The 57540-nt window shown below is 53.0% G+C and carries 46 protein-coding genes, 2 tRNA genes, 1 pseudogene and 1 other annotated feature; of the genes and pseudogenes, 32 read left to right on the top strand and 17 right to left on the bottom strand.

The window, feature by feature from the left end; translation table 11 throughout:
- Positions 1 to 90: 90 nt before the first annotated feature.
- Positions 91 to 726, bottom strand: coding sequence for a hypothetical protein (locus FGQ86_RS13195; protein ID WP_138304555.1), 636 nt, complete (start codon positions 724 to 726; stop codon positions 91 to 93).
- Between the two features lie 97 nt (positions 727 to 823).
- Positions 824 to 2290 carry a sodium-dependent transporter gene (locus FGQ86_RS13190; RefSeq protein WP_033125738.1) on the bottom strand — a complete coding sequence of 489 codons (1467 nt, stop codon included), beginning with the start codon at positions 2288 to 2290 and terminating at the stop codon, positions 824 to 826.
- 176 nt (positions 2291 to 2466) lie between these two features.
- Between FGQ86_RS13190 and FGQ86_RS13185 the strand changes: the two genes are divergently transcribed.
- The 10 genes and pseudogenes from FGQ86_RS13185 (at position 2467) to FGQ86_RS13140 (ending at position 15353) form a co-directional block, all read left to right on the top strand.
- The gene (locus tag FGQ86_RS13185) at positions 2467 to 3324 is read left to right on the top strand and encodes a MurR/RpiR family transcriptional regulator (RefSeq protein ID WP_138304553.1); all 858 of its coding nucleotides are present in this window, start codon (positions 2467 to 2469) and stop codon (positions 3322 to 3324) included.
- A 246-nt stretch (positions 3325 to 3570) separates the two neighbouring features.
- Positions 3571 to 4611: a zinc-dependent dehydrogenase gene (locus FGQ86_RS13180; RefSeq protein WP_033125740.1), complete on the top strand. Its 1041-nt coding sequence runs from the start codon at positions 3571 to 3573 to the stop codon at positions 4609 to 4611.
- A gap of 93 nt (positions 4612 to 4704) precedes the next feature.
- Positions 4705 to 5550, top strand: coding sequence for a fructose-bisphosphate aldolase (locus tag FGQ86_RS13175; protein WP_033125741.1), 846 nt, complete (start codon positions 4705 to 4707; stop codon positions 5548 to 5550).
- A 54-nt stretch (positions 5551 to 5604) separates the two neighbouring features.
- Positions 5605 to 7155 (top strand): FGGY family carbohydrate kinase, encoded by a 1551-nt coding sequence (locus tag FGQ86_RS13170; RefSeq protein WP_138304552.1) that lies wholly within the window; start codon positions 5605 to 5607, stop codon positions 7153 to 7155.
- Positions 7152 to 8117, top strand: a complete 966-nt coding sequence (locus tag FGQ86_RS13165; protein WP_033125743.1) for a D-2-hydroxyacid dehydrogenase — start codon at positions 7152 to 7154, stop codon at positions 8115 to 8117. Before FGQ86_RS13170 ends, FGQ86_RS13165 begins: the two co-directional genes overlap by 4 nt.
- A 14-nt stretch (positions 8118 to 8131) precedes the next feature.
- Positions 8132 to 9448 (top strand): glucose-6-phosphate isomerase, encoded by a 1317-nt coding sequence (locus tag FGQ86_RS13160; protein WP_138304549.1) that lies wholly within the window; start codon positions 8132 to 8134, stop codon positions 9446 to 9448.
- Positions 9449 to 9481: 33 nt separating this feature from the next.
- Complete coding sequence (locus FGQ86_RS13155) at positions 9482 to 10540, top strand: 2-keto-3-deoxygluconate permease (RefSeq protein ID WP_138304547.1); 1059 nt, start codon at positions 9482 to 9484, stop codon at positions 10538 to 10540.
- A 403-nt stretch (positions 10541 to 10943) separates the two neighbouring features.
- A pseudogene (locus FGQ86_RS13150) lies at positions 10944 to 13475 on the top strand (cation-translocating P-type ATPase); the annotation flags it as partial.
- A 1-nt stretch (position 13476) separates the two neighbouring features.
- Entirely contained in the window at positions 13477 to 14655 is a 1179-nt protein-coding gene (locus FGQ86_RS13145; protein WP_033125747.1) for an AI-2E family transporter, read from the top strand.
- Positions 14656 to 14735: 80 nt separating this feature from the next.
- A complete protein-coding gene (locus FGQ86_RS13140) occupies positions 14736 to 15353 on the top strand; it encodes a nucleoside recognition protein (RefSeq protein ID WP_138304541.1) in 618 nt (205 codons plus the stop codon).
- 14 nt (positions 15354 to 15367) lie between these two features.
- On the opposite strand, the gene FGQ86_RS13135 is transcribed toward FGQ86_RS13140, so the two are convergent.
- Entirely contained in the window at positions 15368 to 16756 is a 1389-nt protein-coding gene (locus FGQ86_RS13135; RefSeq protein WP_138304538.1) for an MATE family efflux transporter, read from the bottom strand.
- A gap of 126 nt (positions 16757 to 16882) precedes the next feature.
- Between FGQ86_RS13135 and FGQ86_RS13130 the strand changes: the two genes are divergently transcribed.
- Entirely contained in the window at positions 16883 to 17413 is a 531-nt protein-coding gene (locus tag FGQ86_RS13130; RefSeq protein WP_138304535.1) for a nucleoside recognition domain-containing protein, read from the top strand.
- A gap of 1 nt (position 17414) precedes the next feature.
- On the opposite strand, the gene FGQ86_RS13125 is transcribed toward FGQ86_RS13130, so the two are convergent.
- The gene (locus tag FGQ86_RS13125) at positions 17415 to 17882 is read right to left on the bottom strand and encodes an HAD family hydrolase (protein WP_033125750.1); all 468 of its coding nucleotides are present in this window, start codon (positions 17880 to 17882) and stop codon (positions 17415 to 17417) included.
- Positions 17883 to 18099: 217 nt separating this feature from the next.
- On the opposite strand from FGQ86_RS13125, the gene FGQ86_RS13120 reads away from it, so the two are divergent.
- Both FGQ86_RS13120 and FGQ86_RS13115 read left to right on the top strand, forming a co-directional pair.
- Positions 18100 to 18738: a helix-turn-helix domain-containing protein gene (locus FGQ86_RS13120; RefSeq protein ID WP_052084016.1), complete on the top strand. Its 639-nt coding sequence runs from the start codon at positions 18100 to 18102 to the stop codon at positions 18736 to 18738.
- A complete protein-coding gene (locus tag FGQ86_RS13115) occupies positions 18723 to 19541 on the top strand; it encodes a hypothetical protein (protein ID WP_033125751.1) in 819 nt (272 codons plus the stop codon). The genes FGQ86_RS13120 and FGQ86_RS13115 overlap by 16 nt, the downstream gene beginning before the upstream one ends.
- A 29-nt stretch (positions 19542 to 19570) precedes the next feature.
- Here FGQ86_RS13115 and FGQ86_RS13110 read toward each other — a convergent pair whose 3' ends face one another.
- On the bottom strand, positions 19571 to 21316 hold the full coding sequence (locus FGQ86_RS13110; RefSeq protein ID WP_138304532.1) for a DUF885 domain-containing protein: 1746 nt from the start codon (positions 21314 to 21316) through the stop codon (positions 19571 to 19573).
- A 149-nt stretch (positions 21317 to 21465) separates the two neighbouring features.
- Between FGQ86_RS13110 and FGQ86_RS13105 the strand changes: the two genes are divergently transcribed.
- From FGQ86_RS13105 to FGQ86_RS13090, 4 genes are all read left to right on the top strand, one after another.
- Entirely contained in the window at positions 21466 to 22794 is a 1329-nt protein-coding gene (locus FGQ86_RS13105; RefSeq protein WP_138304529.1) for a Wadjet anti-phage system protein JetA family protein, read from the top strand.
- 7 nt (positions 22795 to 22801) lie between these two features.
- Positions 22802 to 23446, top strand: a complete 645-nt coding sequence (locus tag FGQ86_RS13100; protein WP_033125753.1) for a DUF4194 domain-containing protein — start codon at positions 22802 to 22804, stop codon at positions 23444 to 23446.
- Positions 23397 to 26753, top strand: a complete 3357-nt coding sequence (locus FGQ86_RS13095; protein WP_033125754.1) for an SbcC/MukB-like Walker B domain-containing protein — start codon at positions 23397 to 23399, stop codon at positions 26751 to 26753. The genes FGQ86_RS13100 and FGQ86_RS13095 overlap by 50 nt, the downstream gene beginning before the upstream one ends.
- Before the next feature lie 69 nt (positions 26754 to 26822).
- Positions 26823 to 28076 carry a Wadjet anti-phage system protein JetD domain-containing protein gene (locus FGQ86_RS13090; protein WP_138304527.1) on the top strand — a complete coding sequence of 418 codons (1254 nt, stop codon included), beginning with the start codon at positions 26823 to 26825 and terminating at the stop codon, positions 28074 to 28076.
- 2 nt (positions 28077 to 28078) lie between these two features.
- Here FGQ86_RS13090 and FGQ86_RS13085 read toward each other — a convergent pair whose 3' ends face one another.
- Positions 28079 to 28699, bottom strand: coding sequence for a superoxide dismutase (locus tag FGQ86_RS13085; RefSeq protein WP_171031573.1), 621 nt, complete (start codon positions 28697 to 28699; stop codon positions 28079 to 28081).
- Positions 28700 to 28801: 102 nt separating this feature from the next.
- Positions 28802 to 29063: a binding site (T-box leader), on the top strand.
- On the opposite strand from FGQ86_RS13085, the gene metG reads away from it, so the two are divergent.
- The 8 genes from metG (at position 29029) to FGQ86_RS13045 (ending at position 37222) form a co-directional block, all read left to right on the top strand.
- The gene (metG, locus tag FGQ86_RS13080; protein ID WP_205147771.1) at positions 29029 to 31017 is read left to right on the top strand and encodes a methionine--tRNA ligase; all 1989 of its coding nucleotides are present in this window, start codon (positions 29029 to 29031) and stop codon (positions 31015 to 31017) included. Its footprint overlaps the feature before it by 35 nt.
- 400 nt (positions 31018 to 31417) lie before the next feature.
- Positions 31418 to 31627, top strand: a complete 210-nt coding sequence (locus tag FGQ86_RS13075; RefSeq protein WP_138304520.1) for a hypothetical protein — start codon at positions 31418 to 31420, stop codon at positions 31625 to 31627.
- A complete protein-coding gene (locus FGQ86_RS13070; protein ID WP_243127273.1) occupies positions 31627 to 32328 on the top strand; it encodes an Rpn family recombination-promoting nuclease/putative transposase in 702 nt (233 codons plus the stop codon). The genes FGQ86_RS13075 and FGQ86_RS13070 overlap by 1 nt, the downstream gene beginning before the upstream one ends.
- Positions 32329 to 32437: 109 nt before the next feature.
- The gene (locus FGQ86_RS13065; protein WP_033125758.1) at positions 32438 to 33205 is read left to right on the top strand and encodes a TatD family hydrolase; all 768 of its coding nucleotides are present in this window, start codon (positions 32438 to 32440) and stop codon (positions 33203 to 33205) included.
- A gap of 83 nt (positions 33206 to 33288) precedes the next feature.
- Complete coding sequence (gene rsmA, locus FGQ86_RS13060) at positions 33289 to 34206, top strand: 16S rRNA (adenine(1518)-N(6)/adenine(1519)-N(6))-dimethyltransferase RsmA (RefSeq protein ID WP_138304515.1); 918 nt, start codon at positions 33289 to 33291, stop codon at positions 34204 to 34206.
- 1 nt (position 34207) lies between these two features.
- Complete coding sequence (locus tag FGQ86_RS13055) at positions 34208 to 35584, top strand: citrate/2-methylcitrate synthase (RefSeq protein WP_033125759.1); 1377 nt, start codon at positions 34208 to 34210, stop codon at positions 35582 to 35584.
- 10 nt (positions 35585 to 35594) lie between these two features.
- Positions 35595 to 36539, top strand: a complete 945-nt coding sequence (locus FGQ86_RS13050; protein ID WP_138304513.1) for an alpha/beta fold hydrolase — start codon at positions 35595 to 35597, stop codon at positions 36537 to 36539.
- Positions 36536 to 37222: a D-lyxose/D-mannose family sugar isomerase gene (locus FGQ86_RS13045; protein ID WP_033125761.1), complete on the top strand. Its 687-nt coding sequence runs from the start codon at positions 36536 to 36538 to the stop codon at positions 37220 to 37222. The genes FGQ86_RS13050 and FGQ86_RS13045 overlap by 4 nt, the downstream gene beginning before the upstream one ends.
- A gap of 117 nt (positions 37223 to 37339) precedes the next feature.
- Here FGQ86_RS13045 and FGQ86_RS13040 read toward each other — a convergent pair whose 3' ends face one another.
- Together FGQ86_RS13040 and FGQ86_RS13035 are read right to left on the bottom strand one after the other, a co-directional pair.
- On the bottom strand, positions 37340 to 38413 hold the full coding sequence (locus FGQ86_RS13040) for a hypothetical protein (protein ID WP_138304511.1): 1074 nt from the start codon (positions 38411 to 38413) through the stop codon (positions 37340 to 37342).
- A gap of 57 nt (positions 38414 to 38470) precedes the next feature.
- The gene (locus FGQ86_RS13035; protein ID WP_138304509.1) at positions 38471 to 39454 is read right to left on the bottom strand and encodes a hypothetical protein; all 984 of its coding nucleotides are present in this window, start codon (positions 39452 to 39454) and stop codon (positions 38471 to 38473) included.
- 192 nt (positions 39455 to 39646) lie between these two features.
- Here FGQ86_RS13035 and FGQ86_RS13030 point away from each other — a divergent pair, with 192 nt between their 5' ends.
- On the top strand, positions 39647 to 40600 hold the full coding sequence (locus FGQ86_RS13030; protein WP_138304507.1) for a hypothetical protein: 954 nt from the start codon (positions 39647 to 39649) through the stop codon (positions 40598 to 40600).
- A 4-nt stretch (positions 40601 to 40604) separates the two neighbouring features.
- Here the strand turns inward: FGQ86_RS13030 and FGQ86_RS13025 are convergent, their stop codons facing one another.
- The 4 genes from FGQ86_RS13025 to FGQ86_RS13010 form a co-directional block, all read right to left on the bottom strand.
- Positions 40605 to 42698, bottom strand: coding sequence for a sigma-70 family RNA polymerase sigma factor (locus tag FGQ86_RS13025; protein ID WP_138304505.1), 2094 nt, complete (start codon positions 42696 to 42698; stop codon positions 40605 to 40607).
- Between the two features lie 241 nt (positions 42699 to 42939).
- Positions 42940 to 43614, bottom strand: a complete 675-nt coding sequence (locus FGQ86_RS13020) for a hypothetical protein (RefSeq protein ID WP_138304503.1) — start codon at positions 43612 to 43614, stop codon at positions 42940 to 42942.
- A gap of 577 nt (positions 43615 to 44191) precedes the next feature.
- Positions 44192 to 44262, bottom strand: a tRNA-Gly gene (locus tag FGQ86_RS13015).
- Between the two features lie 35 nt (positions 44263 to 44297).
- Positions 44298 to 44368, bottom strand: a tRNA-Gly gene (locus tag FGQ86_RS13010).
- A 210-nt stretch (positions 44369 to 44578) separates the two neighbouring features.
- Here FGQ86_RS13010 and FGQ86_RS13005 point away from each other — a divergent pair.
- Entirely contained in the window at positions 44579 to 46282 is a 1704-nt protein-coding gene (locus tag FGQ86_RS13005) for an FAD-dependent oxidoreductase (protein ID WP_138304501.1), read from the top strand.
- Between the two features lie 126 nt (positions 46283 to 46408).
- Here FGQ86_RS13005 and FGQ86_RS13000 read toward each other — a convergent pair whose 3' ends face one another.
- Positions 46409 to 46816, bottom strand: a complete 408-nt coding sequence (locus FGQ86_RS13000; protein WP_242842830.1) for a sporulation initiation factor Spo0A C-terminal domain-containing protein — start codon at positions 46814 to 46816, stop codon at positions 46409 to 46411.
- 95 nt (positions 46817 to 46911) lie between these two features.
- Between FGQ86_RS13000 and FGQ86_RS12995 the strand changes: the two genes are divergently transcribed.
- The 5 genes from FGQ86_RS12995 (at position 46912) to FGQ86_RS12975 (ending at position 54661) form a co-directional block, all read left to right on the top strand.
- Positions 46912 to 47544: a glycoside hydrolase family 25 protein gene (locus FGQ86_RS12995; protein WP_081958024.1), complete on the top strand. Its 633-nt coding sequence runs from the start codon at positions 46912 to 46914 to the stop codon at positions 47542 to 47544.
- Positions 47545 to 47627: 83 nt separating this feature from the next.
- Positions 47628 to 48323 (top strand): response regulator transcription factor, encoded by a 696-nt coding sequence (locus FGQ86_RS12990; RefSeq protein ID WP_033125769.1) that lies wholly within the window; start codon positions 47628 to 47630, stop codon positions 48321 to 48323.
- Positions 48324 to 48335: 12 nt separating this feature from the next.
- Complete coding sequence (locus FGQ86_RS12985) at positions 48336 to 50960, top strand: HAMP domain-containing sensor histidine kinase (protein WP_033125770.1); 2625 nt, start codon at positions 48336 to 48338, stop codon at positions 50958 to 50960.
- A gap of 93 nt (positions 50961 to 51053) precedes the next feature.
- Entirely contained in the window at positions 51054 to 52235 is a 1182-nt protein-coding gene (locus FGQ86_RS12980) for an SAM-dependent methyltransferase (RefSeq protein WP_138304499.1), read from the top strand.
- Entirely contained in the window at positions 52232 to 54661 is a 2430-nt protein-coding gene (locus FGQ86_RS12975; protein ID WP_033125771.1) for a hypothetical protein, read from the top strand. The genes FGQ86_RS12980 and FGQ86_RS12975 overlap by 4 nt, the downstream gene beginning before the upstream one ends.
- A gap of 118 nt (positions 54662 to 54779) precedes the next feature.
- Here the strand turns inward: FGQ86_RS12975 and FGQ86_RS12970 are convergent, their stop codons facing one another.
- From FGQ86_RS12970 to FGQ86_RS12955, 4 genes are all read right to left on the bottom strand, one after another.
- Entirely contained in the window at positions 54780 to 55277 is a 498-nt protein-coding gene (locus tag FGQ86_RS12970; protein ID WP_033125772.1) for a QueT transporter family protein, read from the bottom strand.
- Between the two features lie 253 nt (positions 55278 to 55530).
- The gene (locus FGQ86_RS12965; protein ID WP_138304497.1) at positions 55531 to 56076 is read right to left on the bottom strand and encodes a Uma2 family endonuclease; all 546 of its coding nucleotides are present in this window, start codon (positions 56074 to 56076) and stop codon (positions 55531 to 55533) included.
- Between the two features lie 139 nt (positions 56077 to 56215).
- Complete coding sequence (locus FGQ86_RS12960; protein WP_138304495.1) at positions 56216 to 56401, bottom strand: hypothetical protein; 186 nt, start codon at positions 56399 to 56401, stop codon at positions 56216 to 56218.
- A 172-nt stretch (positions 56402 to 56573) separates the two neighbouring features.
- Complete coding sequence (locus tag FGQ86_RS12955; protein ID WP_138304493.1) at positions 56574 to 57410, bottom strand: acyltransferase domain-containing protein; 837 nt, start codon at positions 57408 to 57410, stop codon at positions 56574 to 56576.
- Between the last annotated feature and the right edge of the window lie 130 nt (positions 57411 to 57540).

Raw genomic sequence — 57540 nt, 5'->3', positions numbered from 1 at the left:
TGAAAGAGCCTTTTGATAAAAGAAAGGGTGCCCCTTTCCTATAAATTTAAAAATTCATAGTTTTGGGACACCCTCTTTTCTGTTCATTCGCTATTCCAATCCAAGCTGTGACTTGCTGGATACGGTGCCGTCCTGGAAGGATACGGAGGCGTTGTCAGAAGCGTTATCTGACGTATTTTCAGTGGTGTCCGAGCGGCTGCCGCTGTCATCAGACGGATCCTTAATTGCCTTTACCACCGCGGCCAGAAAAAGGATTGCAAGGACGATCAGGACAATCCGAAGGCAGCCGCCCTTTTTCTTCTTCTTTTCCGGCTCCTCCATGGTCTCCATAGCCATGGGGGGAGGAGTTTGCTGTCGCGGTGCCTGTTGCCGCGGAGTCTGTTGTCGGGAAGTCCTCGGCTGTGAAGCGCGCTTTTGCGCAGTGGAAGCAGTGGCGCGGGCTTTCTGACCGGTTGTCTGACTGGTTTCCTGATCAGAAGCCTGGCCGTAGTTGTATGGAGACGATGAGTGGATGTCGGAAGGGGAGGGGCGGCGCCTGGCGCTTTGCTTTGCGCCGGCGCGGCTCTCACGGTCCCGGTCCTCAAAATTTCCGAAGCCTTCGTCTGTGTCAGCATTCTTTTCTTCCGGGATGAGCTTGAATTTTTTCCGGCAGTTGTCGCAGAGGCCAAAGCTGGGATCTCTCTGGCTTCTGCGCAGCTCCTGCCCGCATCTTGGACATTTCATCATAATATGTTTTTCCACCTTTCAAAGCGCCGGGAAGTGGCGGTGCATGGATCATCCATTATCCATGGACGATTGATAGCTAATCAATATCGATAAGAAATCAGCGCTGTCCGCGGGATTTCCGGTATACGATCCGGGCCTGCACAAGCAGGTACAGAGGATAGATTAGGCAGAGGGCCGGGAGCAGATAATTTGCCGGGAAGCCCAGCTTCTCAATAAATCCCTGTATCAATATGAAAATAATGATAAGCGGAAGGATATAGGTCAGGTATCCCTTTGTCCATTTTGGCAGCTTCAGCCCCTTTCCGCTGTTTACTTCCTTGTAGTAATTGTCCCATCCCCAGGCGTACCGGCTTGTACAGAACAGAAGGTACAGAAGGGAGCCAAGGGGCAGGAGGGTGTTGGACAGGATAAAGTCCTCCAGATCCTGAACTGTGGAGCCCGCTCCGAAGGGCTGGAAGCCGCTGAGCACATTGAAGCCCAGAGCGCAGGGCAGAGACAGGATCATGATGGCGATAATATTTACGAGAACAGCCTTCTTCCGGGTCCATCCAAAATCCATGGCAAAGGCGATGATATTTTCAAAGACCGCAATGACTGTGGTCAGGGCGGCAAATGCCAGGAACATGAAGAACAGAGCGCCCCACAGGCGTCCTCCGGCCATCTCACTGAAGGTCTGGGGCAGGGTCACGAAGATCAGGCTTGGTCCGCTTCCCGCATCCACGTTGTAGGTAAAGCAGGCCGGGAAGATGACAAGTCCGGACAAAAAGGCTACGGTGGTGTCCAGGATGACTACGTTCAGACTTTCGGAAACGAGAGAGTGCTGTTTATCAATATAGCTTCCGAAGATCGCCAGCGCGCCGATCCCAAGGCTCAGGGTGAAGAAGGACTGCCCCAGGGCAGCGAACAGGATCTCACCGAGAGAATAATTTTCAAGCGCAGTCTTAAAATCCGGTATCAGGTAGAAGGAAAGTCCCTCCTTTGCTCCATCCAGGAAAAAGCTGTGTATCACAAGCACGATCAGGATGATAAACAAAAGTCCCATCATGTACTTGGATATCCTTTCAACGCCGCCCTTGAGTCCACGGGAGCAGATGAGGAATCCGATGACCGTGACAGCCAGCATCCAACCCACCTGCTGGGCGGGATCAGCCAGCAGCTCGCTAAAGGCGTTTCCCACCTGGGCGGTGTCCATGTGGGCCATGGAGCCGGAGGCCATTTTCCAGAAATAGGCCAGCGTCCATCCTCCTACAGTGGTGTAGTACATCATGAGCATGTAGTTGCCGATCAGGGGAATCAGCTTGGTCCAGTGCCATTTTGTTCCGGCAGGCTCCAGAACCTCAAAGGACTTTGCGGCGGACTTCTGGGAGGCCCGTCCCACAGAGAATTCCATTGTCATGATGGGCAGGCCCAGGATGGCAAGGAATATCAGATAGATGATCACAAAGGCAGCTCCCCCGTACTGTCCTGTGATGTAAGGAAAGCGCCATACGTTACCAAGTCCGATGGCGCACCCGGCGCTTATGAGAACAAAGCCAAGCCGGGAGGAAAATTTTTCTCGTTTCATGTAAAAAACCTCAATTTCCACACTCTCATCTACTATATTCTAAGGAAAGAGAGGGGGATTGTCAACCGGGAGGAAATATAGGAATTCGGGGAAATGAAAGGGTTGTAAAAAAATTGCTTTTTTATTAAGATAATAGAAAAGACATCAGAATACAGAGAGAATGAGGTGGGTAAACCATGAACGATAAAAAGGGATGTAAGGAGAGGCTGATCGAAAAGCTGGAGGGGGAGCACACTAAGAAGGCGGAGAGAAAAATCGCCGACTACTTTTTGAAAAATTTCGAAAAGACACTGCACAGCACACTGCTGGAGCTGGCGGAAGAGATAGGCGTCAGCGATGCGTCTATTGTTCGTTTCTGTAAAAGCATCGGCTATGTGGGCTTTCAGGAGTATAAGATCAATGCCGCGCTGGAGAGCGTGCCCGCGCCTAAGCTTTATAATTCCAGTCTGACGGCCCAGGACAGTCCCTCGGAAATATGCAGTAAGATTTTCTCTATAGAAAACTCCGCGCTGCAGCAGACTAGTATGGAGATGAACGTGGAGGTGGTCGAACAGGCTGCGGAAGATATGCTTTCTGCCAGGAAAATCATGATCGTGGGAACCGGGGGAAGCAGTATTGTCGCAAAGGATCTCCAGCACAAGCTCCTGAAGATCGGAGTGTTTTCTCTGGTAAATGAAGATAAGGATCTGCAGCTTATGACGGCTTCGCTTCTTGGAAAGGGGGATGTTCTCCTGGCAATTTCCGCCTCCGGGGGCAACAGGCATACGGCCCGGGTAGTGGAGATTGCCCATGGAAACGGGGCAAGGATCATTACTCTGACAACCAAAGCAAAAAATATTCTGGAGGAGCAGGCGGATCTGAGCCTGTACACGGTGAGTGAGAAGACGATCTTTGAGTCAGAGTCCTTCAGCGTGAGACTGGCGCAGCTAGCTGTGCTCGACTGTCTGGTGGCGATCATGGCTTTCCGCAATTATGACAGGTCGCTGGAGGCGATGAGCGCCACTCGGCTCTCCACTTCTTCCGATAAGGAATAGGATATAAAAAGGAAACGCTACATCATAAAAAATGTAGTGTTTCTTTTTTTATATCTAAAAGAAGTAAAAAAACTAAATTCTAAAACAGGGGAAATCAGCAGCAAAATGTAATAAATAGACAAAAACACGGGAAAAACTGAGATATAAAACTGTGCAGATTAGTAAATTTTGAAAATGATGTTGTAAAATTATTACATTTGTGCTAGTATCAATTACAGAAGAAATACATATGTAGGAGGAAGAAACATGAAAGCAGTAGTTTTAAACGGCCCAAATGACTTTACTGCGGTAGAAGATTATCCGAAGCCGCAGATTGGTCCGAGAGATATGCTGTTGGAGATGAAGAGGACAGCAATCTGTGGCACAGATATAAGAATTCTTGAAGGAAAAAAGACAAAGGATGTGCGCTACGGACACATCATCGGGCATGAGATCAGCGGCGTGATCTGTGAAGTGGGGGCAGAGGTCGAGGGATATTCCGTTGGCGACAGAGTCGCTGTGGAGAATGTAATCCCGGACGGCACATGCGCGATGTGCATCAGCGGCCACGACAATGTATGTCTCCACAGACAGGCCATCGGCTACGAGTTTGACGGAGGATTTGCGGAGTATGTATTTATTCCGGAGGTGGCAATCAGGGGCGGAAATGTAGTAAAACTTACTGATAATATTTCCTATGGAGAAGGAGCCCTGATCGAACCTCTCTCCTGCTGTCTGAGAGGGCAGAGAAACGCAGGGGTGAAATTCAACGATGTAGTTGTGATCGTTGGGGCAGGTCCTATCGGACTGATGCATACCCTGCTGGCAAAGGCAGCAGGCGCCCGGAAGGTCATCGTCAGTGAGCTGAATGAGTTCCGCCGCGGCAAGGCTCTTGAGTGCGGAGCGGATATCGTTGTAGACTCGGCAAATGAAGATTTAAAGGGAATCGTGATGAGTGAGACAAACGGCGTGGGAGCGGACGTTGTCATTGTCGCTATCGGCATCCCGGCTCTGGTCAATCCAAGCATCGAGCTTGTCAGAAAGAATGGAAGCATCTGCCTGTTCGCCGGATTTACAAAAGGTGTGAAAGCAGAAATTGATCCGAACCTGATCCACTACGGTGAGATTAAGATGTGCGGCTCCAGCGCCTACAGGCGCCAGGACTACCAGGAGGCGGCCCAGATGGTCATGAGCGGAGCGGTAGATATGAAGCCGATCATCACAAACGTATTTAAAATAGAAGATTTCCAGAAGGCCTACGAAGCTGTAAAGAGCGGAGCGGACCTGAAGGTGGAGATCGAACCATAAATGAACGGTAGCCAAAAAGCTTGCCAACCCGGAACTATATCCGGAAGCCATAAAATGTAAATAATAGATATAAGAAAAAGGAGTGTATGAACAATGGCAATGATGGGAAAAGAAGTAAGACTTGCGAGACTTGTAAATCCGAAGAGCAATAAAATGATGGCGATCACAGTGGATCACGCAATTTCAAGGGGAATTGCACCGATGACTGGTATTCACGATATCCAGGGAGCTATTGACAAGATTGTTGCCGGAAGACCGGACGCTATGACAATGACAAAGGGAATTCAGGAGAGATGCTGGGGACCTCACGTTGGATCCGGAATTTCCGTACTGCAGAAAATCTCCAACTATTCCCCGACAGCTCCGACAAATGATATCGTTTTCGGATCTGTGGACGCTGCTATCAGAATGGGCGCTGACGCTGTATCTATGGGAGCTATGACACTGGGCGATTTCCAGAACGAGCAGTTCGAGCGTATCGGCGAGGTGTCTGACTATTGCGACAAGATGGGTATGCCTCTGATCGGACATGTTTATCCAAAGGGAGAGAGCGTTCCGGTTGACAAGAGAACCGCATGGGAGAATATCGCTTACTGTGTGAGAAGCGCCTGCGAGCTTGGAATGGATGTTGTGAAGACAACCTATACAGGAGACCCTGACAGCATGGCCAAAGTAATCGCCTGCGTGCCCTCCTCCTTCCGCGTGGTGATCCAGGGCGGCGATGCCTGCAAGACACTGGATGATTACCTTCAGATGACTCGTGACGCCATGGACTGCGGAGTAGGTGGAGTTACAATGGGACGTTTTGTATGGGATTACAAGGATGTAACAGCCCTTGTCATTGCCCTGAGATATATGATCCATGAGGGGTACAGCGTAAAAGAGGCAAAAGAGCTGCTGGCACAGCTTGAGAACGATAAGAACTACGATCAGTTTTAATTAGACACAATCAATTTTAAGTTTTAAAGGAAAATTTTACAGGCGGGATGTTGTATGGAAAAAGAATATTTACTCGGCGTCGATGTGGGAACGACCAGTATCAAAGTGGCGATTATCGACAAAGATGCCAATCTGCTGGGAATCAGCAGCAGTTCTTACCGTCTGATCACGCCAAAACCGGACTATGTGCAGATTGACACGGAGGACATGTGGGAAGCCTATCTGAAGTGTATGAGACTTCTGTTCGAGGGAAAGGGGATCGATCCTGGAAAGATCGCCGGAATAGGAATCTCAAGCCTTTGTCCGGGGCTGGCCGCGTTTGGCGAAGACGGGGAGATCCTTGTAGATCCTATTATTTATTCCGACAGGAGAAGCACAAAGGAGGCTGAGATCATCCTGGATGCAGTGGGGGAAAAGAAGCTGTTTGAGATCACAGCCAACAAGTGTATGTCCGGAGCCCATTCGGGAACCTCCATGCTCTGGATCAAGAGAAATCTGCCGGATATCTACGAGAAGACAAAATACTTTGGCCATGTCAATACGGTCATGGCCCAGAAAATGACAGGAAACTATGCCATTGATTACTCCAACGCCTCCTACACCAATCTGTTTGAGACGGCGAAGGGGCACGATGGCCAGTGGTCGGATTACCTCTGTGAAAGGATAGGAATCCCAAAAGAGAAGCTGCCGCCGCTGATGGACTCCGCGGATGTAGTGGGCGGTCTTATCAACAAGGAGATGATCAGGATGGGGATTCCGGAGGGAACGCCCGTCGTGATCGGCGGAGCCGATACACCCTGCGCCACTCTTGCGGCCGGGGTAAAGGCAAACGGGGATGCCTGCGAGTCTGTGGGGACCACGGATGTCCTGACGATCTGCGTGGATAAGCCGAATTTTGACGAGAGCTTTATCAACCGCTGTCACGTGGTGAGAGGCACCTGGATCTACCAGGGGGCCATGTCCTACACGGGGGCTGCCTACCAGTGGTTCAGGGATAAATTCTGTAGTGATATGAACGAGAGGGCAGCAGGCAGTAATCGGAATGCGTTTATGCTGATGAATGAGGAGGCGGCCCAGTCGGAGCCGGGAGCGGGAGGAGTTGTATTCCTTCCCTACATGCAGGGAGAGAGAAGCCCGGTGTGGGATTCCTACGCAAGAGGCGTGTTTTTCGGCGTGTCCCTGCGAAGCTCCAGAAAGGATTTTAACCGTGCCGTTATGGAAGGCTGCGGTTATGGCCTTCGTCAGCTCTGTGAGATCGCGGAGCGGGTGACCGGCCACAGGATGACAGGATTTTCCTCCATAGGAGGCGGAGCAAAGAGCGAGCTGTGGGCTCATATCAAAGCGGATATCACAGGAAAGGATATTGAAATCCTGGATATGAACGACACGGCGCCGGTGGGAGCAGCTCTGCTGGCCGGAGTGGGAGCCGGAATATACAAGGATGCGGTGGAGGCGTCTGACAAGGTGAAAAAGACCGTTTACAAGGTGATCAAAAGCAGTGACGAGAACAAGGACGCCTATGAAAAGGGATACCAGGTCTACACACATCTGTATCCGAGAATAAAGGATCTTTACAGGATCAATCAAGGGAGTTTTGTTGAATGAAAATAGTAGTATTAGACGGATATACAGAAAATCCCGGCGATCTGAGCTGGGATAAGCTGAAGGAGTTTGGTGACCTGACTGTATATGACAGGACTCCGGTGGACGATGAGGAGGAGATCATCAGAAGGATCGGTGACGCGGAGGTTGTATTTACCAACAAGACGCCTGTCTCCAGGAAGGTCATCGACGCCTGTCCGAACATGCGCATGATCAGTATGCTGGCCACAGGCTACAATGTTGTGGATTATACATACGCAAAGGAAAAGGGCATACCTGTCACAAACGTGCCCACATACGGGACAGCCTCAGTGGGACAGTTCGCCATCGCGCTGCTGCTCGAGATCTGCCACCATATTGGTCATCACGACAGGACCGTGCATGAGGGAAAATGGGAAAACTGCGAAGACTGGTGCTACTGGGACTATCCCCTTATCGAGCTGGATGGCAAGACCATGGGAGTCATTGGATTTGGGCGTATCGGCCAGACTACCGGCAGGCTGGCAAAGGCGCTGGGGATGCGGGTACTCGCCTACGACTCTTACCCGAACGAGGCGGGAAAACAGATCGCGGAGTATGTGGATCTGGACACGCTGCTGGCACAGTCGGATGTGATCGCGCTCCACTGTCCGCTCTTCCCGGATACCGAGGGGATCATCAATAAAGAAAACATTGCCAAAATGAAGGACGGGGTCATCCTGATCAACAATTCCCGGGGCCCGCTGGTCGTAGAGCAGGACCTTGCGGACGCCCTGAATACAGGAAAGGTTGCCGCGGCGGGACTGGACGTTGTCTCCACAGAGCCCATCAGAGGGGACAATCCGCTTTTGAAGGCGAAAAACTGCATCATTACGCCCCACATTTCCTGGGCGCCGAAGGAGAGCAGACAGAGGATCATGGACTGCGCGTATGACAATCTGAAGGCGTATGCGGAGGGAAAACCGGTCAACGTGGTCAACAGTTAGAAGGAGCGAGTGTCATGAAGGAACAAATACAGTTTGTGGATGAGGGAGTCAGGGACTGGATCTCTGACGAAGAATTTAAAAATTTCCAGGCCACTGCGGAGGCGGCGAAAGAGCGCCTCATGAAACGGGAGGGAGCGGGAAACGACTTCCTTGGGTGGATGGATCTTCCGGAACAATATGATAGAGATGAGCTGCGCAGGATCAAAGAGGCGGCCAGGAAAATCCAAAATGATTCTAGGGTGCTTCTGGTCATCGGCATCGGCGGTTCTTATCTGGGAGCCAGGGCAGCCATTGAGTTTTTACACCACAGCTTTTACAACAGCCTCTCCGACGACGAGAGGACGACACCGAAAATCTATTTCTGCGGAAATTCCAATTCCTCCAAATACCTGGCGGATCTGATGGACATTCTTGGCGATCAGGATTTCTCCATCAATGTGATCTCGAAATCAGGGACAACCACAGAGTCCGCGGTAGCCTTCCGCATCTTTAAAAAGAAGCTGGAGGAAAAATACGGGAAGGAGGAGGCGGCCAAAAGGGTCTACGCCACCACCGACAGACAGCGCGGAGCGCTGAAAAAGATGGCTGACAAGGAAGGGTACACCTGTTTTGTCATTCCGGACGACGTGGGAGGCAGATACTCTGTGCTGACCGCAGTGGGGCTTCTTCCCATCGCCGTGTCGGGGGCCGATGTGGATGCGCTTCTTGAGGGGGCGGCAGACATGAGAAGGCAGGTTATGGAAGCTTCCTATGAAGAAAATCCTTCTGTGCGGTATGCGGCCTGCCGCAATATCCTTCTCAGAAAGGGAAAGGCCGTGGAGGTGCTGGCCAACTATGAGACGAGCCTTCACTATGTATCTGAGTGGTGGAAGCAGCTGTACGGGGAAAGCGAAGGAAAGAACCAGAGAGGCCTCTTCCCGGCAGCAGTGGATCTGACCACAGATCTTCACTCCATGGGACAGTACATGCAGGACGGGGCAAGGATCCTGATCGAGACTGTGATGAATGTGGAGGAATCCCCCCGCACGGTGGAGATCCCCGCTGAGGAGGAGGATCTGGACGGACTGAACTATCTGGCCCATAAGACGGTAGATTTTGTCAACAAAGCGGCAATGGAAGGAACCATCGCGGCACATGAGGAGGGCGGTGTCCCCATCATGCGCATAAACCTTCCCAGACAGGACGAATATACACTGGGACAGCTGTTCTACTTTTTCTGGTTTGCCTGCGGAGTGAGCGGCTATATAGGAGCCATCAACCCCTTCGACCAGCCGGGGGTAGAGAGCTATAAGAGAAATATGTTTGCGATACTTGGCAAGCCTCAGAAATAGTCTGGAATTATTTGTTTTAAAGGAGGAGAGAAAATGAAAGAAAATAACAACGCTGTTCAGGAGAACAGGCCAAAGGATCTGGATCTGCTGAACAAGATGAAGAACCTGCCCGGAGGACTGATCATTGTACCTCTGCTGATCGCCGTACTGCTGGCCACGTTCTGCCCCCAGGTATTTGAGATCGGCGGCTATGTGACAGCCCTGTTCTATGAAGGAAATTCCTGTATGATGGGATTTTTCCTGATTGTCTGCGGATCTGCCATCAATGTAAAGCAGGTTGGTATGCCTCTCTACAAGGGCGTGACACTGACAGCCACCAAATTCCTTCTCGGCGTAGTCATCGGTATGCTGGTGAGCGCCATCTGCGGACCGGAAGGATTCCTTGGGATCACTCCCTTTGTGTGGATCGCGACCATCACGAACTCAAACGGATCTCTGTACATCTCCCTGTCCTCTCAGTTCGGTAACGCGACGGACACAGGAGCCATCTCCATCCTGTCCCTGAACGATGGGCCGTTCTTCACCCTGGTAGCCCTGGGCGCGACAGGACTTGCATCCATCCCCTTTAATTCCTTTGTCGCAGTGCTTGTTCCGCTGCTCATCGGTTTCATCTGGGGCAACCTGGACGCAGGCTTCAGAAAGGCCTGTGCGACAGCACAGCCGATCGTCACCTTCTTCATGACGATCCCCATCGGAGCGCAGACAGATATCAATACCATCGTGACCGCCGGAGCGGCCGGTATCATCCTTGGCCTTGTATCCGCGGCAACAGCAGTGATCTTCTTCTTCACAAACAACATTCTTCTTCCGAAGAAGGAGAGAAACGCCATGGGCGCTGCCATCGGTACGACAGCCCTGAACTCTGCCATGACACCTGCGGCAGTAGGCGAGGCGGATCCGTCCATGGCTCAGTACGTGGACATGGCCACAGCACAGTGCGCCACAGCATCTGTTGTCACCCTGTTCCTCTGCCCGTTCATCACAGCGTTCTTTGACAAGCTGATGCAGAAGAAGCAGCTTGGCATCTACTCACCGGAGGGATGGGCGCGCTACAAGGTTGACCCCAGCGTGCCGGCACCCGCTGAGATGTAGACAGAGTACATAATATATAAATATGAAGAAGTAAACAGGCGGACATACCTCCAGGGAGCGATCCCCGGATGTGTGTCCGCCTCTCTTTTCGGGGTGCGTTTTCGTATAGCGGATACATTTTCTGGAAAAAATAATGGTTGACACAAGGGAAAATATCGTTTATATTTGTTTTTGTAAATAAAAGGGAGTAACTGGCATGTAGGCCGGGGGTGGCCGCATGTTTGCGATATCGTCAATACGATGAGCACTCATCCGTATCGTAATGAAACAGTGAGACTTTTATTGCATAACAGATCGTATGCAATAAAAGTCTCTTTTTTATTTCGCTTCCTTTTATATAAATATCATATAAATACCTTTTACTGCAGACAGAAATGCAAATGAAGAGAGGAGAAATGCTATGTTAACAAGCGAACAGGCCAGACAAAACCAGGAAAAATATGGTTTTAACGAACTGGTGGAAGGGAAGAAGAAGAGCACGCTGCAGATCTTTCTGGAGCAGTATAAAGACTTCCTTGTCATTATACTGATCATCGCGGCCATTGTGTCCGGATTTCTGGGAGATTTTGAGAGCGCCATCGTTATCCTTGTCGTTATCACCATGAACGCGATCCTGGGGACAGTGCAGACCTTAAAGGCAGAGCAGTCCCTGGACAGCTTAAAGCAGATGTCAGCGCCGGAGGCAAAGGTTATCCGAGACGGCGTGCTGAAACAGATCCCGTCCCGGGAGGTCACCATCGGTGACCGGGTGATCCTGGAGGCAGGAGACTGTGTGCCGGCGGACGGAAAGCTGGTGGAATGTGCCAGCCTGAAGGTGGACGAGAGCGCGCTGACAGGAGAGAGCTTATCAGTTGAGAAATCCCTGGACGAGGTGCCTGAGGGAGCAGCCCTGGGCGACCAGACAAACCGGGTGTTCTCAGGAAGCTTTGTAACCTACGGGCGGGCGGCCTACGAGGTTACCGGCATCGGTATGGGCACTGAGGTGGGCAAGATTGCCAGCCTTCTGAAAAATACATCTGAGAAGAGAACACCCCTCCAGGTAAACCTGGACGATTTCGGGAAGAAGCTCTCCATACTGATCATCATTTTCTGTGCGATCCTGTTCGGCGTCAGCATCCTCAGAGGAGACCAGCCGGGAGATGCCTTCCTCTTCGCGGTTGCTCTTGCGGTGGCAGCGATCCCGGAGGCTTTGAGCTCTATCGTGACCATTGTGCTTTCCTTCGGTACTCAGAAGATGGCCAAGGAGCACGCCATCATCCGCAAGCTCCAGGCAGTGGAGGGACTGGGAAGCGTGTCCATCGTCTGTTCCGATAAGACAGGTACATTGACACAGAACAAGATGACAGTGGAGGACTACTATGTGGACGGAAAGAGAATTCCGGCGGCTCAGATCGATCTGAATGATCCCAACCAGGAGAGACTGCTGAACTTCAGCATCCTCTGCAATGACTCCACAAACACAGACGGACAGGAGATCGGAGATCCCACAGAGACAGCCCTCATCAACCTGGGAAGCAAGCTGGGAAGAGAGGCCCTGGAGGTCCGGGATCTGTATGAGAGAAAGTCGGAGATCCCATTTGACAGCGACAGGAAACTTATGTCCACAGCGCACATCCTTGACGGAAAGCACACCATGGTGGTCAAGGGAGCCGTGGATGTCCTTCTCACAAGGATGACACATATCCGTCTCGGCGAGACAGTTGAGCCCATGACAGAGGAGAGAAAGGCACAGATCGAGGCGCAGAACATGGAGTTCTCCAGAGATGGTCTCCGGGTGCTCGCATTTGCATATAAAGAGATAGAGGAAGACAGAGATATCGCCCTTGAGGATGAGAACGACCTCACCTTCCTTGGCCTTGTGGCCATGATGGATCCGCCGAGGGAGGAGTCCAAGGCGGCTGTCGAGGAGTGTATCCAGGCCGGCATTAAGCCTATCATGATCACAGGAGACCACAAGGTGACAGCGGCGGCCATCGCAAAGCGCATCGGCATCCTGAAGGATGAGTCTGAGGCCTGCGAGGGCGCGGTGATCGAGGACATGACAGACGAGGAGCTGCAGGAGTTTGTTCCGAAGATTTCTGTGTATGCCCGGGTGTCACCGGAGCACAAGATCCGCATTGTCCGGGCATGGCAGGACAGAGGGAACATCGTTGCCATGACAGGAGACGGAGTCAACGACGCGCCGGCTCTGAAGCAGGCGGATATCGGCGTGGCCATGGGTATCACGGGAACCGAGGTCTCCAAGGATGCGGCGGCCATGGTGCTGACAGACGACAACTTTGCTACTATTGTCAAAGCAGTGGAGAACGGGCGGAACCTGTACAGGAACATCAAGTTTTCCATCCAGTTCCTGCTCTCTGGAAACTTTGGAGCTATCCTTACCGTGCTTTTTGCATCCATCGTGGGGCTCCCGGTTCCATTTGCACCGGTACACCTTCTGTTCATCAACCTTCTGACCGACAGCCTTCCGGCTATTGCCCTGGGACTTGAGCCCCACTCCAAGGATGTCATGTCAGAGAAGCCGAGGCCGATTAATGAGTCTATTCTGACAAAGGACTATCTGCTCCGCATCGGAACGGAGGGACTGTGCATCGGCGCCATGACGACCATCGCGTTTCTGATCGGTCTGAATGAGAGCGGCAGCCTCCTGGCAAGCACGATGGCCTTCGGCACACTTTGTACATCCAGGCTGGTACATGGATTTAACTGTAAATCCAACAAGCCTGTCATATTTACAAACAGATTTTTCAACAATATTTACCTGATCGGCGCATTTGTACTTGGACTTCTCCTGATCACGGGCGTTCTCATGATCCCCGGACTTCACAACCTGTTCAGTGTACAGACGCTGGATGGAGCACATCTCCTGATCGTGTACGGACTTGCGCTTCTCAACCTGCCGATCATCCAGCTCTTAAAGAAATTGAGGAAATAAAATGGATTTAAGCAGGGAAAACATTAAAAAGATAAGAGGACTCATTATTTTCACGGCACTCCTTGTGGTGTGCCTGTGGAAATATGACGTGGTATTTTCAGTGCTGCGCTTTATCTTTGGCGTGACATTTCCGTTTATTCTGGGAGGCGCCTTTGCCTTTGTGCTGAATGTTCCCATGAACTTCTTACAGAGGCATCTGTTTCCGAAAAAGGTCACGGAAAAAAGCAGATTTCTGAAAAAGGCGGCCCGCCCCTTCAGCATGATCGCCGTGATCCTGCTTGTCATTGGCGTGGTAGCCCTTGTCATGCTGGTGCTGATCCCTCAGCTTGGAAGCACGCTGGGAACCCTTGGCAACAGCATTCAGGACTTTATCCCGAGAGTACAGAAGTGGGGGGAGGACATGTTCCGGGACAACGACCAGATCAGCCAGTGGCTGGAAAACCTGGACTTTGACTGGAACCGGATCATGGAAGTGGGGATGTCCTTCTTCCGCAACGGCGCCGGCAGCATGCTGGACTCCACCATCACTGTGGCCCGCAGTATCATCAGCGGACTCACCACATTTTTCATTGCCTTTGTGTTTGCCTGCTATATCCTTCTCCAGAAGGAGAAGCTGAACGTGCAGGTGCGAAAGGTACTCTATGCCTTTATCCCAAGGGGAAGAGCGGAGGCGGCGCTGGAAGTATTTTCGCTGACCTACAGCACATTTTCCAGCTTTCTCACAGGCCAGTGCGTGGAGGCCATCATCCTGGGGACCATGTTTGTCGTCGCCATGACGATCTTCAACATGCCCTACGCTCTGCTGGTGGGTGTGGTCATCGCCTTCACAGCGCTGATCCCCATATTCGGGGCCTTCATCGGATGCGCCATCGGAGCGTTTCTGATCTTCATGGTGGATCCTGTCAGGGCCCTCGGGTTCATCGTCCTCTTTCTGGTGCTGCAGCAGATCGAGGGGAATTTCATATATCCCCACGTGGTGGGCAATTCCGTGGGACTGCCCTCCATCTGGGTGCTGGCAGCAGTCAGCCTGGGCGGCAGTCTGATGGGGGTTGTGGGTATGCTGATCTTCATCCCCATCGTCTCTGTGGTCTACGCCCTCTTCCGAGAGGTGGTGTATCTGAAGCTGAAGAAGCAGCAGATCACGCCGGAGGAGATCGAGGCGGAAGTGAAAAGAGAATAGCATTGCAGGAAAGACGGGCGGTATATCCGCTCGTTTTTTTCATAGGATATAAAAAAGATAAATTTTACAGGGAGACAGACATGCTGAATTATCTCTGGGCGGGAATGATCGTTGTCGGCATCGTGTATGCGGCGTGTACGGGACATATCGTGGAGGTGACCAACGCGGCGCTGGACTCCTCCAAGGAGGCCATCACTCTGTGCATCACCATGGCGGGGGTGATGGCCTTCTGGACAGGGCTCATGGAGATCGCCCAGAGGGGCGGGCTGATCCGGGCGCTGACAGGGCGGATGGCGCCGGTGCTTAGGTTCCTTTTCCCGGGACTGCCGGTGGGGCATCCGGCGAGAGAACACATTGCCACGAATTTCATCGCCAATGTGCTGGGGCTTGGCTGGGCGGCCACGCCGGCAGGGCTTCGGGCCATGGAGGAGTTGGGAAAGCTGGAGGAGGACAGAAGAGCGGGCCGGGCGGCAGGGCCGGCAAGGAAGCGGGGGATCGCCAGCAATGAGATGTGCACCTTCCTTATCATAAATATCTCTTCGCTCCAGCTTATCCCGGTGAATGTGATCGCCTATCGCAGCCAGTACGGGAGCGTGAACCCGGCGGCTATCGTGGGGGCCGGGATCCTGGCCACATCGGTGAGCACAGGGGCGGCGATCCTGTTTTGCAGGGTGATGGAGAGAAAAAGGAGGGCCTGACGCCCTCCAGCTATTTAATCTTGTTTTGCAGTTTCTTTTTCCTTCCTGCTAAGCAGAGGCCACACAGTCAGCAGCATGGTGACGAAGCAGGCCGTGCCGCCCACAAAGTTGGAGATGGGCTCGGCCAGGAACACGCCGTCTGTGCCAAGTCCGCCCACAGCGGGCAGGATCAGGGTCAGCGGGATCACGATGATCACCTTCCGGAACAGGGAGAAGAAGACCGCCTGCTTGGAGCGGCCCAGGGCCACGGCTGTGGACTGGCCGGCAAACTGCAGGGACATCATGAAGATGCCTGCAAAGTAGATGCGCATGGCGGGCACGCCCTTCTCGATCAGCTCCGGATCGCTGTTGAAGAGGTGGATGAAAAAGTGTGGGAAGAAGAACAAAAGGGCCCAGGCGAAGAAGGAAAATACGATACACGCCCAGGAGGTGAATTTGATCGCTGATTTCACCCTTCTGTATTCCCCGGCGCCGTAATTGTAGCTCATGACAGGCTGGGCGCCGTTTGTCAGCCCGTTGGCAGGCATGGTGATGATCTCCCGCACGGAGTTAATGACCGTCATGATGCCCACGTACAGGTCGCCGCCGTAGTGCTGCAGGGTGGCGTTGCACATGATCTGCACAGATCCGTTCGTGACGGACATGATAAAGCCGGACAGTCCCAGTCCGGTGATTTTTTTTATGATTGGAAGCTCCGGTTTCATGTAAGCGCGGGACAGAGTGATGACCGCCTTTTTCCCGGTGAGGAAATGGAAGACCCACACAGCGGACACGAACTGGGAGATGATGGTGGCCAGCGCGGCTCCCTGGACGCCCATGCCGAACACAAAGATAAACAGGGGATCCAGAACCAGGTTCAGCACAGCTCCAATGGATACAGAGAGCATACCTGTGACGCCGAAGCCCTGGGCGTTGATAAAGTTGTTCATGCCAAGGCTCACCATCACAAAGAGCGTGCCGCACAGGTAAATAGTGAGGTAGGCGTCCGCATAGGGATAGGTTACATCGCTGGCGCCGAAAAGATACATCAGCGGGCGGCGGAAAATGTAGCACAGGACGGCAAGGATCGCACCGCTTACAAGGAGCATGGTAAAGGAATTTGCCATGATCTTTTTTGCCTTTTCTGTCTCGCCTCCTCCCCTGGCAATGGAGAAGAGAGGGGCGCCGCCGGTGCCGAACAGGTTGGCAAAGGCAGTGATGATAGTGATGACGGGAAGAGTGAGGCCGATCCCGGTCAGGGCCTGGGTGGAGGTGTGGGGAATGTGACCGATGTAGATCCGGTCCACCACATTATATAAGACGTTGATGAGCTGTGCGCAGGTCATGGGGACAGCGAGCCTCAAAATATTTCCGGCTACGCTTCCCTTGCTGAAATCGCTGGAATTCTGTGCTGTATTCTGCATGAGATCACCTTCTGCTACGTAAAATTTCTGTAAATAGTATAGACGTTTTTGAAATGGTTTTCAAGATTTCTTCATATACATAAGAGAGGTGTATTTCAGATGTGATCAGCGAAAAGAGGGATAGCGATGGAACTGTTTATGATCATCTCGAACATGATCATCCCTGTGGTGATACTGGGGGTCGTCTGCTTTGGGGTGTCCAGAAGGGTGCAGGTGTACGATGCGTTTATCGAGGGGGCAAACAGCGGATTTCATATTGTGGTGAAGATCATGCCAACTATGGTGGCGCTGATGATCGCGGTGGGGATTTTGAGAGCGTCTGGATTTCTGGATATGATGGCCTCCCAGATCGGTCGGCTGACAGACCAGATCGGATTTCCGGGAGAGCTGGTGCCTCTCACTGTTGTGAAAATGTTTTCCTCCTCAGCAGCCACCGGGCTTCTACTGGATATTTTCAAGGAATTTGGTACGGATACATACATAGGCCTTGTAGCCTCTATCAGCATGTCCTGCACGGAGACGATCTTCTATACCATGAGTGTATATTTTATGACGGCAAAGGTGACGAGGACGAGGTTTACCCTGGCCGGGGCCCTCATCGCCACATTTGCCGGGCTGGCCGCCAGCGTGGTGCTGGCCGCGGGGATGGCGGGGTAGATCATCCCCGCAGCGACGCAATAATGCGGTGGGGCTTCAGGAAGAGCTCCATGGCGTCCAGAATGGAGGGGACGCACAGGTCTGTGGCTGTCATGAGCCTTCCGTACATGCCCTCCTGACCCAGCACGGACACAGAGAAGGCGGCCTCCCGGCACATGAGAAGGTCGTTTCGGCCATTGCCGATGGCGGCGCAGTTCTCCTTGCCAAGAGAGTAGAGGATGTTCTGCTTTTCCTGCATGGCGGCATCATTTGGGAAGGTCAGGATGTCCACCGGCAGACCCTCGCACATCTGACGGGCTGTGCCGTTTGTGTCAGCCGTCAGCACATAGATGTGGAACAGGTCAGAGAGCTGGCGGATCTTGTTTGCCACCGCCTCCGAGATGATGCCGTCCAGGGCGATGGTGCCGTTATAGTCCAGAAGAAGATATTTCAGGTCCAGTGAGGGATAGCCGGGAATTTCTATTTTCATGAATCTTTCGTCCTTTCTGTGAAAGCCGGTCAGCCGGCGTTTTTCTGTGTGGATTTCCGGGCTCCGGTGAGGAGCCCTGCTTAGAATAACATAGCATATTTGTGGGGAAATATCTATATACGGAAGGAGAAACCAGGAGAAAATAAAAGTAAAAAAATTAATTTATTTACACTCTTGTAATCTTATGATATTCTGAAGATAGAAGGGAGGGAGCGGTATGGAGAAGGAGCAAAGGCTTCTTTGGCAGTGCCTGGAAATCTTCGGGACGGATGATCCGGAGCAATGGAAGAAAATTATGGAAAAGGCAAAGAAGTACGATGAGCTGATGCGTGGAGCCAGGCCGGTAAATCCCAGGGGAGCCGGGAGAAAAGGGCTGGAAGAGGAGAAGGCCGATGCGATACGCAGAATGTACCGGAAGGGCGTATCTGTCGCGGGAATTGCAAGGGAGATGTCTGTCAGCCGGCCTACGGTCTACCGGTATGTTGGAGAGCTCAGGCGGTGGGAGAGTCATCCCTCTGTTCAGATGCAGCTGGAATATATGTACAAAGACAGAGTGTGTACGGTCATCGATGTGGATTGGAAAAATCAGACAATCTATGTGGAAAACCATACGGACCAGCTTCCTCTGACAGCCTTTGGGGTCAATAAAACGCCTGGCTGGGAGGAATTCAGGGAGTTTCTGGAGGACAGATGTGTTCCCAGGACAAGGTTTCATTTAAAGGAGCTTCTGAGAGATATGGGGGTGGACTTTTACGACCCCATGCTGATCATAGAAGAGACAGAGGGGAGAATGGCTGAAGACGATCAGTGGATCAGAATACATTACCGGGAGGGCGCGCTATGTCAGGAAGGATAAAGCTGGATATTCTGAACCGGGATGATCTGAGGGGGCACTCGTCAAAGGGAAACCAGCTGAAGGCAAGGGGTGGAAGCTACTGGTATAAAGCGGACTGCATGGGATACGAGGGGCTGGCGGAGACAGTTGTATCCTCTCTTCTGTCCCGCTCAGGGATTTTGGAAACGGTTCTCTATGAACCGGTGGAAATGGAATATAGATCACATGTGTATACAGGGTGCAGAAGCAGGAGCTTTTTAATGGAGGGTGAGTCTCTTCTCACAGTGGAAAAGCTGATCCGTCTGTACACAGGGAAAAGCGCGGCAAGGACCATGGCTCACATGGCGGATGTGAAGGATCGCATCTGCTATCTGGTGAATGTGATCACAGAGATTACGGGATTGACAGATTTTGGGAAATATCTTACGGCTATGCTGGAGATAGACGCCTTTTTCCTGAATGAGGACAGGCATACCAATAACATTGGGGTGATCTATCAGCCGGAGACCAGACGGTTTCGGCACTGCCCGTATTTTGATCATGGCCTGGCGCTGCTTGCGGACACAATGACGGTCTTTCCCCTGGGGGAAGCCTTGGAAAAATGTATGGAGAAAATCGAGGCAAAGCCGTTTTCAAGAAGCTTTGATGAACAGATGGATGCTGCGGAAGAAATGTATGGCCAGCAGGTGCATTTCCGGTTTTCTGTAAAAGAGGCAATAGAAGTACTGGAGGAGTGCAGATCCTGCTACTCTGAGGATGTGCTGGAGCGGGTGGAACAGATCCTGCGATGGCAGATGTGGAAATACAGGTATCTGTTCCAGTAAAGCTTCTCCACTGCAAAGACGATCCGTCCCTACCTCGCTTCCCGCACCGCCCTCTCCACGATCTCAAAGGGCGCGGGCCCGGTGTCCAGCACGGCCTTGTGAAACCGTTTCTGGGAGAAGTCCTCTCCCCATTCTCTGACGGCCGTCTTTTTCAGCTCCAGAAATTCCACATACCCGATATAGTATTTCAGATAATTGCCCGGGTCTCCGAGGATAAGGTCGTAGATGTCCCGTATGGTCTCTGTGTCCGTGATGCCGAAGCTGCGGAAGAAGGCCACCGTCTCGGTAAGAGACCAGCCGTCGTAGTGGATGCCCATGTCGGCCAGGGCGTAGAGACCTAAGATGACAGAGGCGTTCCGCTGCTCCAGGAGAGCTCTGTCTTTATCCATGCCGGTGAAGTAGTAGGAGAGCATTTCCACATAGGTGGCCCAGCCTTCTGTGTAGCCCCCGAAGGAGAGGAGACTGCGGACAGGGTCAGGATCCGTGGAGGCGTAGTACACGTTCTGGTAGAGATGCCCCGGATAGCCCTCGTGGGCCAGGGTGGTGAAGAGTGTCAGGTCGTCGGGGAGGTGTCCCTGGTTGATGTAGATCACATTTTCCTCTGCGTTGTCCACCGCGGGCACCATGTAGAAGGCGGGGCTTACGTACTCCGCCATCTCCTCCTGCACGAATTTGATCTCTGCAGTGACCTCCGGCAGGGAGGGGAAGGAGGAGGCAGTCTTCTCCCTCAGATCTGCCAGGATGGCTTCCGGGTTAGAGTCATCCAGGGTGAAAATGGAGGCGGCCTGTGTCTCCTCCGGATCTTCTCCTTCTCCCTGGGACAGGGGAGCTACGGACTGCATGGCGGACAGATCCTCCATCATTTGCTCTCTGGTCAGGTTCTGGAGCTGGGGGACTGTGCGGGCGGAGCCGGTGTCCCGCTTCACGATGTACTCATAGTATTTTTTCCCATCCGGGTAATAGCACAGGCCGCACTCGTTTGTGCCTGTGTCCTTCAGGGCGGACACGGCGGCCGTCAGACGGTTGTAGGCGGGGAACAGGCAGTCATACACCAGATCCCGGTGCTGCAGGATGCAGGCCTCTTTCTGGCTGTCGGTGAGCTCTGTCAGCTTTTCCAGCCTGGACTGGAAGGAGGAGAAAAGGTAGTGGCTGTCTCCCAGGGCGGTGAAGGCGGCGCACTCGTCCAGCACATCCTGGGCGTTCCTTGAGGACATGAAAAGCCCGGCCCTTGACTTTGCCTGCTCAAAGGAGATGAGGGAGTCAAAGTAGGCGGGAACCTCCTCCAGGAGAGCCAGGTAGGTGTCCACGTCCTCCGGGGTGTCAAAGGAGAACTCGCACAGGAGGATGGGGAGCTGGGCCTGGACGCCGGTGAGGGGACTTAAGGGCTCCTCGTAGAGGGCGTAGGGAGAGCCCTGGAGGGCTTTCTCCAGCCAGGACTTCAGCACATCGAAGGTGAGCTGGTTTTCCGGGGAGAGCTTTTTGTACCGGAAATCCTCCAGGAGGGCCAGGCAGTTCTCAAGGGATGCGGCGGAGGCGGCTGTGTCGGCGCCAAAGGATCCCAGGGTCACAGGCGCGTCCTGGATGCCGTAGCTTTCCGGCTCCTTTACCGTATAGTGGAGTGTGATGGTGTCGGCTGCCACCTCCTGCCGGAACAGCTCCAGGGTGAACTGGCGGAAGAGGTCATTTTCGTCAGGACCGGGGAACAGGCTGCAGGAGGTCAGACAGGGAAGCAGCAGGCAGACGAGAAGCATGAGGGAAGTACACTTTTTGCGCATGGACGCCTCCTGGAATGAACAGAGTATTTTATCTATAGATATGCGGGGCAGACGGGGAAAATTCGCCCGGGAAAAGCGGTTTTCACGGGTTTGGGAGATGTGGTATAATGGTTGTGCATTTGTCCCATATGAAAAGACAGGAGAAGCATATGAAATACCTATACGAAATCCCGGACTCCTTCTGGAGCCTGTTCCGCTCCAGAAACCGGGATATATACATAGAAGCGCTGCTTCAGATCAACGAGGAATACGAGTACAACAATTACTTCCTGAGCCGGGAGGTGTGCCTGGAGATCCTGGGGAATTTCTATACCCAGAAGAAGATCACCCTGGAGTCGGAAGAGTCGGAGGACGAGCTGGACATGCTGGAGACGCCGGCATCCAGGATCCTGAACTGGCTCCTTAAGACTCAGTGGCTGAAAAAGATCGAGGATTTTAATACCCTTGTGACCAATATTGTCATCCCCGACTACGCAGCCATTTTCATAGAGGCCTTTGACCGGCTGACCCGGGAGGGGATGGAGGACACGGAGCTGTACATCCAGAACGTGTACGCCACTTTGTACTCCTTCCAGAACAATCCCAGGCTGAACAGCGCCATGCTCCGTTCCGCCCTGGTGAACACGAGGAAGCTTAATAAGGCTCTGCAGGATATGCTCCACAATATGGACCGGTTTTACGGGCGGCTGCTGGAGCAGAAGGAGTACGGCCAGCTCCTGGCCGAGCACCTGGAGGGGTATGTGGAGGAGGTTGTCCGGAAGAAATACCACATTTTAAAGACAAGCGACAACTTTTACATTTACAAAATGGATATCAAAGAGTGCCTGGAGAAAATGCGGGAGGACGAGACGATCTACGACCGCATCGGCGAGGAGGGGCTGGACATCCTGGACCGGATCGAGAGGAGCTTTGACGACATTGAGCGGCGCATTGCCAATATGGACAAGGAGAACACAAAGTACATCCGGGCCACTGTGACCAGGCTCAACTATCTCCTGAACGGGGAGACGGACACAAAGGGGCTTGTGATCCAGCTTCTGAACCAGCTCGGAAAAGAGGGAAAGGAGGAGGAGAGGATCCGTAAGACTGCCTCGCGGATGAACCTGTCCCTCTTTGAAATCCTGTCGGAGAAATCCCTCTACAAGAGGAGAAGGCCGAAGAAGGATTTTGTCAGCCAGCTTGAGCGGGAGGAGGAGCCCCGGGAGCTCTCAAAGGAGGACGTCCTGAAGCTGAACCGCATCCACACCCGGTATACGAGGAAGCAGATCGAGGAGTTCATTGAGGAGCATATGACCGGAGAGCAGATGCGGCTCGCGGATATGAAGGTGGAGGATGACGAGGATTTTGAGAAGATCATCCTGGCCTACGACTACAGTACAAAGCACGGCAGCAGGTACCAGGTGATCGAGGAAGGCGGCCTGGTGGAGAGCGGGAAATACCGCTATCCGAAGCTGACATTCGTGCGCAGGAGGGTGTGAGAAGGATATGATCGATTACACAGAGCAGCTAAGCGATGAGGAGAGGGAGCAGATTACCGAAGTGATCCGGCTTCTGTACAGGCAGACCTTTATTCTGGAGAGAAAATACGACAGGAGGGCCGAGAGATGGCAGTACAGCAGGGAGTATAAGATCTGTGTCCAGCACATGGAATTTTTGAAGGCGTACTTCCAGGTGGCGGGCATTGAGCTTGTGGAAAATATCTACCTGGGCGTGATCTACATCCGGGACGGCATGCTCATGGGCGAGAAGCTTCCGCGGCTTGCCACCATTTACATCCTTGTGCTGAAGATTCTGTACGACGAGCAGATGGCCCAGGTGTCGTCCAGCACAAGGATCGTGACAACGCTGGGGGCGGTGAACGGCAAAGCCGGGGAGTTCCAGGTGATGAAATCCCTGCCGTCTCCCACGGAGATACGGCGCAGCATTGCCCTTCTGAAGAAATATCAGATCATAGAGCCTCTGGACATTCTGGAGGAGTTAAACGAGGGGACCAGGATGATCATTTACCCTACCATCAACATGGTACTCACCGGGGACGATATCCGTGCGCTCTTAAAGACATTTGGCGAGGAGGAGAACAGTGGAGACGAAACAGGCGTTCAAAATACTATCGAAGATCTGTCTGAATAACTGGCATTATATAGACAGAAAGGTGCTGTCGCTGAACAAGGAAGTAAATTTCTTTACCGGCCACTCGGGAAGCGGAAAGTCCACAGTCATTGACGCGCTTCAGATCGTCCTGTACGCCAACACGGATGGGCGGGGCTTTTTCAACAAGGCGGCGGCCGATGACTCGGACCGGAGCCTGATCGAGTATCTGCGGGGCATGGTCAACATCAGCGACAACAATGAGTCCCAGTATCGGAGAAACAAAAATTTTTCCAGCACCATCGTGCTGGAGTTCACAAACAGCGTCACCGGAGAGCAGGAGTGCGTGGGCGCCTCCTTTGACGTGGAGACGGCCACCAACGAGATCAGCCGCCTCTTCTTCTGGCACAGGGGCGAACTCCTTCCCAACCTGTACCGTGGAGAGGGGCGGGTCCTGTCCACCGTGGAGGTGCGGGAGTATCTGCAGAGGAATTTCCCCCAGGACGGCTACTACTGCGGCCCCAGCAATGAGAGGTTCCGCCGCCAGCTCTACGACGTGTATCTGGGAGGGCTGGACAAGGAGAAGTTCCCCAGGCTTTTCAAGAGGGCGATCCCCTTCCGCATGAACATCCGGCTGGAGGACTTTGTGAAGGAGTACATCTGCATGGAGCAGGATATCGAGATCCAGGACATGCAGGAGAGCGTCATGCGCTACGGGCAGATGCGCAGCAAGATTGAGGCTACACTGAAAGAAATTCAATCGTTGACAAAAATAGAAGAAAGTTTCTCTCTCTATAAGGAGAAAAAGACAGAGGAGGAGAGCTGGCTGTACCGGGCCCTGCGCCTGGAAATCCTCCAGCTTCGCCGCCGTCTGGAGGGCATCCGGGACCGGAAGGCCCAGGAGGAGAAGGAGAAAAAGGAGCAGCAGAGCCTGAAGGAGAGGACAGACAGGGAGGCGGAGGAGCTGCAGAGGCAGTACGAGGACATCATCGTCCGCATTGCCCAGACCGGGTACGAGGAGCTGAAGGATAAGCTCTCCCAGGTCAATCTGTTCCTGGAGCATCTGTCCGCCAGCAGGAGCAGCCTGCAGAAGACAAAGGAGAGCATGGAGGAGTGGAAGAAGCAGGACATGGTGTCCAACCCCATGCTCAGAGATATGGAAAAGCTCTGCCAGGGCAGCATCACAGAGGAGGAGCTCCAGCGGCTCAAGGACAATTTCACCGACATCCGGCGGGAGCTGGAGGAGGAGAGAGGCGAGCTGGGCGCCCAGCTTCGGGCTATGAAAAAGGAGATGCAGGCGGCCCGCCAGGAGATCGCTGACCTGAAGCAGGGAAAGAAGGCCTATCCCCGGGAGCTGGAGGAGGCCAGATACTATATCCGGGAGGAACTCCAGAAGAGGGCCGGAAAATTTGTGAACGTACAGATTTTGGCGGATATGCTGGAGGTCAGGGACGAGACATGGCACAATGCGGTGGAGGGCTATCTGGGGAACAACAAGCTGTCCCTCATGGTGGAGCCGGCCTACGCAAAGGAGGCCATGGAGATCTATGAGACCATGGATAAAAAGAAATTCTGGCGCGCCGCCGTGGTGGACACGGAGCGCCTCATGCAGGGCAGCCACCCGGTCAGGGAGGGTGCTCTGGCAGAGGAGGTGAAGGCGGGGACAGACTTTGCCCAGGTCTACACGGATTTCCTTCTTGGCAGGGTGATCAAGTGCCGGGATATCGACGAGCTGCGGCAGCAGACTGTGGGCATCACCCCCGGGTGCATGCTGTACAAGAGCTATAAGCTGCAGCATATCAATCCGGAGAATTACACAGAGCGCGCCTCTATCGGCGAGAACAGTCTCCGGAAGAGGAGAAAGAGGCTGGAGGAAAAGCTGGAGAAGCTGGAGAAGCAGAGGGTGCCCCTGGAAGAGCGCCAGGAGGAGATCCGCTCTGTCCTTGCCATGGACTATCTGGACCGCCCCGCCGGAGAGTACTTGAGCATGATAAAGGATATCCGGATGATCGGCGAGAAGGAAAAAGAAAGAGAAATGCTGCAGAGCCAGATACAGGAGCTCAAGGAGGAGAATGTAGGCAGGCTTGAGCGGGAGAAGGAGGAGCTGAGGGAGCGCCAGACAAGGAAAAAGCAGCAGGCAGACGGCATCCAGAAGGCCATCTGGCAGCATGAGAGAAGGATCCAGGAGGCGGATCAGGAGTATCTGGATTTGGATGAAGAGTTAAATGAGAAACAGAAAAGTTTCAAAGAAAACGAAGAATTTGCGGAGAGCTTCCAATCCTATATGGAGAGCAGGAAGAGCTCCAACTATGAGTACCTGAAAAATCTCTGCTTCCGGGAGCAGGCTGTCTGCCGGGAGGAGAGGGAGAAGAGATACCAGGAGCTGGTGGACATCCGCAGCAGCTACCTGCGGGAGTACCCCCACCGCACATTCTCGGCCAGCGCGGAGGACAATGGAGATTACGAGAAGCTCCTGAACACGCTCCAGTGCGACCATCTGGAGGAGTACAAGGAGAAAGCGGCGGAGCAGGCCAGGACCGCGGTCCAGCATTTCAAGGAGGACTTTATCTACAAGATCCGCAGCGCCATCAAGGAGGCGCTCCAGCGAAAGGATGAGCTGAACCGGATCATCAGCCGGCTGGACTTCGGAAAGGACAAGTACCAGTTTGTGATCACCAGGAACAAGGGGGCCTACGGGGAATACTATGACATGTTCATGGACGACTCCCTGGAGATCGATCCTTCCCAGCTCTCCTACAATATGGAGAACCAGATGAACCTGTTTACCATGGAGCACGAGGAGAAGTACGGGGAGCTGATAGGGGAGCTGATCCAGATCTTCATCCCGCCGGAGAACGCCTCCGCCGAGGAGATGGAGGAGGCAAAGCAGAATATGCGGAAATACTCGGACTACCGCACATACCTCTCCTTTGACATGCAGCAGATCGTGCGGGGCGAGAAGAACATGCACATTGGTCTTGGAAAGATGATCTCCAAGAACTCCGGCGGGGAGGGCCAGAATCCCCTCTATGTGGCGCTTCTGGCCAGCTTTGCCCAGCTCTACCGTCTGGACTATTCGCCCAGAGTCCGCAGGAACCCCACCATCCGCCTTGTCATCCTGGACGAGGCCTTTTCCAAGATGGATGCGGAGAAGGTGGCTACCTGCATCGAGCTGATCCGGGGGCTTGGCTTCCAGGCTATCATCAGCGCCACCAACGACAAGATCCAGAACTATCTGGAGAACGTGGACAAGACCTTTGTCTTCGCCAACCCGGACAAGCAGAACATCTCCATCATGGAGTTTGAGAAGCAGGATTTTGACGAGCTGATGGAGGAGGCTGAAGAATAAGCCGGGATACAGGCGGAAGACACACCGGGAGCGAAGATCGGCGCGGAGAACAGGAGCGGAGGTAATTCTGTGGACGGATACAGAGGCGGCTACATTGTCAGGAAGATCATTGAAAATTATGAGAAGAAGAAAAATGACTGGAACCATTCCCTGGAGGGGCGCCGCAGCCTGAAGATCCATCAGGAGGATTTTGATAAAGCGGAGAGGGAGGCGGGCGCCCCGAGGGGAGCAGGCCGTGACCTGGTGGTCCGGGAGATGCTGGAGCTGGAGCGCCTGGGACTGATCCCCAAAAAGGAAGTGCGCTGGCAGAATTATAAGCAGGATTTCAGCGAATTTCACTACTATAACAAAGACATGCCCGTCTATTATAAAATGGCGGGAAAGACGCCCAAGTATGAGACTGCCGCCGCGTACAAGCGGGAGCTGGAGGAGCTGGCCGGTGCACTGCGCAGACAGTGGCTCAGGGACTATGTCAGAGACCGCTGGAGGGAGGCGGACAGCGGAAAGCTGAAGGCAAAGGAGTTGAGCCGGATCTTCGGACAGGGGAGAAAGGAGCAGTACTTTGCCTGCCTGAAGGGGCTGGATGAGCTGGAGGAGCCTGTCTATGTACAGATCTTCAGCAGCCGGTATCTGGGGCGTCCCAAGATTTTCAGGGATGACCCGGCCGGGTTCAGGGGCTGGGTGGTCCAGATGGCACGGGACTACCACCCGGATATAGACAGAGCTATGGATGACTCCCAGGTGCTCTCCTGGCTCTACATAGAAGAGTACTCCCAGCAGATGGAGGTGAAGGGGCCGCTGCGCCTGGAGATCGAAGGGCAGACTGTGGACCTGGGAAAGCTGCGGTACGGCACGGTCCTGAACAGCGAGACGCTGAAGAGCGCCCGCATCTGCCGGCAGCAGAACATCCGGCGGATCGTGACGATAGAGAACAGGGCCAGCTTTATCTGCGAGCCCTTTGAGGAGGAGACACTGTATGTCTTCACCCACGGCTTCCTCTCTCCCAAGGAGAGAGATTTCCTGAAGAACCTTGCGGAAGTGCTGAAGGACAGGACCGTGGAATATCTGCACAGCGGGGACATGGATTTCGGAGGACTTCGTATCTTCTGCTTCATCCAGGACAATCTCTTCCCGGATGTCAGGCCGCTGTATATGAGCGCAGAGCTCTACCGACGCCACCTGTTGTCGGGATATAAGATGGAGCCGGGAGCGCTCCGGGACCTGGAGAGGATGAGCGCAGACCTGCCGGAGGAGCTGGAAGAGCTCAGGCAGGAGATGCTGAAGACCGGCAAGGGTTTGGAGCAGGAGATGCTGCTCATATGATCTCACATGCAGCGGCAGAAACGGGCTTCCGCGCAGGACCAGTTTACGACCCGGAACCAGTCGTCGATATAGCTGGCGCGCATGTTGTAATGCTTCAGATAGTAGGCGTGCTCCCAGACGTCTATGGCCAGCAGCGGCAGGCAGCAGCGCAGGTTTGGCGTGTCCTGGTTCGCGGAGGTGGCGATGCATAAAGCGCCCTTTTCCCAGACAAGCCACGCGTAGCCGGAGCCGAACACAGAGAGGGCGGCCTCCTTAAAGCAGGATCTGAAATGTTCCGTGCTGCCGAACTGTCTGGTTATCTGCGTAGAGAGGGCGGGCGCCTGTCCTCGGGTGCCTGCCTTTGTCATGCCCTCAAAGAAGAAGCGGTGATTGAACACACCGCCCGCGTTGTTGAGCAGAGGAGTCCGGAGCTGGCAGGGCAGTCTGTCACGGCTGACTAGCAGCTCTGTCAGAGAGTACTTCTGAAGAGATGGATCAGCTTCAAGGAGCTGGTTCAGGTTGTCGATATATGTCTGGAGATGCCGGTCATGGTGCAGCCGCATGGTATTTTCGTCGATGAAGGGCTCCAGGGCGTCATAGGCGTAGGGGAGCGGGGTGTTGAAAAAGGGATAGTGATCATTCATGTTCATTTCCAATTAGGGTTTTTAACAGTATATGCATGGAGCTGACACCTTGACATTTCTCTTCCCCTATGCTACGATTTGAGACAGATTATTTTTCATAATAGAAACGCTGTGACGAAGAGAGTAGGTTCGGGAAAGTTTTACAGAGAAATTTCCGTATGCTGAGAGGAAATGGATGGAAGCGGGCTGAAGATGGCTTCCGAGCGGCGCAGACGAACAGGGAGAAGCCTAAGTGCTCAATGTAAGTCTGCGAAGGGACCGCCCTCTACAGCGGAGAGATGTCGGCCGAACCGGCACCTTATGAGGTTTCTGCTGCGAGGCAGGAGTGAATGAGAAGTGGTAACACGGTAAATTCGTCTTCTCTGATTTCCAATGGGAGTCAGAGAAGATTTTTTTATGAAAAAAGGAGAGTAGAGAGTATGGAAAAACAGAAGTATTACATCACAACAGCCATTGCTTACACATCAGGCAAGCCCCACATCGGGAACACCTACGAGATCGTGCTGGCAGATGCCATTGCCAGGTACAAGAGGAGCCAGGGGTATGACGTGTTCTTCCAGACCGGAACCGACGAGCACGGGCAGAAGATCGAGCTGAAGGCCGAGGAAGCCGGCGTGACGCCAAAGGAGTTTGTGGACAATGTGGCAGGGGAGATTAAGAGAATCTGGGATCTGATGAACACCTCCTACGACAAGTTCATCCGCACCACGGATCCGGATCACGAGAAGCAGGTGCAGAAGATTTTCAAAAAGCTGTACGACCAGGGAGATATTTACAAGGGATATTACGAGGGGATGTACTGCACTCCCTGCGAGTCCTTCTTCACAGAGTCCCAGCTTGTGGATGGCAAATGTCCGGACTGCGGCCGGGAGGTGCAGCCTGCAAAGGAAGAGGCCTATTTCTTTAAGATGAGCAAATATGCGGACCGGCTCATCGAGCACATCAACACCCATCCCGAGTTCATCCAGCCGGTGTCAAGGAAAAATGAGATGATGAACAATTTCCTCCTCCCGGGACTGCAGGATCTGTGCGTGTCCAGGACCTCCTTTAAATGGGGAATTCCGGTGGACTTTGACCCGGACCATGTAGTGTACGTGTGGCTGGACGCCCTGACCAACTATATTACCGGAATCGGATATGACTGTGACGGGGATAGCACAGAGCAGTTCAAGAAAAACTGGCCGGCAGACCTCCATTTGATCGGAAAGGATATTATCCGTTTCCACACCATTTACTGGCCCATCTTCCTCATGGCCCTGGATCTGCCCCTTCCCAAGCAGGTGTTTGGGCACCCATGGCTTCTCCAGGGAGACGGCAAGATGAGCAAGTCCAAGGGAAATGTGCTCTACGCGGATGAGCTGGTGGATTTCTTCGGCGTGGACGCTGTGCGCTACTTTGTGCTCCATGAGATGCCCTTTGACAACGACGGCGTGATCTCCTGGGAGCTGATGGTAGAGAGAATGAACTCTGACCTGGCAAACACCCTTGGAAATCTGGTAAACCGCACGATTTCCATGACAAATAAATACTTTGGCGGCACAGTGACAGACAAGGGCGTGTCCGGGGAAGTGGACGCGGATCTGAAGGCTGTGACAGAGAACATGCCAAAGGCAGTGGAGAGCAAAATGGACGACCTGCGGGTGGCGGATGCCATCACAGAGATCTTTACCCTGTTCAAGCGCTGCAACAAATACATTGATGAGACCATGCCCTGGGCCCTTGCAAAGGACGAGGTAAAGAGGGACCGCCTCGAGACTGTGCTCTTTAATCTGATCGAGAGCATCAAAGCCGGCGCGGCGGCGCTGGAGCCCTTTATGCCTGAGACATCAGAGAAGATCCTGGCACAGCTGGGAGACGGCAAGGTGACAGAGAAGCCGGAGATCCTCTTCCAGAGACTGGATCTTGAGGAGGTCATGAAAAAGGTGGAGGAGCTTCATCCCCATGTGGAAGAGAAGGAAGAAGCGGAAAATGTGATCGATATAGAGGCAAAGCCGGAGATCACATTTGAGGAGTTCGGAAAAATGCAGTTCCAGGTGGGCGAGATCATCGAGTGCGAGGCTGTGAAGAAGTCCAAAAAGCTTCTCTGCTCCAAGGTGCGCGTGGGAAGCCAGATCAAACAGATCGTGTCCGGCATTAAGTCCAACTACACGCCGGAGGAGATGGTAGGCAAGAAGGTCATGGTGCTTGTGAACCTGAAGCCGGCCAAGCTGGCAGGTGTGCTCTCAGAGGGCATGCTGCTCTGCGCTGAGGATGCAGACGGCAATCTGGCCCTCATGACGCCGGAGAAGGATATGCCGGCAGGAGCACAGATCTGCTAAAAGCGGGCGGAAGCAGGAAAGAACTCCGTAATTTGGAAAACAGAAAATATACAGAATGTATCTTTTGAAGGCAAAAAGCTGCGGGGCCAGTGCTCCGCAGCTTTTTTGCAGCCACAGGCATATAACAATTCATATTAAGGATTGCATAAGTGCAAAAATTATGTTATTTTAATAGCATCAGGACAGCACAGGATGCTGCCGGAAACAATTATTTTCACGCCGCAGATGTCAGAGCGGCAAAGATCTGATTTTCGGAGCCTGTATTCCAGGCATTAGCTCCGATTTGTAAACAAAGGAATAATGCAGGAACAGGGCTTACGTCTTTGAAGCTTCTAAGAGATGTGCTAATATGAAAGCAGACCCCTTTCCTGTATGAGACACACAGGAAAGGAGAAGACAAGTGACGAAGAAAAATGACAAGTTTATCATGCTTCCCACCGTGGACGTGTGCTTTAAGGAACTGATGTACAATCCCAAGGTGAGAAAGGGCTTTATCGCCGCCCTGCTGGGAGCGGACCCGGCATCCATCCGGGAGACAGTGCTGCTTCCCACGGCGCTGCGCAGGAATACCCGGACGAGAAGCTGGGCATCCTGGATATCCGGGCCCTGATGGAGGACGGGGCGCAGGTCAACATGGAGATGCAGGCGTACCCCTTCGGGCAGTGGGACGCCAGATCCCTGTTTTATTTGAGTAAAATGTACACAGATCAGATTGGGAGGGGCGATCCCTACACGAAGCTGAAAAAGTGTATCCATGTGAGCATACTGGACTTTATCCGCTTTGCGGATGACAGGAAATGCCACCGGACCATCAGCCTGTGCGATGAGCAGACAGGAGAAAAGTACACAGACCTTCTGGAGCTGCAGATCCTGGAGCTGAAGAAGCTGCCGGGGGATCTGCGGGAGGACGACGAGGTCATCCAGTGGATGCGTTTTCTGGCTGGGAAGGACCGGAAGGAGTTGGAGGATATGGCAAGTACAAGCGAATATATCGAGGAGGCTTACAGGGAGCTGGAGAGGATGAGCGCGGACGAGAGGGCCAGGCTGGAGTACGAGGCCCGGCAGAAGGCCATCCGGGATCACGATGCCATCATGAGCAGCGCCTGGGAGACCGGCATGGAGAAAGGCATAGAGAAAGGAATGGAGAAAGGTCTGCGGAAAGGCAGAGAGCAGGGCGTACGCCAGGAGAGAAAGGATATTGCCCTTCGCATGCTGGAAAAGGGCATGGACATGGAGACGATCGCGGATCTGACCGGTATGGATGTGGAAGAAGTCCGGAAGCTGTCAGAAAAGTTTCGGGCAAAAGAGTGAACCAAATCCTTAACAAAAAATTAATTTTCCCGTTATATGATTTGCTGAGAAATTATGGTATAATTGTTCTACTTACTTTAGATCAACAAGAGAATTGGATGGAAGCGGCATGATTTTTGATACCCACGCGCACTACGATGACGAACAGTTTGATACGGACAGAGACCAGCTTCTTGCCTCTATGGAGGCGGGAGGCGTGGGCACGATCGTCAATGTGGGCGCGTCCCTTGCTTCCAGCCGGACATCCGTTTCCCTGGCGGAGAGGTATCCCTTTATCTATGCTGCCGTGGGTGTCCATCCGGACCACACGGGGGAGCTGGATGAGGACAAGCTTCGGGAACTGCGGGAGCTGTGCGGCCAGGAGAAGGTTGTCGCGGTGGGTGAGATCGGACTGGACTACTATTGGGATGAGGCTCCCAGGGAGGTGCAGAAGAGGTGGTTTGTGCGTCAGCTTGAGCTGGCCCGGGAGCTGGATCTGCCGGTGCTCATACACAGCCGGGAGGCAGCGGCAGATACGCTGGAGATCATGCAGGAGCACGCCCGGGGATTGGAGGGTGTGATCCACTGCTTTTCCTACTCGAAGGAGCTGGCCCGGGAATATGTGAGAATGGGCTTTTTTATAGGCGTTGGCGGCGTCGTAACTTTTAAAAACGGGCGAAAGCTCAAGGAGGTTGTGGAGGATATTCCGCTCACATCTATTGTCCTGGAGACGGACTGCCCCTATCTTGCGCCTGTCCCCAACAGAGGAAAGAGGAACAGTTCTCTCAATCTCCCCTATGTAGTGGAGGAGATTGCGGCGCTGAAGCATATTTCCTGCGAAGAGGTGGTGGCGCAGACGGAAGAAAACGCCAGAAGATTATACGGAATGAGGAACTGACCTCCGTGCGATCCGGCTTTCGGCCGGGAAGCGGAGGTCGGGGACGGCTCCGGGAAGACTAAATGACGGAGGGAGGCGGGGCGATGCCCGTACCAACACTGGGAAATCCCCAGAATACGATTGAGATACTGAAAAAGTATAATTTTTCTTTTCAAAAGAAATTTGGACAGAATTTTCTTATAGATACCCGCGTACTGGATAAGATCATTGCGGCGGCCGATATAACAAGAGACGATTTTGTGCTGGAGATCGGCCCCGGCATCGGCACTATGACGCAGTATCTGGCTGCGGCGGCGGGTAAGGTGACAGCGGTGGAGATCGACAAGGCGCTGATCCCAATTCTAGCGGATACCCTGAAGGACTATGACAATGTAAATATTGTTAATCAGGACATACTGAAGATGGATATTCAGAGGCTGGTCGATGAGGAGAACGGCGGAAAGCCTGTGAAGGTGGTGGCAAATCTGCCTTATTATATTACAACGCCTATTATCATGGGACTCTTTGAGAGCCATGTGCCCATTGAGAGTATCACCGTGATGGTGCAAAAAGAGGTGGCGGACCGGATGCAGGTGGGACCGGGGACAAAGGACTACGGGGCCCTCTCCCTGGCCGTGCAGTATTACGCCCGTCCCTACATTGTGGCCAACGTACCGCCCAACTGCTTTATGCCCAGACCAAAGGTCGGATCAGCGGTCATAAGGCTGACCGTACACGAGGAGCCGCCAGTGCAGGTGGAGGACGAACGACTGATGTTCCGCATCATACGGGCATCCTTCAATCAGCGCAGAAAGACGCTGGCAAATGGACTGAAAAACTCAGCGGAGCTGAATCTTCCCAGGGAAGTGATCGAAGAGAGTATAGCGGAGCTGGGCAAAGGCCCGGGTATCCGGGGAGAAGCCCTGACACTGGAAGAATTCGCCCTGCTTAGTAATATCATTTATCACAGGATAAATGGGCAGCCTGAAAACCATGAACAGAATAGAGAAAGGAGAACATAAAATGGAGAAACGTTATCCAGCAGCGAGAGCACTTTTTGAGATCACACCGGAGATTGAGCATCTGGCAGAGCTCTGCGAAAAGAATACAGCCATTGACAAGGAGCTCTATACAAAGTACGAGGTAAAAAGAGGACTGCGAGACTTAAATGGAAAAGGCGTTCTGGCGGGACTTACCAATATCTCCGACATCATCGCCAAGAAGGTGGTGGACGGGCAGGAGGTTCCCTGCGAAGGTGAGCTCTACTACCGGGGCTACAATATCAAAGAGCTTGTGAAAGGCTTCCTGGACGCGGATCACTATGGCTTTGAGGAGATCACCTATCTTCTCCTCTTCGGCGAGCTTCCGGATGAGAAGGAGCTGAAGAAATTCCACGAGACACTGGTGGAGAGAAGGACACTTCCCCCCAACTTTGTGAGGGATGTCATCATGAAGGCTCCGAGCCGCGATATGATGAACAGCCTGTCTCGCTCAATTCTGAATCTGTATTCCTATGACGCAAAGGCGGACGACACATCTATTCCAAACGTGCTGCGCCAGTGTCTGAATCTGATCAGCCAGTTCCCCATGCTGATGGTATATGGCTATCACGCCTATAACTACCGCATGGGTGAGGATCTGTTTATCTATGCGCCCAAGCCGGAGCTGTCCACGGCCGAAAATATTCTGATGATGCTCCGTGAAGACAGGCAGTACACGAAGCTGGAGGCCAAGATCCTGGATATGGCGCTTGTGCTCCACATGGATCACGGCGGCGGAAATAACTCCACCTTCACCACACACGTTGTTACATCTTCGGGCACAGACACCTACTCTACGATCGCGGCGGCCATGGCTTCCCTGAAGGGACCAAAGCACGGCGGGGCAAATGTGAAGGTGACCCAGATGTTCGATGACATGAAGAAGCATGTCAAGAACTGGGAGGATAAGGACGAGGTACGCCAGTACCTGTGCGATCTGCTGGACAAGAAGGCATTTGACCACAAGGGACTTATTTACGGCATGGGACACGCGGTGTACTCTGTGTCTGATCCCCGTGCTGATATTTTCAAGTCGTTTGTAAAACAGCTCGCCGCTGAAAAAGGATATGAGAAGGAGTATGCGCTCTATGAGACAGTAGAGCACATGGCTCCGGAGGTGATCGGAGAGAAGAGAAGGATCTATAAGGGCGTTAACGCCAATGTGGATTTCTACAGCGGACTTGTGTACAGTATGCTGGGTCTGCCGCCTGCCCTCTACACGCCCATCTTTGCCGCAGCCCGCATTGTGGGCTGGAGTGCCCACCGGCTGGAGGAGCTGAAAAATGTAGACAAGATCATCCGTCCTGCGTACAAAGCGCTGGCAGAGCACAGGCCATATGTTAAGATGGAGGATCGCTAGGAGGAAGAATATGAAGAGAGAATTCTTTTACCCGTCCGCGGATGGAGAGACAGAGATCCATGGGGTGGAATGGCTCCCGGAGGGCGAGGTGAAGGCTGTGCTTCAGATCAGCCATGGCATGGTGGAATACATAGACCGCTATGACGGGTTTGCTTCCTGGCTTGCAGAAAAAGGATGGTATGTTACAGGGAATGATCATCTGGGACATGGGAAGTCCGTTACGTCAGAGGAGAAGTATGGATTTTTTCATGATCCGGATGGCAATGCCTGTGTCATCCGCGATATCCATACACTCAGGGAACGCGCCGGGGATAGATATCCCGGCGTTCCTTATTTTATGCTGGGTCACAGTATGGGTTCCTTTCTCCTGCGCCAGTATCTGCTGAAGCACGGCAGGGGCCTTGCCGGAGCCATCATCATGGGAACGGGATACAAGGGAGCGCCCATCCTCTGCGCGGGCCAGCTCCTCTGCCGCCTGCTGGCGGCTGTAAAGGGATGGGACTACAGAAGCCGGCTCATTGACAGCCTGGGACTGGGAGGATACAATCGCAGCTTTGAGCCCTGTGAGAGCAAAAGGGAGTGGGTTACATCTGACATCGGGATGCGGGAAAAATATGAGGCAGATCCCCTCTGTAGCTTTACCTTCACAGTCAACGGCTACTATCAGATGTTTGAAGGCATGAAGCAGATCGCGGGAAAGAAGGGGGCGCTGCGCATCCCCAGGACCCTGCCGGTGCTTTTTGTGTCCGGTCAGAAGGATCCCGTGGGCCGCTTCGGGAAGGATGTGGAAAAGCTCTTCCGGATGTACCAGGATGCCGGGATAAAGGATGTCAGCATGAAGCTGTATGAGAATGATCGCCATGAGGTGCTCAATGAGCAGGACCGGCAGCAGGTGTATGAGGATCTGTATGAGTGGATGGAACAACATTTGGGGCAGCAGGAGGAAAAGAAATGAAACGTTCAGAAATTAACCAGGCACTAAAGGAAATGGAGGCCATGATCCGGGAGTACCGGATCTCCCTTCCTCCCTTCTGTCATTTTACACCGGACGAGTGGAAGACAAAGGGGCATGAGTACGATGAGATCCGGGACAACGGACTGGGATGGGACATCACAGATTACGGCCTTGGAGATTTTGACAAAGTGGGATTTTCCCTCATCACAATCCGCAATGGAAACGTGCACGATGACAAATACCCGAAGCCCTATGCGGAGAAGCTTCTTTATATAAAAGAAGGACAGCACTCTCCCATGCACTTTCACTGGAACAAGATGGAGGACATTATCAACCGGGGCGGCGGCAATGTGCTGATCCGGGTATACAATTCTGATGAAAAGGAAGAGTTTGCGGACACGCCGGTAACAGTCCACTGTGACGGGCATGCATACACCGTTCCGGCGGGCGCGCAGATCAGGCTGTGCCCGGGAGAGTCTATCACCATCACTCCTTACCTGTATCACGATTTTGACGTGGAGCAGGGGAGCGGCCCGGTTCTCCTGGGAGAGGTGTCCATGTGCAATGACGACAACACGGACAACCGGTTCTATGAAAATGTGGGAAGGTTCCCTGAGATCGAGGAGGATGAGCCGCCCTACCGGCTGCTGTGCAATGAGTATCCGGCAGCGCAGGAAAAATAGTAATAACTGAATTTGAAGAACTGCTTAATCTTTCTGTAAGAACTATAAAAACAGCGGGGTGATAAGAGCGGGAATATCCCGTTCCTGTCACCCCGCTGTAAGTGTCAGCTCACTTTTTTATTTGCCAAAGGAGCATGTAAAACTGTCACTGTACAGTGACTCGTAGCTGCCTGCGCCATTTACCTCCACCCAGTGCAGGATTTCCAGAGTGAAAGAGAGCTCTTCCGGAGATTCCCCTTCGGCGAGCCCATATGTCTTCTCGGCATTGGGGAAAAAGACAACATCGCTGAAGATACGTCTTCCTGCCGGAAGATCGTGTATGTAGTCGCCTAAAGTCATGTCTTCGGACGTATAGCCGTTGACAGATACATCTTCCCATGAAGTACTCAGGGGCTCTTCGGATTTGTTTTCCATGTATGTGTGAAGCGTATACATGGAACCATCATCATCCCCCTCCAGACCACGGATGATATAGGTAAAGTTCTCGTTATCCGCAACCACCTGCTCGCCCTCGGCGGGCTCGTAGGAGGGAAAGTCAACGGTGTCGGCGGAAAGGCCTGTGGGATAGATGGTACATTCCTGTTCCGGGTTCATGGCCGAAAGCTGTTCGTAAGGGATCGGATTCGTAGCTGCCTGCTGTCCGGGATCTTCGCTGGAATGTTGAGGTACCAGTTCAGGAACAAAAATAATCTCCTCAGCCACGGAAGTTCCATCGGGCAGAGAAAAGGCATATTTAGCAGTACCGCTCTCACCTGCAGCTGCGCCCAGGCCCAGAACATAACCATCTTCAATGCCGGCCGCTTCATTCATTTTTGCGTAGGAACTGTCTGCATCGGCATAGCAGATATCCCCTTCTTCCTCCCAATCAGCATACGAAGCGGCACATCTGTTGATATAGGTGTTCATAGATGATATATCCAGGGCCATATCGTAGGAGGTCTTGTTGGTGAACTGGAATTCCACTATACATTTATCCGCCTCATCGGCCTCGGCTCCCAGTGCGGTGAGAGTATAGTAGTCGTTATCCGCCACCACCGTTTCCTTCAGGGAATATTCCACATTCGGAGTAGAACTCTGCTCTACTCCGGTGGGGGATGGGGAGTCACTGGAGTTGCTGTCAGAAGTGCCGCAGCCTGTCAGAAGTGCGGCGCATATAGTCAATGTAAGAAATGTACGTGTCTTTTTTTTCATATGGTTTTACCTCGTTTCTCTTGAAATTTTTTCATATTTGCCAGGGACAGATGGGAGCTATATGGGAACGGACAGAGGTCCGATGGTCTTCATTCCGCTCCAGTCGCCGGATGCCGGGCCTCCAATGTCCAGTGAAAAGGAGATGGAAGAGCTGCCGGTGATCTCCGGGACTGTATCAGCTGCGTTGAATGATGTAGCGGTGCAGACTGCCTTGCCGTTATTTTCATAATAGTAGCCGCCGATGCTGTACCGGAATGCATCTTCGTCAGGAGAGTAGGAGTATGTGAGGGGTGTACCGTCTACGGTAACATCCTTGATGCGCAGCTGGGCGCCGGCCCCGGTATTGTTGCGGATAACAGCGATAAGACAGCCCTTATCATCCTCTGTTTCTCCTGGCAAATATTTTGCGTGGATCTGGATACCGTTCTGGTCGTAGACAAGCTGCAGATCTTCGGAAAGCTGCGTATCCATCTCACTTTCAAGGGTAGTCCTTACCGTACAGATAGACTGGCTTTCATCCAGGCATTCATTGTAATTGGCATCTGTTGCGCTGAAGGCCAGTTCTATCTCACCAATTTGAGTAATCCCCGCATTGTCGAGAACAGCCTTGCTCAGGGTACAGGTGTCCTCTGCGGTAGACTGGGCAGGAACAGCGATGTAGGCGGAGGAGGAGACCTGGAAACCATTCAGATATGTGTAGGTACCCTCACCTATGGACAGGGAGACATCAGGGCTGCGGAAGCCTATGGTGAGATCCGTGTCGGTGGTGTTATCCACTGTCAGATCCAGACTGTAATCGCCGGTATACTCATTAATGCCAAGACCTGTAGCTGTGATGCGGATGCCGTTTGCATCTATGAGTACCTGTTCTTCTACGTCAAAGTCCAGTCCGTTGTCTGTTTCCTCCGTTTGGGATGGATCTGTCTGTTCCACAGAAATGGAAATACTGTCTTTTTTGTCTTCTTTTTCCCCAGTACTACAGGCGCACAGTGATGTGGTGAGAGCTGTGACCAGAAGAAGGGGCACGATCTTCTTTTTCATCTTTTCCTCCCTTACGGCGTCTCTTGTGGAACGCCTCGTATCATATATAGTAAAAATTTATCACCTTAAAAGAAGCAGGGTCAACACGGTAAAACCTAACATTTTACGGTAAAAAGTAAAAATAGTCTGTCCCCTTTTTGCTCTCTTGTGCGAATACACATTATAGAAGGAATAAAAAGGCGGGAGAGCATCATGGAAAATAAAGAACAGAAAGAGGAAATACTCAGGGAGCTGCTGGAGATGGCCGAAAAGTGCGCGGTCGGGAGTGGAGCGGATCGCCCGGAAGTGAAGTGGCTGCAGAAGAAATTTGCCCGTATGCAGAGAAAATACATGCTAAAGAACAAAAGTCAGGTGGACGGAGTCCTGTATGAGAGGATGGAGGGGCATCAGCCAAAGACAGCAACGGAATGTCTGAAGATACGCTACTGGCGCACGGGCAGATATACACCGATCAACAGAGAACAATGTCTGCGGCTGGGAAAAGCACTGGAGCTGACAGATGAAGAAATGCTATTCCTCATGCAGGGATATTTTGATCATAGTGAGAATGTGTATGACACGCAGGAAAAGTGGAGCAGCGCGTCTTGTGTGGAGAAAGGCAGTCTGCTCAGGCAATTGGAGGAGAGCTATCTGGCAGGTATACCAGAGGAGGAGTTGAAAGCCATGAATATCCGCCCGGGTGAGAGGGAGAAATATTTTCGCCATATCTATTTTACAGATGCTTTCCACTATGTGACCGTTTCGGGTGAGCACAGCATGGAGATGCTGCGGAAACATATTACCAGTACCCGCTATGATTCAGAGCTGAGAAGGCAGATGCGTCTTCAAGGGGAGATCCCGCGTAAAACCATGCTGCGGCATCTTCTGATCCTGAATGCTCCGATGGTGTCCCTTGAAACGGTAAATAGACAGCTTAATTTTCTGGGCTATCTTCCGCTCAGTGAGGATCATACCCTGACCGGCGGGGAACGTCTGGACAGTCTGGTGATCCGCCTCCTTGAGGGCTACGGGGAGGTATTTGATCCGCGGCAGCCCCGCCGGTCACTGTGCTGGCTGCAGGAAGCCTGTCGGGAGATGGACAGGCTTTTTGTGGAGATGAAAAGACCGAGAATGCGGTTCATGCACTTTAAGGCTCTGGAATTATAGAGCGTTAATTGACAAACAGAGGTATGTCCAAATCTTTGTCCCAGAGGTAGTTGATCTGGGGGATTGGCGCATTGCTTACAGGTACCAGGCGGAATGTGGAGACGTCATAGTAGGACGTGTCGATGCCAGCGACAGATAAGATTTCTCCTGTATGAAAGTCACCGGCTATAGGAGTTGACATGGCTAGAAGCCCACAGGGACAGAGATTACAGCTGGCTTCTGGCAGTATATCCTGATCGCCGGTAACATTAAAAGCACACAGATAGAGGTCGGGTATGTTGCTTTCAAAGCGGAGTGTGAATTTCCAATAGCGAATACGCGGGCATGAGGAGACGGAACGGAGTTCTTCTATCTGACTGTCAGGAGATGGACAGACTTCTTCTACTTGTTCCAGATACAGCCGCCCTCCGTAAATTTCACAGGATTTTTCCGCAGAAAAAGTGCATTCCGACAGATCAACAGGTATGTAGAAATCTTCGGGCATTTTATCGGAGAGACAGAAGAAAGGGATATGAAGGGTGATCCCGCCGGGAGGAACCTGGCCGAAATTCCATTCGAAATAATCGATGCCGCTGTTCATGGAATAGTACTCCTGACATTCCCCGGTGTGTACATTTCCGTACGGATCTGTCACTGTAAAAGGATTTTGGCTGTACCCATCACTGAAAAAGGCGGGACAGATAACTTCTGGCATGATGTTCGGACCGTCTCCGCTGCAGAGAGGGTAGATGGACAGGATCAAAGCTCCGCTGTCATCTCGGCGAGGGACAGTGAGGAGACTGTATAGATCGTTAATCTTATATACATTGTCCTGAACCTCCCGGACAGGTGTGCGTTCCATGGAGAAGGTGACATCCACGCTGCAGGAGAAGTCAAAGATCTGTCCCAGGGAAGTTGCGGAAGACAGAGAGAGTGTGAGAACTTCCGGGGAAGCGGGCATTTCTATATTTTCGTAAGTGCAGTAAAGCCACTGAAAACTGTTACCCGAATTGCCTCTGGTGACAGTTCCGGAGCCAAGAAGCACTCCATCCAGGTACAGATCATGAAAGTATGGGATGAAAGAGTCTGAAGGTATGGAGAACAGGGGGAACTCAGGGTTTGAGATATCGGGGAAAGCGTCTCCCCTGGCCTGGACCAGAACCTTTACTTTGAGAGTGCTCTCTGCATATACGGCCGACTTCAGAGTGCCGGTCACGTATTCTGTCTCAAAGGAGACTGGAGTCCCCATATTGTAGGCGGCGGTTTCGGGAGTGGAGACCGGGCCATAGCCGTCCAGCCAGTAAAAAGCAGACTGGATCCCGCTGGTGCTGCCGGGAGAGGATTCCCGGACAGCAGCAAAATTGTCCTGGGACTGTACCGGATTGTCCTGTGCATTTGCCTGCGGCTGCATGTTTGCCTTTGTACCGGAATCTTCGGGCTGTTCGTTGTCTTTGTCATTATCTGTTATGATCAAAGGCTCGGGCTTGTTATCCTCTTCGTTTTTCCCAACGATGATTTCCCACAGGTCCGGGATGAGATCGTAGTGCCGCAGTACGCAGTAGGTGCAGGCTGACAGGGCCAGTAGTGCCACAATGATGAGGGTGAGCAGGAAGGAACGACGCAGTTTTCCTATACTGCGCTGATGTCTCTTTTTTACAGTCTCGTAGGGCAGCCCCAGGGAGGCGGCGATTTCTTTTATGGACATGCCGTCATAATATTTCATACGGATCAGGTCCGCTTCATCGGGGCGAAGTTCTTTCATTGCTCTCTCTACATCGGCCCGGAGTTCTGCCAGGGCAATCTGGCGGTCTGCGGTAGATGTAGCAACGCGGCCACGGCTTTTTTCTTTCCGGTAGCGGGAGACGGCTAGATTTCGGGCGATAGCAGCCAGATAGACGGGCAGGGAGGACTTCTGCGGATTATACTTGTCCCGCTGGAAATAGAAGATGGAGAAGGTTTCGTTTACGCACTCCTTAATATCTTCCGGATTTTGCAAATGCCGGGAGACAATGCTCCAGATAAGACCCGTGTAGCGCTCCATGAGAAGAGTAAGGCCGGTCTGGGGACTGCGGTTGATCCTGTCCAGGATCTGCTGGTCTGTGAAAGGATGTGCGTGCATGAAACTTCTACCTCCTCTGCTCCTGCGGTGCCAGGATGATGCGACAAGGCTCTCCTGAGCAGGTGGATTATTTACAAAAATAGTACCACAAGAAAAAGAAGGATATCAACAAAGTAAAAGTTAACCATTTTGGCACAAAAGACAGACCTGTTATTGTTTCCTTGCTGTCATTTCTGCGCAGTCTGCCGCAGGAGAGACTGAGAAGAAAAACTGTGATGTAAAGAAGAGAAATGGACACTTTTCAGAAATCCTCATGCAGAATGGCCTGCACAGGCTTTTTCGTCCTGGGAAGCCAGAACTGGACGAGAGGTCCGGTTAGAAAGACGGCGGCCACAGTCCCCGCGCCCACAGTGCCTCCGAGCAGGAAGCCAAGCACTACAAAAAAGAGGTCGCAGCCTACGCGCACCCACCGAAACTGGACGGAGGGGAGGCGGTCGGACAGGATCACGGCCACCAGGTCGTTGGGGCCGGTGCCTGCGTTGCTGTTGATGACAATGGACATGCCGGCTGACAAAATGACGCATCCCAGGAGCATGCTGGCGATGCGGACAGCCATGTCCGAAGCGCCGTTGATCCAGCATCCCAGAAGCCAGGTGAACAGATCGATGATGGGGCCGCCGCAGAAAGCGCAGACAACAGTGCCCGGCTTTACATAGCCTTTTGTGCCAAGCAGCATGAGGATCATGAGGATGCAAAGGACAATGACGTGGACGGTTCCCACCGTGAGGCCGGACAGATGGGACAGTCCCTGGATGAATACGGTGAATGTATCTGTGCCGAGCTCTGACAGGAGAAAGAGCGTTACTCCAAGATGAGCAACGGCGAGTCCTGCCAGCAGGATGGACAGCGCTTTTGCCCAGTCGGCAGCGGTTCTCCCTGAGGTGTCAGATGCAAATGTTTCCTTTTTGTTTTCCATGATCTACGCTCTCCTGATAGAAAATCTTTTTTTCTATAATAAAGCAAAGTGGGGAGATCCCGCAACTGTATTTTGGAGCGGACAGGACCGGGACGCGTTTTGGACAAACTTTAGACAGCGAAAACCCGCTGGCCTTTCGGCCGGCGGGTTTTCGTCGTTGTTATAGTTATCTAAAGGAATGAGAGTAAAGTGCAACACCAAAGGTTTCCGCCCTGGTGCCTTACTTTATGAGGGGGGAGATAGTTGACTGTTGATCAACTATCTGACTGTTATTATAGGGAACAGATATGTCTAAAATATGACCGGTCTCTAAAAAAATCAGAAAGTTTCTTAATAGAACCTTAAGTTTTTATAATCTGTATGTTTAGAATTAAAAAAATGACAAATATCGAAAGTTTTCGCTCTATTCATTACCTTTTATTATAGCACGAAATGCTGTAAAATCAAGGGATTTATGGCAATGAGGCTGCAGCGCTAAGGGAGTGAACAAAAAAATAACCAGCCACCCGGGTGGGCGCCTGATTACTTTTTCTGCCCGGCTTCGGCAAAGCTGTGAAGCCTCTGATAGATTTTCAAGAGCAGATAACGGGAGTCGAACCCGCCTTTCCAGCTTGGGAAGCTAGCGTCATACCGATAGACTATATCTGCATATTTCCAGTATAACAGCTTTTGTAAAAAAATCAAGCGGGTGATGGGAATCGAACCCACGTATCCAGCTTGGAAGGCTGGTGTTCTACCATTGAACTACACCCGCGAACGAATGTTATCTTATCATAGAAAAGGCCAAAATGCAAGGGAAAATATGAAAATCTGTGCAAAACAGCAAAAAATACAAAGTCCGGAATAGATGCAGGGGATATGTGTGACGACATCACAGAAAAAAAGCCGGAAATGTGCTAACATTATACTGATATGAGCGAAAAGAGATACGGCAGTGAAATGCTGGCGGAAAGGAGAGATTGACATGAAGGTTGTGATCGTAGGGGGAGTGGCAGGAGGAGCCACGGCGGCGGCCAGGATCCGCAGACTGGACGAGGAGGCGGAGGTGATCGTATTCGAGAGATCCGGATATGTCTCCTATGCGAACTGCGGCCTGCCCTATTATATCGGCGGCGTGATCGGGGAGGCATCGGAGCTGACGTTACAGACTCCGGAGAGCTTCTGGAGCCGCTTCCGCATTGACATGCGTGTGCGCCATGAAGTGACGGCTATTCATCCGGAGCGCAGGACTGTGACTGTCCGCAGCCTGGACAGCGGGGAAAGCTTTGAGGAGAGCTACGACAGACTTCTCCTTTCACCTGGGGCAAAGCCCATTCTGCCCCGATCGGTGGACGCGGGAGTGCCGGGGCTGTTTACCCTGCGCACTGTGGAGGATACGCTGCGGATCCGGACATTCATAGAGAAAAATCATCCCAGGTCAGCGGTTCTGGCCGGCGGCGGGTTCATCAGTCTGGAGCTGGCAGAAAATCTCCGGGAGCTGGGGATGGATGTCACCATTGTCCAGCGCCCCGGGCAGCTTATGAAGCCCTTTGACCCGGATATGGCCTCCTTTATCCATGCCAGGATGAGAAAGAACGGTGTAAAGCTGCTGCTGGGACACGCAGTGGAGGGAGTGGAGGAAAATGGCGGCAGCCTTCGGGTTCTCCTGAAGGACGGCAAGGCTCTGGCGGCAGACATGACTGTTTTTGCACTGGGAGTCTCGCCTGACACTCATCTGGCAAAGGAGGCCGGATTGAGGCTGGGCCTGAAGGACAGCATTGTCGTAAACGACCGGATGGAGACATCTGTGCCGGACATCTACGCTGTGGGGGATGCGGTGCAGGTCATACAGTCTGTTTCCGGAGAGGATGTGCTCCTCTCCCTGGCAGGCCCGGCCAACAGACAGGGGCGCATTGCGGCGGACAACATCTGCGGCGGCGACAGCCGTTACAGAGGCTCCCAGGGATCCTCCATCATCAAAGTGTTTGATATGACGGCGGCTGTCACTGGGATTAATGAGCAGGCGGCAGAGAGAGCGGGCATCAGAGCTGACAAGGTCTACCTCTCCCCGGCCAGCCATGCGGGCTACTATCCCGGCGCCAGGACGATGATCATGAAAGTAATCTATGAAAAGGAGACCTGCCGTCTGCTGGGAGCCCAGATCGTGGGATATGAGGGGGTAGACAAACAGATCGACGTGCTGGCCACGGCCATAAGCGCGGGGATGACAGCTACCCGGCTCAAGGATCTGGATCTGGCCTACGCGCCACCCTACTCTTCGGCCAAGAGCCCGGTCAATATGGCCGGCTTTATCATCGAGAATATAGCAGACGGAAGGCTGAAGCAGTTTCACTGGCACGAGGCAGACACGCTGCCGAGGGACGGGAGTGTGACTCTGCTGGATGTGCGCACAGAGCAGGAGTACGGGGCCGGACATATAGACGGCTTTTGCAATATTCCTCTGGATGAGCTGCGTGAGCGGATAGGCGAGCTGGAGCAGGGAAAGCCGGTTTACGCCGCATGCCAGAGCGGTCTGCGCAGCTATATTGCGTGCTGTATTCTGTCCCAGAAGGGATTTGACTGCTATAACCTTTCAGGAGGATACAGGCTCTACAGGAGTGTGCGTGAGGATTGTGGCTGTGCGGATGAGACATTTCCGTGCGGTATGGACAGGACAGTATCCCGGTAGAGTGGTGCTCTGTGGCTGGAAGCGCACATATGACAGCGTGCATATGCCGGCGCGCATATGGGGCAGTATACATCTGATGTGATGGGAAAGAAAAGCAGGAAGGGAGGAGGGCCCATTTTGCTTCGGTTATTTTAAATGCCCTGTAAGAATATCGACGAATTCACCAGTCGTAGGTTTGCTGAAAAGAGGGCAGGGAGAAATGGCCTGCAAAAGATTTTTGTTTCCTCTTTCCCAGCATACGGTGATGACAGTGCGCAGGTCACGCTCCACACTTCCGGCGCTTGTGTGGCAGATCTCTGCGATTTTAGGATATAGTAGCTTGCTGATGCCGAGCAGGTAGTCTTCGTCTTCAAGGCAAAGTGAAACCGCAACGATCAAATATCTATATCCCCTATAGGTAGCACCAATTCCAAGAGAACGCACAAGGTATTGAATATCTTTCATTTCAGCGATAACTATAACTCCCTTCCTGCCTGGCAGAACTCCACATGCTATATTATCGGAAAGCAGCCCGCTTCTAATTATAAACGACATTATTCGACATTCTACGATAAAACAAGACGTATTTGTGAACCTTTTGACGGGAATGACATATACTGATCATGAACAGAAAAAAAGGCGGTGGCTCTGTGAGTATTTTTGGAATAGACGTGAGCAGATTTCAGGGGAATATTGACTGGGCGGAGGTAAAGCGGGCGGGCGTGGAGTTCGCTATGCTCCGGGCAGGATTTGGCAGCGGGAGCATTGATGTCCAGTTTCGCAGGAACGCGGAGGGGTGCTGCGCGGAGGGCATCCCTTTCGGCGTTTACTGGTTTTCCTACGCCTATACGCCTGATATGGCGCGTCAGGAGGCGCGCCAGTGCCTGGAGACCATAGAGGATTACAGGGTGGAATACCCGGTGTGCATCGATTTTGAGCAGGATTCAGTCCGGTACGCCCAGACAAAAGGCGTCACAGTGACAAAGGAGCTGGCCACCCGGATCGTAGAGGAGTTTTGCGGGGAGGTGGAGGACAGGGGGTATTTTGCCATGTACTACAGTAATCTGGACTTTCTGGAGCGGATGTTCGATGAAAGACTCCGGGAAAAGTACGCCCTCTGGTTCGCCAGGTACGCCCGCGAGCCGGGCATTGACGGTATTGCCATGTGGCAGTACACGGAGAGCGGGAGCGTCCGTGGGATCGCCGGGGACGTGGATCTCAACCTGGCCTTCTACGACCTGGCGGAGGTGATCCGAAGGAGAGGGCTGAACCATCTGAAATGATTTCATAATTTCTTAAGAATTTCCCCAACTGCCTCTTAAAAAATCCCTGCTATTCTTGTAATATGTAAGGGAGGTGATAGAAGATGGCAAAAATATTAGTATGCGACGACGATAAAGAGATCGTGGAGGCAATTGACATATATCTGACACAGGAGGGCTATGAGGTGCTGAAGGCCTACGACGGGCAGGAGGCGCTGAAGGTGCTGAAGGCCAACGATGTGGACCTTCTTGTGATCGATGTCATGATGCCCCGTCTGGACGGGATCCGGGCGACGCTGAAGATCCGGGAAGAGAACAATATTCCCATTATCATCCTCTCTGCAAAGTCCGAGGACGCGGATAAGATCCTCGGACTCAATGTGGGGGCGGACGACTATGTGACAAAGCCGTTTAATCCGCTGGAGCTGGTGGCCAGGGTGAAATCCCAGCTGCGCAGATACACCCAGCTTGGGAGCACGGCAAAAGAGACAGACGCGGCAGTGTACACGACAGGGGGGCTGTCCATCAACGATGATCTCAAGGAGGTGACCGTGGACGGGGAGCCGGTGAAGCTGACACCCATTGAGTACAATATCCTGCTGCTTCTCGTGAAAAATCAGGGCAAGGTTTTTTCTATCGAACAGATCTATGAAAACATCTGGAACGAGGATGCCATCGGAGCGGACAACACAGTGGCGGTGCACATCCGTCACATCCGCGAGAAGATCGAGATCAACCCGAAGGATCCCAGATACCTGAAGGTGGTCTGGGGCGTGGGCTATAAGGTGGAGAAGCTTTAGGAGGGAGAACGTATGAATAAATGGTATAAATCGGCTCCCATAAAGGGAGTCCTGCTTCTGGTTCAGCATGTGCTTGTGGTCCTGGCGGTCATAAGCCTTGTGTGGCTGGCGGCCTACCCGGGCATGGCCCAGGATATTTTTTCAGGGAAATCGGAGGCCAGCTACGCCCGGTCAGAGGGCTTTGGGCAGCAGGCCTATTATGACTCCCAGAGCATACTGAACGCTCTGGCGGACAAGGGGGATCTGGAGACAGACGGGAAGCTGGATGAAAACAAGCTGGTGGACATCCAGACCCTCTACGACACGGGAAATATTTCAGGTGAGAATGAAAGCGGCCTGGCGTACACGATCCACGACCTGGTGGACTGGAGAGATAAGCTGAACAGCGGGGACCTCTCCTCCGGCGACAACATGTCCTACAACAGCGGGGAGAACTCCATCGTGGTATGCCAGAGGCCGGACGGCACGTACGAGTACTACTATTATGAGGAGCTGAAGAGCCTGATCGACTCCGGGGAGCTGTCTTTTATGACAGACCCGGACACAGGAGTCACATCCGAGGATGTCATGAACTACCTGCGGGACGGCACCCTGTACGAGGGGGACGGCCTGGGAACGGTGGTAGACCAGAACAATCAGGTCATCTACCGCACCATCTGGAACTATGACGGCTTCTGGATCCAGGAGGGGCCCAGCCCGGACGGAGTCCAGTCCATTCTGGATATAGTGAACAGTGACGAGCGTTGGAACGGAAAGCTCTACGAGGCCTACTCGGAAATCTACTCGGCTATCGACCTGGTGTCACAGAAAATGGACAATTACGAGGCGGCAGGCGATGCCTGGGAGGAGGGAAACACAAATCTTACCTATATATATGCGGACACCGCCTCCGGGACAGTGAGCACAAACAGAGCGGCGTTTGCGGACTATGACAGCCTGGAGGACAATATCCAGAAGCTGAAGGAAGAGGGAAGCTACACGGTAGTTCGCCCGGCCCTGGCCGACTTTGACAGCAATATGAGCGGCGTGGAGGGAAACAGCTGGAGACACACCGTGGAGAACATGGGTCCCGCAGGAGATCATTTCGTGTATGCAGTGGGCATCAACACTGACTACCCGGTGCAGGACAGCTACTATGTACAGAACCAGCGGTATGAGAAATACGCGCCGGCCATCCAGGGTGTGATCGCCATGGGCGTCCTCTCGGTGGTGGGAATTCTGGGCATCCTTGTGTGGCTCACTATTGTGGCCGGCCGCACAAACAGGGACGAAGAGCTTCACCTGAATTTCTTTGACCGGATCAAGACCGAGCTGGCGGCAGCGGTGACTGTCATAGCCTGGGTCTGCCTGGTATACCTGGTCACCAATGTCTATGGACCTTTTGTGGGAGTTGTCTACCAGGGAGACGCGTCCTACTATTACACAGAGACCGCATTTGATATCAACGTGCCGGATGTGGTGGTGGTATCCCTGATCGCGGTGCTCAGCTGCGCTGTGTTTATGATCGGCTACCTGAGCCTGGTGCGCAGGATCAAGGCGGGCACCCTCTGGAAGAACAGTATCCTCAGATGGCTGTGCGGCTTTGTGCGGAAGGTGATCCGGCATATGAACGAGGTGTGGCGGATCGTGGTGGCGCTGCTGGCAGTGCTCTTTCTACACTTCCTGGTGCTGGAGTCCGGAGGAAGCGTATTCCTCTTTGCGCTCCTCATGTTCGCGGTGGATGTGCTGGTGGCGGTCTACATGATCCAGCAGGCCATCGGAAGAAACAGGCTGGGAGCCGGGATCGAGAAGATCGCGGCCGGCGAGGTGGACTACAAGATTCCCCTGGACGATCTCAAAGGCGGACAGAGAGACATTGCCGGGAAGATCAATACCATTGGCGAGGGGCTTGACGCGGCTGTGGAGGCCAGCATGAAAAATGAGAGGCTGAAGACAGACCTGATCACCAATGTATCCCATGACATCAAGACGCCTCTCACCTCCATCATCAACTACGTGGACCTTCTGAAGAGGGAGAATTTCACAGATCCGAAGATACGGGGCTATCTGGATGTGCTGGAGGCCAAGGCACAGAGACTGAAGACCCTGACAGAGGACGTGGTGGAGGCGTCCAAGGTGAGCTCCGGAAATATCTCTCTGGAGTACATGAACATCAACCTGGTGGAGATGATCCAACAGACCAGCGGGGAGTTCGAGGAGAAATTCGGCGCCAGGGGTCTGAAGGAGGTGCTGACTCTTCCGGAGGAGGAGGCTATCATCCACGTGGACGGACGTCGCATGTGGAGAGTGCTGGAGAATATTTACAACAACGCCGCCAAATACGCCATGGAGGGAACCAGGATCTACGCGGACCTGACAGTGGATGCGAAGACTGTGACCTTTAATCTGAAAAATGTGTCTGAGCAGCCCCTGAACATTGACGCGGATGAGCTGACCGAGCGCTTTATCCGGGGCGACGTGTCCCGGAGCACCGAAGGAAGCGGGCTGGGACTTTCCATCGCCAAATCCCTGACCGAGATGCAGGGAGGCACATTTACACTGTATCTGGACGGAGACCTCTTCAAGGTGACTATCACCTTCCCAAGGGTGACAAAGGATGGGGCCCCGGAGGGCCAGGGGGCAGCGCCGGAGCAGTAAAAGCAGCATAGTGAGAGATCAATGGGGACTGGTATTTTCTGAAAAAAACCGGTCCCCATTTACTCATTTCCCATCTTGCGCTATAATATGGCTATGGAAAATTTAAGAGTACTATTTGAAGAAAATTTAAATACAGATTTTATCTCCGCCACCCTCAGCAGTCCAAGGACAAAGGGCGGCGCGGTCAAAGTGAAGGTGCGCCCCCTGCTGAAGAAGGGCACACTTTTCTTTCAGTTGGAGGAGTTTAAGGGGAACCAGGCGTTTCACCGGAACCTGCCCGCCGATGAAGCCTGCGCGGCGCTTCTCCTATATATGGAAGAGATGAAGCAACTCCAGATGGAGACGCGGCAGGCGTCCGTCACGGCGCTGGTGAGCAAAAAGGGAAAGGTCACCGTAAAGAAGAAGGCCAGAAAGGAGCCGGCGAAGAAGGCTGACCTGTCTCACAACAGACAGAAGAGATACATCCTCGAGGAGGGGGTGCCTGTTCCCTTTCTGGTGGATCTGGGTGTCATGACCGGGGAAGGGAAGGTGGTTCACGCGAAATTCGACAAGTTTCGCCAGATCAACCGTTTCCTGGAGTTCATTGAAGATATCCTGCCCCGGCTTAAGGACCGGGCCGAAGACGGCAGGGAGCTGACGATCCTCGATTTTGGCTGCGGGAAATCTTACCTCACATTTGCCATATACTACTACCTTCACGAGCTGAAGGGATACGACATACGGATCATCGGCCTGGACCTGAAGAGGGACGTGATCCGCCGATGTAATGAGCTGAGCGGGAAGTACGGCTATGAGAAACTGCGGTTCCTGGAGGGAGATATTGCAGACTACACCGGCGTGGACCGGGTGGACATGGTGGTCACTCTACACGCCTGCGACACGGCCACGGACTTTGCCCTGGCCAAGGCCATCGGCTGGGACGCGAAGGTGATCCTGTCCGTGCCCTGCTGTCAGCATGAGCTGAACCGCCAGATTAAGAGCGATGTCCTGGAGCCGGTGCTTAAGTACGGCCTGATCAAAGAGAGGATGGCCGCTCTGGTGACGGATGCCCTGCGGGCCCAGTACCTGGAGAGAGAGGGCTATGAGACTCAGATCCTGGAATTTATCGACATGGAGCACACGCCGAAAAACATACTGATCCGGGCTGTGAAGACCGGAAGGAAGGGAAGCAATGAAGAGAAGCTGCAGATGTGCGAGGAGGCGCTGCACGTGCGTCCCACGCTTGGAAGGCTGTTAGATACGAAGTCAGAAAAAGAGCAAGGAGCAGACAGATGAAGAGACGCCTGATACACGCGGGCATACTGGCCGCCGTCTTTGTCGTGGCGGTCATCGTGTTCAGCTACGTGACCAACAGAGGAAACAACAATATGACAGCAGACCTGGGGAGCGCCACTTTGCCCTCTGTGTCCTTTGCCTGTCAGGGATATGAGGTGAACTATCTGACCGGTTACACCCAGGAGATGGATGTGACCACCATGCGGGACAGCATCACTCCGGTAATCGACCAGACACTGGAAATGCATATCCAGACCTACGATGCCCGTATCCGGTCTTTGGACTACGAAGTATACACTCTGGACGGCTCCAGTCAGCTGTCCCGGGAGAGTGTGGATGAGCCCCAGGAGACGGTGAGCCTTACCTTTGACGGGGGCCTTCTGACGGAGGAGCGGCTCCTTCTTCTGACTCTCCATGTGGACGATCAGGAGGTTTACTACTATACGAGAATAGCGGACGGGGCAGAGTTCTCCCTTCCGGAGTGTCTGAAATATATTTCCGACTACCATGTAAATGCCATGGGAAAGGTGGAGAATGTGGGTGTGGGAGCAGCCCTTGAGCCGACCGGCGAGGAGGGGACGAACTTTTACCACGTGACCATCCACTCAGACTACGACCACGTGTCCTGGGGAAGCCTGCAGCCGCAGGTGACAGGGACTGAGAGGTGGAAGATCACTGAGTCGAACTCTACATACACCTCGGTCATCCTGGAGTACCAGGTGCAGTGCGCAGGGGAGGAAAATGAGCGGGATCTCTACACAGTAAAAGAATTTTTCCGGGTGAGAAATGCCTCCGGAACCATGTATCTTCTGGACTATGACCGGACTATGGAGCAGATCTTTGACCCCACCCAGACGGTGCTGAGCGAGAAGGGGATTCTTCTGGGGATTACAGATCCCGACGTGCCCTATCTTGTCAGCGAGGAGGGAAACCGGGTGGCCTTTGTCCAGGGAGGAGAGCTCTGGTACTACAATCAGGAGGCGGACGAGATGTCCCTTCTCTTCAGCTTTATGGACTCGGAGAGCAAGGATATCCGAAATCTCACAGATGAGCATGAGATCCGCCTGCTGCGCATGGATGGGGACGGAAATGTCACCTTTGCGGTCTGCGGCTACATGAACAGAGGCTCCCATGAGGGAGAGGTGGGAGCGGCCATCTACTATTATCAGGCAGAGCAGAACAACATCGATGAGAAGGCCTTTATTCCCAGCAGCAAGTCCGCCGCCGTGGCGTCGGAGGAACTGGGAAAGCTGGTCTACTACAGCGTGGACCGGGAGATGCTCTACGTGCTGGCGGGAGGCACGCTCTATGAGATCAATATGGAAAACGAGGAGCAGACAGTCCTTGCGGAGGGGCTGGAGGAGGGACAGTATGTCACCTCCGACGACGGGCAGCTGGCAGCCTATCAGACAAGCGGCACCCTGTACGAGGCTTCGGAGGTCACGGTCATGGATTTGGAGACCGGGAAGAGCTACACGGTGCAGGCTGATCAGGACGCCTCCATCCGGCCTCTGGGATTTGTGAACACAGACTTTGTGTGCGGCATGTCCAGACAGTCTGACGCGGGGCGCACGGTCTCCGGCGAGGAGGTGTACCCCATGTATAAAGTGGAGATACGCAGCAGCGCCAAGAAGGTGCAGAGGACTTACCAGTCGGACAGCGACTATGTGCTGAGCGTGGAGGTGTCCGGCGGCATGATCAACCTGGATCGGGTGGTGAAGAGCGGGGACTCCTACACACAGATCGCGGCCAGCCAGATCACCAGCAATGCGGAGAAAAAGGAGAGCAATATCTCACTTGAGTCCTATGTGACAGACCTGAAGGAGACCCAGATGAGGCTCACCTTTGCGGACGGCATCCCCGACAGAAATCCCAAGGTGCTGAGGCCCAAGCAGGTGCTCTACGAGCAGCCGGCTCAGGTGGCCTTTGAGGAGACCGGTGAGGGGGATGTGTACTATGTGTACGGGACAGGCCGTTTCCAGGGCAGCTATGACAGGGCCGGGGACGCCATCGTGAAAGCGGACGAGGTCAGCGGCGTGGTGGTGTCCGGAGATCAGAAATATGTGTGGGAGAGAGGAAACAGGTATCTGGAGTACCTTATCACAGACAGGGATGACGCGGTGAATGCTCTTCGGGAGAGACTGGCCGGGGGCGCCTCCGCTGTGGACGCCGTACAGGAGGTGCTGGGCGGACAGACCCTGGACCTGACCGGATGCACCACGGAGGAGATGCTGTACATTGTCAATAACAATATGCCTGTGGTGGGCGTCGGGGGGGACGGTAGCTCCGTCATCCTCATCGGCTACGACCAGTCCTATGTGACCTACATAGAGACGGCCACGGGAAACAGGACAGCCATCTCCTACGAGCAGATGGACAGCCTCCTGGCGGGGAGCGGGCGCACATTTATCAGTGCGCTGGAATAAGAAAAAAGAAGAGATAAACGAGGCGCAGGCCATCTGTGTGGATCACAGAACGGCCTGCGCCTCGTTTGTATTCTTCTATCTTTTGAGCATTCTGAGCAGGAACCGGCAACGCTTCAGCCTACATGGCAGCGGCTCTGGGAAACAGTGTGTTCCGGTAGCGGTTCAGCGCATAGTAGACGATCAGTCCCAGGATCGTACAGGAAATCACCTCGCCAACGCCAACTGTCAGCATCAGGAAGGGCAGCGGCAGGTTCACGCCATAGGCGATCCGGAGCACCAGGGGGACGATGACTACATTGGAAATGATGGGAGGCAGTGTGCCGATGACCGGTCTGCGGCTGCGCAGCAGCCAGGTGAACACGGCTCCGATCAGTGTGGCCAGGCTTCCGAAGATAATGTCCGGAAGAAGCGCTCCTCCCACCACATTTCCGAGCAGGCATCCGATGAAAAGTCCCGGGATGGCCGCCGGTGTAAAGAGGGGCAGGATGGTCAGCGCCTCCGCGATCCGCACCTGTATCTCCCCGAAGGAAATCGGTGCGAAAATGTAGGTCAGCACCACGTAGATGGCAGCGATCATGGCTGCCTGAGTCATAAATGCTACATTCTTGTTCTTCATATTCAGTTCTCTCCTTTAGTTTTGTTTTACGAGTGGAAGGTCTCGAACACTCGGCACATTTTACGGCGGTGACCGCCGGCAGACCTTGAAAGACCTTGGTTTTATGCGGGTCTGCAACGTGGGATAGTATAGCATGACGGCAGCAGGAAATCAAGAGAAGTACCAAAAAAGTGCCAACAAGAAAGTACCAAAAAAGTGCCAACAAGAAAGAAAAGCTGCCCCGCCAGTGATGGCATGGGCAGCAGTTTGCTACTTAGATATCTATTGAGCTAAAATCAATGGTTAGATCATCATAGATCCCGGCTTTGACAGCTTCAGAGAAAGTATATTCTGCGGTATCGTCGGACTCAAACGAATAAACCATGATCCTGTTTTTCTCTGGATCAACAATCCAGTATTCACGAACTCCGGCAGTTCGGTATTTGAACAACTTGGTATAGTAGTCCATCCGCCTGCTGCCTGGAGAGACAATTTCGATAATCCAGTCCGGAGCACCTGTGCAGCCTTTGTCTGTGAGCTTGTCAGAGCTGCATATAACGCTTATATCCGGCTCGACATAGTTTTTGTCGTCTTCGTTCAAAAACACGGCAAATGGGGCGATATCGACCTCACAGGAGCCTCCTTTTTTGTCGATATAGTCCGCAACCTTACGATAGAGGGCGCCAAGTATCTGCTGATGTTTTCGTGTGGGAGGCGCCATCATATACATCTGGCCGTCAATCAGCTCCGCCCGCTGGCCATCCGGCAGGGCATAGACATCTTCAATGGTATACTCTTTGTTCTGTTGCAGTAATGGCATAATAACACATCCTTTCATGGTGAGAGTGTTGACGGTTGCGAGAGGGCTATTCTTCATCATCCCAAAAGGTTTCGCCAATCTCGTTTTCATGAAGCACTAAAATAGCCCGTGGAAAAAGAATAAATAGTAAAAAAGAATATTATTGTTCCCGCTTCATCCGTTCATCAATGGCCTTTTTGATAAAACCGTTCACAGACTCCCCGGTTTTATCGGCCGCTGCTTTAATCTCCTCATACTTCTCTTTTTGAACGTCTAAGGGGATGCGTTTAAGTCTGGACTTTTTATAATCGTACAAGTATTCTTTTCTTTCTTCAGATATCGGCACTGTTTCACCTGCTTTCTTCGCTGATGGTTTGAAGGTATCTTTAAAATAGAGATACCTTCTTTACCTTACAATAAAAGTATATCATAAAACCAATGATGTGTACACTACAAAAATATGCAAAATTATGTACCCAAATATGAATTTATCCACAATCCACAATGTTCAGATGCGTTTACAGAGCAGCCTGCCCTTCCCCTCTCCAACCTTTCCCCCCTGCCAGGAGATATTTTTTCAGATTTCTCTGAAGGGAGGTGCCCTCGGGCAGATCAGGAAGAGGGATGTCCGGGCGCTTGTAGACCCAGGTGAGGAAGGAGTCCGGCTCCGGAAACATATCGGTCACCTCGTATTCATCCTGGAAGGAGCGGATCCGGGATCCCTCTGGCAGACATTCCCTCAGCGCAGGGCTAAGAAGCCAGGAGGTGCAAAGGAAGGGAGCGCCCTCGTATGCGGGGAAAAAGCGGGCGATAAAGTCCCTCGCCATATCGTAGGAGCTGTGGCGGGCCTCCGGGGTGAGATCCGCGTCCGATGGGATGTGGACGTGGACTGCTTTCCCTTCTCCGTCCTCTGTCAGTTCAAATTCCAGCGTGCCCAGGCGGAAGAGCCGGGCGGCCAGCTGTCGCATGGTCCAGAAGTCCCGGTCAAAGCCGAAGGTGCCGTAGCTTTCCTGGTGTTCATTTATAAAGCGGGTAAAGCATTTCAGAGTTTCAATATATATATCGCCGGAAATGCCAAGGGACTGATAGGAGCACCAGGTTTCCCCGCAGCAGATGAGCATAAAGGTGAGAATTTTTATGCCAAGAGGGTCCTCGCCGATCAGCGCTTTCAGCCGCCCCAGGGCGTCGTCCCAGGTGGCGGGGGTGAGAAGCTCCTCAAGAAGGGGAAGGGCCTGGGGGAGGAGGTCTGTAAACTCCTTTGAGGACTGTACAGAAAGGACAGCGTCTGTGATCTCCGGGGGAAGGCTGATGGAGTGACAGAGTTCGGTAAGCTGAGTTGGTGATAAGATTTTCATAAAGGTACCTGCTTTCTTGTTTCCTGCTTTTGAGTCTAACACATACTTCTGCAAAAAGTCTGCAAATAAAAAGTCAAGCAGAAATTAATGAACTTTGAAAATTTTATACAGGTTGAAAAAAGAGTATCAC

Origin of the sequence: Clostridium sp. BSD2780061688st1 H5 (assembly GCF_005845155.1) — a bacterium.
Classification (GTDB): domain Bacteria; phylum Bacillota; class Clostridia; order Lachnospirales; family Lachnospiraceae; genus Claveliimonas; species Claveliimonas intestinigallinarum.
Note: the sequence above shows the minus strand (reverse complement) of the source record. Positions and strands in the feature narration are given on the sequence as shown.

Coding starts and splice junctions, on each gene's coding strand:
- FGQ86_RS13085 (WP_171031573.1), bottom strand. CDS start 28,699: ATGAATGATCACTATCCCTTTTTCAACACCCCGCTCCCCTACGCCTAT.
- FGQ86_RS13175 (WP_033125741.1), top strand. CDS start 4,705: ATGGCAATGATGGGAAAAGAAGTAAGACTTGCGAGACTTGTAAATCCG.
- FGQ86_RS12985 (WP_033125770.1), top strand. CDS start 48,336: ATGAATAAATGGTATAAATCGGCTCCCATAAAGGGAGTCCTGCTTCTG.
- FGQ86_RS13125 (WP_033125750.1), bottom strand. CDS start 17,882: ATGAAAATAGAAATTCCCGGCTATCCCTCACTGGACCTGAAATATCTT.
- FGQ86_RS13040 (WP_138304511.1), bottom strand. CDS start 38,413: ATGAAAAAAAAGACACGTACATTTCTTACATTGACTATATGCGCCGCA.
- FGQ86_RS12980 (WP_138304499.1), top strand. CDS start 51,054: ATGGAAAATTTAAGAGTACTATTTGAAGAAAATTTAAATACAGATTTT.
- metG (WP_205147771.1), top strand. CDS start 29,029: ATGAGAAGTGGTAACACGGTAAATTCGTCTTCTCTGATTTCCAATGGG.
- FGQ86_RS12955 (WP_138304493.1), bottom strand. CDS start 57,410: ATGAAAATCTTATCACCAACTCAGCTTACCGAACTCTGTCACTCCATC.
- rsmA (WP_138304515.1), top strand. CDS start 33,289: ATGCCCGTACCAACACTGGGAAATCCCCAGAATACGATTGAGATACTG.
- FGQ86_RS13065 (WP_033125758.1), top strand. CDS start 32,438: ATGATTTTTGATACCCACGCGCACTACGATGACGAACAGTTTGATACG.
- FGQ86_RS13120 (WP_052084016.1), top strand. CDS start 18,100: ATGGAGAAGGAGCAAAGGCTTCTTTGGCAGTGCCTGGAAATCTTCGGG.
- FGQ86_RS13025 (WP_138304505.1), bottom strand. CDS start 42,698: ATGCACGCACATCCTTTCACAGACCAGCAGATCCTGGACAGGATCAAC.
- FGQ86_RS13170 (WP_138304552.1), top strand. CDS start 5,605: ATGGAAAAAGAATATTTACTCGGCGTCGATGTGGGAACGACCAGTATC.
- FGQ86_RS13100 (WP_033125753.1), top strand. CDS start 22,802: ATGATCGATTACACAGAGCAGCTAAGCGATGAGGAGAGGGAGCAGATT.
- FGQ86_RS13110 (WP_138304532.1), bottom strand. CDS start 21,316: ATGCGCAAAAAGTGTACTTCCCTCATGCTTCTCGTCTGCCTGCTGCTT.
- FGQ86_RS12965 (WP_138304497.1), bottom strand. CDS start 56,076: ATGCCATTACTGCAACAGAACAAAGAGTATACCATTGAAGATGTCTAT.
- FGQ86_RS13185 (WP_138304553.1), top strand. CDS start 2,467: ATGAACGATAAAAAGGGATGTAAGGAGAGGCTGATCGAAAAGCTGGAG.
- FGQ86_RS13145 (WP_033125747.1), top strand. CDS start 13,477: ATGGATTTAAGCAGGGAAAACATTAAAAAGATAAGAGGACTCATTATT.
- FGQ86_RS13030 (WP_138304507.1), top strand. CDS start 39,647: ATGGAAAATAAAGAACAGAAAGAGGAAATACTCAGGGAGCTGCTGGAG.
- FGQ86_RS13055 (WP_033125759.1), top strand. CDS start 34,208: ATGGAGAAACGTTATCCAGCAGCGAGAGCACTTTTTGAGATCACACCG.
- FGQ86_RS13165 (WP_033125743.1), top strand. CDS start 7,152: ATGAAAATAGTAGTATTAGACGGATATACAGAAAATCCCGGCGATCTG.
- FGQ86_RS13020 (WP_138304503.1), bottom strand. CDS start 43,614: ATGGAAAACAAAAAGGAAACATTTGCATCTGACACCTCAGGGAGAACC.
- FGQ86_RS13190 (WP_033125738.1), bottom strand. CDS start 2,290: ATGAAACGAGAAAAATTTTCCTCCCGGCTTGGCTTTGTTCTCATAAGC.
- FGQ86_RS13105 (WP_138304529.1), top strand. CDS start 21,466: ATGAAATACCTATACGAAATCCCGGACTCCTTCTGGAGCCTGTTCCGC.
- FGQ86_RS13130 (WP_138304535.1), top strand. CDS start 16,883: ATGGAACTGTTTATGATCATCTCGAACATGATCATCCCTGTGGTGATA.
- FGQ86_RS13140 (WP_138304541.1), top strand. CDS start 14,736: ATGCTGAATTATCTCTGGGCGGGAATGATCGTTGTCGGCATCGTGTAT.
- FGQ86_RS13005 (WP_138304501.1), top strand. CDS start 44,579: ATGAAGGTTGTGATCGTAGGGGGAGTGGCAGGAGGAGCCACGGCGGCG.
- FGQ86_RS13195 (WP_138304555.1), bottom strand. CDS start 726: ATGATGAAATGTCCAAGATGCGGGCAGGAGCTGCGCAGAAGCCAGAGA.
- FGQ86_RS12990 (WP_033125769.1), top strand. CDS start 47,628: ATGGCAAAAATATTAGTATGCGACGACGATAAAGAGATCGTGGAGGCA.
- FGQ86_RS13180 (WP_033125740.1), top strand. CDS start 3,571: ATGAAAGCAGTAGTTTTAAACGGCCCAAATGACTTTACTGCGGTAGAA.
- FGQ86_RS13160 (WP_138304549.1), top strand. CDS start 8,132: ATGAAGGAACAAATACAGTTTGTGGATGAGGGAGTCAGGGACTGGATC.
- FGQ86_RS13115 (WP_033125751.1), top strand. CDS start 18,723: ATGTCAGGAAGGATAAAGCTGGATATTCTGAACCGGGATGATCTGAGG.
- FGQ86_RS13155 (WP_138304547.1), top strand. CDS start 9,482: ATGAAAGAAAATAACAACGCTGTTCAGGAGAACAGGCCAAAGGATCTG.
- FGQ86_RS13000 (WP_242842830.1), bottom strand. CDS start 46,816: ATGTCGTTTATAATTAGAAGCGGGCTGCTTTCCGATAATATAGCATGT.
- FGQ86_RS13045 (WP_033125761.1), top strand. CDS start 36,536: ATGAAACGTTCAGAAATTAACCAGGCACTAAAGGAAATGGAGGCCATG.
- FGQ86_RS13070 (WP_243127273.1), top strand. CDS start 31,627: ATGGAGGACGGGGCGCAGGTCAACATGGAGATGCAGGCGTACCCCTTC.
- FGQ86_RS13135 (WP_138304538.1), bottom strand. CDS start 16,756: ATGCAGAATACAGCACAGAATTCCAGCGATTTCAGCAAGGGAAGCGTA.
- FGQ86_RS12970 (WP_033125772.1), bottom strand. CDS start 55,277: ATGAAGAACAAGAATGTAGCATTTATGACTCAGGCAGCCATGATCGCT.
- FGQ86_RS13035 (WP_138304509.1), bottom strand. CDS start 39,454: ATGAAAAAGAAGATCGTGCCCCTTCTTCTGGTCACAGCTCTCACCACA.
- FGQ86_RS12975 (WP_033125771.1), top strand. CDS start 52,232: ATGAAGAGACGCCTGATACACGCGGGCATACTGGCCGCCGTCTTTGTC.
- FGQ86_RS13050 (WP_138304513.1), top strand. CDS start 35,595: ATGAAGAGAGAATTCTTTTACCCGTCCGCGGATGGAGAGACAGAGATC.